At 54.8% G+C, this 57,671-nt stretch carries 53 protein-coding genes and 1 riboswitch (1 of these 54 running past the window's edge); of the genes, 34 read left to right on the top strand and 19 right to left on the bottom strand.

Features of this window, described 5'->3' with window-relative positions; translation table 11 throughout:
- Positions 1-468, bottom strand: the 5' portion of a protein-coding gene (locus BLR09_RS16110) for a DUF5004 domain-containing protein (protein ID WP_093204431.1). Its footprint begins 36 nt before the window's first position; 468 of the gene's 504 nt are visible here — the first part of the coding sequence; its start codon is at positions 466-468; the stop codon falls past the left edge of the window.
- Between the two features lie 71 nt (positions 469-539).
- Positions 540-3,356: a DNA polymerase I gene (polA, locus tag BLR09_RS16105; protein WP_093204428.1), complete on the bottom strand. Its 2,817-nt coding sequence runs from the start codon at positions 3,354-3,356 to the stop codon at positions 540-542.
- A gap of 144 nt (positions 3,357-3,500) precedes the next feature.
- Between polA and BLR09_RS16100 the strand changes: the two genes are divergently transcribed.
- Entirely contained in the window at positions 3,501-3,998 is a 498-nt protein-coding gene (locus BLR09_RS16100) for an NADPH-dependent FMN reductase (protein ID WP_093204426.1), read from the top strand.
- Positions 3,999-4,134: 136 nt separating this feature from the next.
- Here BLR09_RS16100 and BLR09_RS16095 read toward each other — a convergent pair whose 3' ends face one another.
- The 5 genes from BLR09_RS16095 to BLR09_RS16075 are packed head-to-tail and all read right to left on the bottom strand — an operon-like array spanning position 4,135 to position 7,305.
- Entirely contained in the window at positions 4,135-4,290 is a 156-nt protein-coding gene (locus tag BLR09_RS16095; protein ID WP_143011118.1) for a FeoB-associated Cys-rich membrane protein, read from the bottom strand.
- A gap of 46 nt (positions 4,291-4,336) precedes the next feature.
- Positions 4,337-5,140: an inositol monophosphatase family protein gene (locus BLR09_RS16090; RefSeq protein ID WP_093204421.1), complete on the bottom strand. Its 804-nt coding sequence runs from the start codon at positions 5,138-5,140 to the stop codon at positions 4,337-4,339.
- Between the two features lie 27 nt (positions 5,141-5,167).
- A complete protein-coding gene (locus tag BLR09_RS16085) occupies positions 5,168-6,352 on the bottom strand; it encodes a lipoprotein N-acyltransferase Lnb domain-containing protein (RefSeq protein ID WP_093204418.1) in 1,185 nt (394 codons plus the stop codon).
- Between the two features lie 34 nt (positions 6,353-6,386).
- Complete coding sequence (gene rsmI, locus BLR09_RS16080) at positions 6,387-7,061, bottom strand: 16S rRNA (cytidine(1402)-2'-O)-methyltransferase (protein ID WP_093204416.1); 675 nt, start codon at positions 7,059-7,061, stop codon at positions 6,387-6,389.
- A 13-nt stretch (positions 7,062-7,074) separates the two neighbouring features.
- Positions 7,075-7,305 (bottom strand): 4a-hydroxytetrahydrobiopterin dehydratase, encoded by a 231-nt coding sequence (locus BLR09_RS16075; RefSeq protein ID WP_093204413.1) that lies wholly within the window; start codon positions 7,303-7,305, stop codon positions 7,075-7,077.
- Between the two features lie 133 nt (positions 7,306-7,438).
- On the opposite strand from BLR09_RS16075, the gene BLR09_RS16070 reads away from it, so the two are divergent.
- The gene (locus BLR09_RS16070) at positions 7,439-7,756 is read left to right on the top strand and encodes a hypothetical protein (protein ID WP_093204411.1); all 318 of its coding nucleotides are present in this window, start codon (positions 7,439-7,441) and stop codon (positions 7,754-7,756) included.
- Between the two features lie 163 nt (positions 7,757-7,919).
- Here the strand turns inward: BLR09_RS16070 and BLR09_RS16065 are convergent, their stop codons facing one another.
- Positions 7,920-9,188, bottom strand: coding sequence for a dicarboxylate/amino acid:cation symporter (locus tag BLR09_RS16065; protein ID WP_093204409.1), 1,269 nt, complete (start codon positions 9,186-9,188; stop codon positions 7,920-7,922).
- A 215-nt stretch (positions 9,189-9,403) separates the two neighbouring features.
- Between BLR09_RS16065 and BLR09_RS16060 the strand changes: the two genes are divergently transcribed.
- The 23 genes from BLR09_RS16060 to BLR09_RS15950 all read left to right on the top strand — a co-directional run bounded on the left by BLR09_RS16060 (position 9,404) and on the right by BLR09_RS15950 (position 32,386).
- Positions 9,404-9,862, top strand: coding sequence for a hypothetical protein (locus tag BLR09_RS16060; protein ID WP_093204407.1), 459 nt, complete (start codon positions 9,404-9,406; stop codon positions 9,860-9,862).
- A gap of 150 nt (positions 9,863-10,012) precedes the next feature.
- Positions 10,013-10,942 (top strand): ABC transporter ATP-binding protein, encoded by a 930-nt coding sequence (locus tag BLR09_RS16055; RefSeq protein ID WP_093204405.1) that lies wholly within the window; start codon positions 10,013-10,015, stop codon positions 10,940-10,942.
- A 15-nt stretch (positions 10,943-10,957) separates the two neighbouring features.
- Positions 10,958-12,289, top strand: coding sequence for an ABC transporter permease (locus BLR09_RS16050; protein ID WP_093204402.1), 1,332 nt, complete (start codon positions 10,958-10,960; stop codon positions 12,287-12,289).
- 167 nt (positions 12,290-12,456) lie between these two features.
- Positions 12,457-15,462 carry a glycosyltransferase family 117 protein gene (locus BLR09_RS16045; protein ID WP_093204400.1) on the top strand — a complete coding sequence of 1,002 codons (3,006 nt, stop codon included), beginning with the start codon at positions 12,457-12,459 and terminating at the stop codon, positions 15,460-15,462.
- Between the two features lie 254 nt (positions 15,463-15,716).
- Complete coding sequence (locus tag BLR09_RS16040) at positions 15,717-16,334, top strand: hypothetical protein (protein WP_093204397.1); 618 nt, start codon at positions 15,717-15,719, stop codon at positions 16,332-16,334.
- A gap of 18 nt (positions 16,335-16,352) precedes the next feature.
- The gene (locus tag BLR09_RS16035; protein ID WP_093204396.1) at positions 16,353-16,661 is read left to right on the top strand and encodes a winged helix-turn-helix domain-containing protein; all 309 of its coding nucleotides are present in this window, start codon (positions 16,353-16,355) and stop codon (positions 16,659-16,661) included.
- A 36-nt stretch (positions 16,662-16,697) separates the two neighbouring features.
- Complete coding sequence (locus BLR09_RS16030; RefSeq protein WP_093204393.1) at positions 16,698-18,104, top strand: DUF4153 domain-containing protein; 1,407 nt, start codon at positions 16,698-16,700, stop codon at positions 18,102-18,104.
- Positions 18,076-18,714, top strand: a complete 639-nt coding sequence (locus tag BLR09_RS16025) for a DUF1361 domain-containing protein (protein ID WP_176785574.1) — start codon at positions 18,076-18,078, stop codon at positions 18,712-18,714. Before BLR09_RS16030 ends, BLR09_RS16025 begins: the two co-directional genes overlap by 29 nt.
- Complete coding sequence (locus BLR09_RS16020; RefSeq protein WP_093204389.1) at positions 18,715-19,107, top strand: diacylglycerol kinase family protein; 393 nt, start codon at positions 18,715-18,717, stop codon at positions 19,105-19,107.
- 250 nt (positions 19,108-19,357) lie between these two features.
- A complete protein-coding gene (locus BLR09_RS16015) occupies positions 19,358-20,824 on the top strand; it encodes a hypothetical protein (protein ID WP_093204387.1) in 1,467 nt (488 codons plus the stop codon).
- A gap of 34 nt (positions 20,825-20,858) precedes the next feature.
- The gene (locus BLR09_RS16010) at positions 20,859-21,371 is read left to right on the top strand and encodes an L-threonylcarbamoyladenylate synthase (RefSeq protein ID WP_093204384.1); all 513 of its coding nucleotides are present in this window, start codon (positions 20,859-20,861) and stop codon (positions 21,369-21,371) included.
- A gap of 28 nt (positions 21,372-21,399) precedes the next feature.
- Positions 21,400-22,830, top strand: coding sequence for a CCA tRNA nucleotidyltransferase (locus BLR09_RS16005; RefSeq protein WP_093204381.1), 1,431 nt, complete (start codon positions 21,400-21,402; stop codon positions 22,828-22,830).
- A 107-nt stretch (positions 22,831-22,937) separates the two neighbouring features.
- Complete coding sequence (locus tag BLR09_RS16000; RefSeq protein ID WP_093204377.1) at positions 22,938-25,064, top strand: tetratricopeptide repeat protein; 2,127 nt, start codon at positions 22,938-22,940, stop codon at positions 25,062-25,064.
- Positions 25,065-25,196: 132 nt separating this feature from the next.
- Complete coding sequence (locus tag BLR09_RS15995) at positions 25,197-25,622, top strand: OsmC family protein (protein WP_093204375.1); 426 nt, start codon at positions 25,197-25,199, stop codon at positions 25,620-25,622.
- Positions 25,623-25,625: 3 nt separating this feature from the next.
- Positions 25,626-26,420 carry a thymidylate synthase gene (locus BLR09_RS15990; protein ID WP_093204371.1) on the top strand — a complete coding sequence of 265 codons (795 nt, stop codon included), beginning with the start codon at positions 25,626-25,628 and terminating at the stop codon, positions 26,418-26,420.
- A gap of 5 nt (positions 26,421-26,425) precedes the next feature.
- Positions 26,426-26,866, top strand: coding sequence for a GNAT family N-acetyltransferase (locus BLR09_RS15985; protein ID WP_093204369.1), 441 nt, complete (start codon positions 26,426-26,428; stop codon positions 26,864-26,866).
- A 4-nt stretch (positions 26,867-26,870) separates the two neighbouring features.
- Positions 26,871-27,626: a hypothetical protein gene (locus BLR09_RS15980; RefSeq protein ID WP_093204366.1), complete on the top strand. Its 756-nt coding sequence runs from the start codon at positions 26,871-26,873 to the stop codon at positions 27,624-27,626.
- A 95-nt stretch (positions 27,627-27,721) separates the two neighbouring features.
- Positions 27,722-28,828: a Gfo/Idh/MocA family oxidoreductase gene (locus BLR09_RS15975; RefSeq protein ID WP_093204364.1), complete on the top strand. Its 1,107-nt coding sequence runs from the start codon at positions 27,722-27,724 to the stop codon at positions 28,826-28,828.
- Positions 28,829-29,146: 318 nt separating this feature from the next.
- Positions 29,147-29,992 (top strand): methylated-DNA--[protein]-cysteine S-methyltransferase, encoded by an 846-nt coding sequence (locus BLR09_RS15970; protein ID WP_093204361.1) that lies wholly within the window; start codon positions 29,147-29,149, stop codon positions 29,990-29,992.
- On the top strand, positions 29,992-30,705 hold the full coding sequence (locus BLR09_RS15965) for a 2OG-Fe(II) oxygenase (RefSeq protein ID WP_093204359.1): 714 nt from the start codon (positions 29,992-29,994) through the stop codon (positions 30,703-30,705). Before BLR09_RS15970 ends, BLR09_RS15965 begins: the two co-directional genes overlap by 1 nt.
- 364 nt (positions 30,706-31,069) lie before the next feature.
- Positions 31,070-31,315, top strand: a complete 246-nt coding sequence (locus BLR09_RS15960) for an Ada metal-binding domain-containing protein (protein WP_093204356.1) — start codon at positions 31,070-31,072, stop codon at positions 31,313-31,315.
- The gene (locus BLR09_RS15955; RefSeq protein ID WP_093204353.1) at positions 31,302-31,910 is read left to right on the top strand and encodes an alpha-ketoglutarate-dependent dioxygenase AlkB family protein; all 609 of its coding nucleotides are present in this window, start codon (positions 31,302-31,304) and stop codon (positions 31,908-31,910) included. The genes BLR09_RS15960 and BLR09_RS15955 overlap by 14 nt, the downstream gene beginning before the upstream one ends.
- A gap of 56 nt (positions 31,911-31,966) precedes the next feature.
- Entirely contained in the window at positions 31,967-32,386 is a 420-nt protein-coding gene (locus BLR09_RS15950; protein ID WP_093204351.1) for a DUF6265 family protein, read from the top strand.
- 226 nt (positions 32,387-32,612) lie between these two features.
- On the opposite strand, the gene pafA is transcribed toward BLR09_RS15950, so the two are convergent.
- Together pafA and arfB are read right to left on the bottom strand one after the other, a co-directional pair.
- Positions 32,613-34,265, bottom strand: a complete 1,653-nt coding sequence (gene pafA, locus BLR09_RS15945; protein ID WP_093204348.1) for an alkaline phosphatase PafA — start codon at positions 34,263-34,265, stop codon at positions 32,613-32,615.
- A gap of 38 nt (positions 34,266-34,303) precedes the next feature.
- A complete protein-coding gene (arfB, locus tag BLR09_RS15940; protein ID WP_093204346.1) occupies positions 34,304-34,708 on the bottom strand; it encodes an alternative ribosome rescue aminoacyl-tRNA hydrolase ArfB in 405 nt (134 codons plus the stop codon).
- 101 nt (positions 34,709-34,809) lie between these two features.
- Here arfB and dinB point away from each other — a divergent pair, with 101 nt between their 5' ends.
- Positions 34,810-35,886, top strand: coding sequence for a DNA polymerase IV (dinB, locus tag BLR09_RS15935; protein ID WP_262507502.1), 1,077 nt, complete (start codon positions 34,810-34,812; stop codon positions 35,884-35,886).
- On the opposite strand, the gene BLR09_RS15930 is transcribed toward dinB, so the two are convergent.
- The 6 genes from BLR09_RS15930 to BLR09_RS15905 form a co-directional block, all read right to left on the bottom strand.
- Positions 35,883-36,476: a TetR/AcrR family transcriptional regulator gene (locus BLR09_RS15930; RefSeq protein ID WP_176785573.1), complete on the bottom strand. Its 594-nt coding sequence runs from the start codon at positions 36,474-36,476 to the stop codon at positions 35,883-35,885. The two genes, dinB and BLR09_RS15930, sit on opposite strands and share 4 nt — an antisense overlap.
- Before the next feature lie 114 nt (positions 36,477-36,590).
- Positions 36,591-39,725 carry an efflux RND transporter permease subunit gene (locus BLR09_RS15925; RefSeq protein ID WP_093204338.1) on the bottom strand — a complete coding sequence of 1,045 codons (3,135 nt, stop codon included), beginning with the start codon at positions 39,723-39,725 and terminating at the stop codon, positions 36,591-36,593.
- Positions 39,726-39,747: 22 nt separating this feature from the next.
- Positions 39,748-40,797, bottom strand: coding sequence for an efflux RND transporter periplasmic adaptor subunit (locus tag BLR09_RS15920; RefSeq protein ID WP_093204335.1), 1,050 nt, complete (start codon positions 40,795-40,797; stop codon positions 39,748-39,750).
- 21 nt (positions 40,798-40,818) lie between these two features.
- Positions 40,819-42,126 (bottom strand): TolC family protein, encoded by a 1,308-nt coding sequence (locus BLR09_RS15915; RefSeq protein WP_093204333.1) that lies wholly within the window; start codon positions 42,124-42,126, stop codon positions 40,819-40,821.
- 105 nt (positions 42,127-42,231) lie between these two features.
- A complete protein-coding gene (locus BLR09_RS15910) occupies positions 42,232-42,846 on the bottom strand; it encodes a TetR/AcrR family transcriptional regulator (RefSeq protein WP_093204331.1) in 615 nt (204 codons plus the stop codon).
- Between the two features lie 77 nt (positions 42,847-42,923).
- Entirely contained in the window at positions 42,924-43,703 is a 780-nt protein-coding gene (locus tag BLR09_RS15905; protein ID WP_093204329.1) for a type III pantothenate kinase, read from the bottom strand.
- A gap of 184 nt (positions 43,704-43,887) precedes the next feature.
- Here BLR09_RS15905 and BLR09_RS15900 point away from each other — a divergent pair, with 184 nt between their 5' ends.
- On the top strand, positions 43,888-44,937 hold the full coding sequence (locus tag BLR09_RS15900) for a hypothetical protein (protein WP_093204326.1): 1,050 nt from the start codon (positions 43,888-43,890) through the stop codon (positions 44,935-44,937).
- Here the strand turns inward: BLR09_RS15900 and BLR09_RS15895 are convergent.
- Together BLR09_RS15895 and metE are read right to left on the bottom strand one after the other, a co-directional pair.
- Complete coding sequence (locus BLR09_RS15895; protein WP_093204324.1) at positions 44,926-46,605, bottom strand: VRR-NUC domain-containing protein; 1,680 nt, start codon at positions 46,603-46,605, stop codon at positions 44,926-44,928. The genes BLR09_RS15900 and BLR09_RS15895 overlap by 12 nt on opposite strands.
- Before the next feature lie 113 nt (positions 46,606-46,718).
- A complete protein-coding gene (metE, locus tag BLR09_RS15890; protein ID WP_093204322.1) occupies positions 46,719-49,055 on the bottom strand; it encodes a 5-methyltetrahydropteroyltriglutamate--homocysteine S-methyltransferase in 2,337 nt (778 codons plus the stop codon).
- Positions 49,056-49,247: 192 nt separating this feature from the next.
- Positions 49,248-49,456, bottom strand: a riboswitch (cobalamin riboswitch).
- Between the two features lie 326 nt (positions 49,457-49,782).
- Between metE and BLR09_RS15885 the strand changes: the two genes are divergently transcribed.
- The gene (locus BLR09_RS15885; protein ID WP_093204319.1) at positions 49,783-50,970 is read left to right on the top strand and encodes a phosphoglycerate kinase; all 1,188 of its coding nucleotides are present in this window, start codon (positions 49,783-49,785) and stop codon (positions 50,968-50,970) included.
- Between the two features lie 62 nt (positions 50,971-51,032).
- Here BLR09_RS15885 and BLR09_RS15880 read toward each other — a convergent pair whose 3' ends face one another.
- Entirely contained in the window at positions 51,033-51,656 is a 624-nt protein-coding gene (locus BLR09_RS15880) for a 3'-5' exonuclease (RefSeq protein WP_093204317.1), read from the bottom strand.
- A gap of 422 nt (positions 51,657-52,078) precedes the next feature.
- Between BLR09_RS15880 and BLR09_RS15875 the strand changes: the two genes are divergently transcribed.
- From BLR09_RS15875 to dapF, 6 genes are all read left to right on the top strand, one after another.
- On the top strand, positions 52,079-52,609 hold the full coding sequence (locus tag BLR09_RS15875) for an FUSC family protein (RefSeq protein ID WP_093204315.1): 531 nt from the start codon (positions 52,079-52,081) through the stop codon (positions 52,607-52,609).
- A gap of 140 nt (positions 52,610-52,749) precedes the next feature.
- Positions 52,750-53,514 (top strand): SDR family NAD(P)-dependent oxidoreductase, encoded by a 765-nt coding sequence (locus BLR09_RS15870; protein WP_176785598.1) that lies wholly within the window; start codon positions 52,750-52,752, stop codon positions 53,512-53,514.
- Between the two features lie 59 nt (positions 53,515-53,573).
- The gene (locus BLR09_RS15865; protein WP_093204310.1) at positions 53,574-54,230 is read left to right on the top strand and encodes an SGNH/GDSL hydrolase family protein; all 657 of its coding nucleotides are present in this window, start codon (positions 53,574-53,576) and stop codon (positions 54,228-54,230) included.
- 1 nt (position 54,231) lies between these two features.
- Entirely contained in the window at positions 54,232-55,557 is a 1,326-nt protein-coding gene (locus tag BLR09_RS15860; protein ID WP_093204308.1) for an alpha-L-fucosidase, read from the top strand.
- A 74-nt stretch (positions 55,558-55,631) separates the two neighbouring features.
- Positions 55,632-56,522: a fumarylacetoacetate hydrolase family protein gene (locus BLR09_RS15855; RefSeq protein ID WP_093204306.1), complete on the top strand. Its 891-nt coding sequence runs from the start codon at positions 55,632-55,634 to the stop codon at positions 56,520-56,522.
- A 183-nt stretch (positions 56,523-56,705) separates the two neighbouring features.
- Positions 56,706-57,485: a diaminopimelate epimerase gene (gene dapF / locus BLR09_RS15850; protein WP_093204303.1), complete on the top strand. Its 780-nt coding sequence runs from the start codon at positions 56,706-56,708 to the stop codon at positions 57,483-57,485.
- Positions 57,486-57,671 lie beyond the last annotated feature (186 nt).

The following is a 57,671-nucleotide window of genomic DNA, read 5'->3' as shown; positions in this document are numbered from 1 at the left end:
GGTCTTCACGGTTACACCCTGAGCAGCAGCCAGTTGTACGATCGCCGTAACGAACGTCGACTGCGCGTTCAAGTCGATGGTATACTTGAAAGAAGCAGCCGTCGAAGAAACCGAATTGACCGTATACACCACCTTGGCGCCGTTGGAAGCCGTCAGGGTCAGGGTCTTGTTGTCCGAAGACAACGCCCAGGTACCGGTCGTCGTCGTTCCTTCGGTGTCATTGCTGGAATAGGTGCCATCGGATTTCAGCGATACGGAGAAGTTCTTGAACTTGTCGTACAGGTTGGTCGACGCGCCCCGGGTGTAAACGGTAATGGAAATACCGCTGGCATTACCGGCCACTTTCGAAGCGATCCAGGTCTTGGTCAGCAGGGTTTTGGTGTCGGCTGAGGGATTTTTGTCGTCGTCCTTTTTGCAACCGGTTACAAAGGCGAACAGGACGAGCAGCGCAAGCAAACTTTTTTTCATATCTGGCTATTGGTTCAAAACAGGGGAATAACGTTGTAAAATTAGTTTTTCGTTTGATTCGGACGTGAATTTTAATGGGCTTCGAGCCAGTTGGCGCCCACTCCCATGCCGGTATCCATCTTCACCGACAGCGGCAGGGCATGAATCATCAGGTCGTTGACGCGTTCTTTCAGGTAGTCGATTTCCGACCGGTGTGCATCGAAGACCAATTCATCATGCACGGTGAGAATCATGCGGGATTTCAGTTTCTCGTTCCGCATAAACTCCTGCACTTTTACCATCGCTACTTTCATGATATCCGCCGCGGAGCCCTGAATAGGCGCATTGATGGCGTTTCGTTCGGCATAGCCGCGGTCGGTAATATTCGCCGAGTTGATATTCGGCAGGTACCTCCGGCGACCGAGTACTGTCTCGGCATAGCCCAGGTCACGGGCACGGAGAATACTATCATCCATGTACCGCTTGACAGCCGGAAACTCCCGGAAGTAGTTATCAATCAGCTCTTTGGCCTCTGTCCGGGATACTTCCACCTGCTGGGACAGCCCGAAAGCCGATACCCCGTAGATGATCCCGAAGTTGACCGTCTTCGCTTTCCGCCGCATATCCGACGTCACCTGATCGATGGGTACGTTGAATACTTTGCTCGCCGTAGCCTTGTGGACGTCCTCGCCCCGGTTAAACGCCTCCATCATACTGGCATCTCCCGAAAAAGCCGCCATAATCCGAAGCTCGATCTGGGAATAGTCAGCTGACAGAATCACGTGCTCCTCATCCCGGGGAATAAACGCCCGGCGGATTTCCCGCCCGCGTTCGGTCCGGATCGGAATATTCTGAAGGTTCGGGTTGTTGGAAGATAACCGGCCCGTCGCCGTCACGGCCTGGTTAAAGCTCGTATGCAGGCGACCCGTACGGGGCGATACCAGCGTCGGCAGCGCATCGACATAGGTCGACTTCAGTTTCAGAAACTCCCGAAAATCAAGAATTTTCCGAACGATTTCATGTTTCGACTCCAACGTCACGAGTACCTCTTCCCCGGTCATGTACTGCCCGGTTTTGGTCTTCTTGGCTTTGGGATCGAGTTGTAGTTTCTCGAACAAAATCTCACCGAGTTGTTTCGGGGACGAGATATTGAACTCCGTACCCGCCAGCTCCCAGGCCTTTTGCTGGGTTTCACGCAGGTCGTTGTCGAGTTTGGCCGACAAGTCGCGGAGGAAGTCTACATCAAGTCTTACTCCTTCCAGCTCTACTTCCGAAAGCACACGCGCCAGCGGCATTTCCACGTCTTCAAACAGACGGACAAGCTTGTCGTTCTGAGCCAGAATCGGGTTCAGCCGGCGATGCAACTGGAAGGTGATATCGGCGTCTTCCGCCGAGTATTCCTTGACTTTTTCAAGGTCGGCATCCCGCATATTCCCCTGCGTTTTACCCTTCTTTCCGATCAGTTCCTCGATCGAAACGGGCGTATAATGCAGGTATGTTTCCGCCAGAATATCCATGTTATGCCGCTTCTCCGGCTCGATGAGGTAGTGGGCCAGCATGGTATCGTACAGCTTTCCTTTTACCTCGATGCCGTAGTGCGACAACACCGTTAGGTCATACTTGATATTCTGCGCGATTTTTTCGATCGATTCGTTCTCGAATACCATCCGGAACTCCTCTACAATCGCCTGAGCCTGCTCCCGGTTTTCGGGAACGGGAACATAAAAGCCCTCTCCCTTCCGGTAAGAAAAAGCCAGGCCGAGCAGGTCCGCTTCCACCGCCGATACGTCCGTCGTCTCGGTATCGAAACAGATGATTTCCTGGAGGTTGAGAAAATGTGCAAGGGAGCGGCGCAACTCAGGCGTATCGACCAGCCGGTAGTCGTGCAGGGTATCGTGAATGGTACGCTTGCCGCCGGTTTCCGTTTCCTCCGCTACTTCGACAACCACGGCTACTTCAACCGCTCCTCCGCCGAAAAGATCCATCTGCCCGGCGGGTTTCGGCTTGGCGGCTTTGGGTGCGACGGGCGCCGCTACACCGGGCTCGTCACCCAGCAAACGACGGCGAAGCGTCCGGAACTCCAGTTCGTCGAGCAAGGCCGAGAGCATTTCCCGGTTCGGTTCGCAGAGTTCAAGTTCTGTTTCGACAAAATCGATCGGAACATTTTGCTCAATAACCGCCAGTTCCTTCGACAAGAGCCCCTGCTCAGCGAAATTCCGGACGTTTTCGCCCAGTTTTCCCTTCAACTGATCGGCATTGGCGATGAGGTTTTCGACCGATCCGTATTCATTGATGAGTTTGACGGCCGTTTTCTCACCGACTCCGGGAATACCGGGGATATTATCCACCGCATCGCCCATGAGTCCCAGAATATCCACGACCTGGTGTACGTCGGAGATACCCCACCGGTCGCATACCTCCTTCGGCCCCATGATCTCGACGTCTTTGCCGAGAAAAGCCGGTTTATAGAGTTTGATATGTTCTTCGACGAGCTGCCCGTAGTCTTTGTCGGGTGTCATCATGTATACTTCGAAGGAATTGGAAGCCTTTTTGGCAAGCGTTCCGATGACGTCGTCAGCCTCATACCCGTCGAGCTGAAGTACCGGAATACACAGAGCTTCGCAAAGGCGTTTCACATACGGAATCGCCGTGGTAATATCCTCAGGCTGTTCCTGGCGCTGGGCCTTGTAGAGTTCGTAGCGGACATGCCGGAAGGTAGGCTTCGGCGTATCAAAGGCCACCCCGAGGTGCGTGGGGTTTTCTTTCTTCAGCAGTTCCAGCAGGGTATTCGTAAAGCCGAATACAGCGCTGGTATTCAAACCGGTCGAGGTAATCCGCGGAGTTTTCGCAAACGCAAAGTGGGCTCTGTAAATCAGGGCCATCGCGTCCAGGAGGAATAATTTTTTCATGCAGCCGCAACGTTTCTTGGGCGCAAGATAGTGGTTGAAACCAAGGTTTCGGTTATTCCTCCGACTCCGGCAGGTAAATAAAAAGCCGGGGTCTGCAACCATTCCGGGCCGGTTTGGGGTTACGGATTCCACAACCCGTTTTGTATGTCACTCCGTCTCCTTGCCGTTTCCGGCAGCCTTCGTTCCCGGTCGGTGAACCAGGACATTTTGCAGTACCTCCACTCCGTTTCTGCAGACCGCGTTTCGTGGGATTTTTACGACGAACTGGACCAGCTTCCGGCTTTCAACCCCGACGTCACGGAAGATCCGGAGGCTGTTGCGCGCTGGAAAGACCGCCTGGCGAAGGCCGACGGTGTCGTCATCTGCTCACCCGAATATGTTTTTGCCATGCCCGGCGCACTGAAAAATGCGCTGGACTGGACCGTCTCGGGTATGGTTTGGGACGGGAAGCCGACGTTTCCGGTCACGGCATCTTTATCAGGTGAAAAAGCGCATGAATCGTTATTGCTCGTTCTCCGTACCCTCGGAGCATCGATTACAGAAGACAGACTTATTCCCAACGCGCGCACGACCTGGGAGGGGCAGCAGGTAGAGCTGAAAGAAATGATGGAGCGGTTCCTTTCTACCCTCAACCAATCCTGAAAATTTTGTCTGTGTATTCTGTGAAGTCTGTGAGCAATTTTTATTTTTCTCACAGACTTCACAGAATACACAGACAAAAAAAGGTCGACCCGCGATAACTGCGGGCCGACCGGTAATGAAAGCAAACGAAACGATCCTACTCAGCCTTGACCTCGCTCAGCCTGGCTGCCGCACACGTTCCACAACCTTTCGCACATCCTCCCTCCTTCCGCAGGCTGAACTGGCGCCGGATTTTGTTACCCATCCAGGCAACGGCTCCGACAAACAAGATTCCGATAACGACCGTTTCCATTATTTTTTTACTTTGGTACATAAACGCCTACAAACGGCGTAATGTTTCATTGATTCCAGCTTTCTGCAATCATTCCCATCAATTCCTTGTGAATCAAGGTATTGGAAGAAATAATTTCTCCGCCAAAGAGGTAATTATCTCCCCCCTGAAAATCAGTCACCTGGCCGCCGGCTTCTTCTACCAGTAACACGCCCGCTGCCATGTCCCAACTGTTGAGGTTATACTCAAAATAGCCTTCAAACCAGCCGCGGGCGGTATAGGCCAAATCAAGCGCGGCGGAACCGATCCGGCGGAAACCGTGTGATTCCCGCGTGATTTTCTGAATCATGGACATGTACGCTTCCGTCTTCTGGTTTTGCCGGCTCGGAAATCCGCAGGCCAGCAGGCTGTGCTGTACCGCCGATACCTTCGAAACAGCCAGGCGCTCGCGATTCATCCAGGCGCCGCCGTTTTTCCAGGTGAAGAACATTTCGTCCCGGAAAGGCTCATAGATCACGCCGGAAATAATCTTCCCTCCCTGCATCAATCCGATACTGGTGCAGAACTGCGGATAGGCATGGAGGAAATTGGTGGTGCCGTCGAGTGGATCGATGACCCAAACAAATTCTTCATCCTTCGCCTGTTCCACCGTTCCTTCTTCGGTGATAAAGCCTGAACCGGGAATGAGCCGGGACAGTCCTTCGACGAGGCGGGCTTCCGTTTCCTTGTCGACATACGAAACGAGATTGAAATTCTCTCCGTATTTGTGTTCGATTTTGGAAGGATCAAAGCTCTTCAGCTCGTTGAGCATAAACTCGCCGGCTGACCGGGCCAGTTGATTGACGTCCTGGGTTAGTTTTTCAAGATTCATAGAAAAGAAGCCGCTCCCGGGGAGCCGTTATTGAATACCGTAATGCTTGCGTGAGGCCAGTACGCGGTACCGGCCGAACAGCGTAATCATGAGAAAGACGAGTCCGCACGTACCCTGCCACAGAATAATGTAAATCATCAGGCCGACGGCCAGAAAAACCATCGCCGCGATAAAGTAATAGGAAACCCATTTCAACCGGCGCTTCAGCAGCGCCAGTGCCACGATATTACCCGGATTGAATACAAACAGGCTGTAATTCAGATCGGTAATGCCATGCTTGGTACCAAACCAAAGCAATAGCTGAATGACGCCGATAACACCCGTCAGTGCCAGGAGGAACCGGTCAAACGCGCCACCGGCCCGCAGGCTTTTCTTCCGTAGGATGACATACACCAGCGGCGACGCCATTACGATCCAGAAGACGGCCTTCCACAGAAAGCCCGTTGTTTCCGGCTTTGCCTCGAATAATACCGTTGTTTTTCCCACCAGTTTAGCGCTGGTACCGTTGGCCCGGCGGACGGTCGCATGCTCCATCAGCCGGAATAGGTTGTCGGGAATATAGGTCGACTCACCCAGGGTAGTTACCTTATCAATCGGGTACCCAAGGAGGAAATTCAGCCCCAGTTTGGACCAGGGGCTTTCGGCGAGGTAATCATTCATCCATGAGCGGTACGATTTCCCCAGCAGAAAGACATCGGTTGAGTCCAGGCGGATACTGTCGCCCGCGGCTTCCAGTATTTTGTCCCGCGGGCGGGTCGAGCAGTTATCGTAATACGGCCGGTACTGATAGGTATTATTTTCCGGGAGGGCGTTGATTTCCAGGATCTGATAGAGCTTTTGCTTCTGAGCCGGAGACAGGTTCAGTTCCTGTTCGGTGACTTTCCGGTTTTCCGACTTCCAGTATTCGAGCTGGCTGTATTGAGGATCGGGGTAGTCGAGCGGAGAGACGGACAACTTATAAGGCAGGTTTCCCCGGAGAAAATTCCAGTAAAAACCCGACGCACGGAAGTCGAACGTCCCGTAGTTATACACCCGGTCTACACCCAGAAGCGGGTCGTAGATCCAGATTGCCGTATGGCCGAAAAAGGTGTAGATATAATTCCCCGGTCCTACCGTAATCAGGCTGGTCTTTGCCTGCGGGCTGAGTTGCTGCGCATGTAATCCGGCCGGTAACAGGAAGAAAAACAGGAGGAAAAGACGGCGAAAAGACATAAATCAATGTTTGACGTCAAAGGTAGAAGTTTCCCTATTCCGAACCGGCCACGATCACGACAAATTCTCCCTTGACTTTATCTGCATGGGCTATCATATGGGTAACCACTTCCTGAAGCGTGCCGCGTAGGGTTTCTTCAAACAGCTTGGTCAGCTCGCGGGAGACCGATACCTGCCGGTCCGGACCGAGTACCTCGATAAGCTGCTCCAGCATCTTGACTACGCGGTGGGGCGATTCATAGAAAATCATGGTACGCTCCTCTCCTGCCAATGCTTTGAGGCGGGTTTGCCGGCCTTTTTTCTGGGGAAGAAACCCTTCGAAGGTAAAACGGTCGGTCGGCAGCCCGGAATTAACCAGCGCCGGGACAAAGGCCGTCGCCCCCGGCAGGCATTCCACTTCCAGTCCGTTTTTGAGGCATTCCCGCACCAGCAGAAAACCCGGATCGGAGATACCAGGGGTACCGGCATCCGACACCAAAGCCAGTGTTTTCCCGGATTGCAGCATTTTCACTACCCCGGCTACAGAAGCGTGCTCATTGTGCGCGTGATGCGCCATCAGCGGTTTCTGAATACCCAGGTGTTTGAGGAGATTGCCGGAGGTACGGGTGTCTTCGGCCAGGATGGCGTCGACCGATTGCAGTACTTTGACGGCACGCAGGGTTATGTCGTCCAGGTTACCGATGGGCGTAGGTACAAGGTATAATTTCATGCATTCAGGCGTTTCAGAGCAGCTTATCGATGGCGGCGGCAAGGCGACGGTCTTTGTGTGTCACGATGTTGCCGGCGTCGTGGGTCGACAGGGCGATCCGGACCTTGTTCCAGACATTGGACCATTCCGGATGGTGGTCTGCTTTTTCGGCCAGGAGCGCTACCCGTGTCATGAAGGCAAAAGCTTCTGAAAAGTCCCGGAATTGGAACTCCCGCACCAGTTTATTGTCTTTTTCTTCCCACATGGTCGTGCTGTTTTACAGAAGCAAACTTACTCGGTCCGGCTCCCAATGGAAAGGAGGTGGCCTGATTTTTTACCCATCACTTTCGGAAAGAGCCCTTTCTCTTCACATCCGATCACTTAAAAAACCGACAGCCATGGACGAATACATGACGGAAACCGAGGCACTCGCCGATCTGGCCGCCCGGGGATACAACGAAAACTTCAGCGTCGAGAACGGCGCGCTCAGCCTGGCTACGCTTGGCCTTATCCTCCATCCGGAAGACTTTGAAGTAGTAGAAGCCTACCGGTTTGAAGGGGAATCCAACCCGTCCGATATGTCGGTGGTATATGCCATCGAGTCCAAAGGCGGGCACAAGGGCGTCCTGATGATGGCCTACGGAACCTACTCCGAAGCCCTCTCGGCCGACCTGATTCAGAAACTGGATATGCGGAAGGGGGCGGCGGCGCAGTAGCGAGGTTAGCAATAGGCTTTAAGCTATAGGCTTTAAGCAATAAGCAGAAGGCGATAGATACGAAACGCTCGCGTTCCACCTATCGCCTTCTGCTTTTATACATGCCTGGGTCCGCGCTATGGCTTACTGCCTATAGCTTAAAGCCTATTGCCAACCTCCCTCGTCACGCCGCTATCTCTTCATCCGAATGAACCTTATTCAGGTCAAGCTCGCCCTCCCATTTCGAGATGACGGCGGTGGCGACGGCGTTACCCACTACAGAGGTAGCGGAGCGGCCCATGTCCAGTATCTGGTCGATGCCGAGCAGCAGCGCCAGACCTTCGATCGGCAGGTCAAACATGGTCATGGTACCGGCGATGATAACGAGCGACGCGCGCGGCACGCCCGCAATGCCTTTGCTCGACAGCATCAGCGTCGCCAGCATCGTGATTTGCTGCACGGCAGAAAGATCCTTTCCGTAGGCCTGGGCGATAAATGCTGTGGCAAAGGTCATGTACATCATCGAGCCGTCGAGGTTGAAGGAATACCCCAGCGGGAGTACGAAGCTGATGATCTTCTCCGAGCAACCGAATTTCTTCAGCGCTTCAATGGTCTGCGGCATGGACGCTTCGGAGCTGGCCGTACTGAAAGTCAGCAGCGTAGGGTCCTTGATGAGTGACAGCAGTTTGAAGTACGGAATCTTATTGACGAGGCAGATCACCCAAAGGACGACGAAAACAAAGAACGCCAGTCCCAAAAAGAAACTGAAAATCAGGTACGCATACCCCACAAAAATACCGAGTCCCTGCGTCGCTACCACCGCGGCAATCGCCCCGAAAACCCCGTACGGCGCAAAGCCCATCACATACGAAACGATCTTGAACATCACGTGCGATACGGCGTCCAGGGCTTTCACCACGACTTTTCCGGTATCGCCGATCGCGGCGGTGGCAATTCCGAAGAAAATGGCAAACACGACAATCTGCAGGATTTCGTTGGCCGCCATCGACTCGATGATACTCTGCGGGAAAATATGGTAAAGGAAGGATTCGAGGGAAAATTTCTTGGCCTCAATGCCCGTGTCGGTACCGTTGGCAGGCAGCGGTAACTGCATGACTTTGCCCGGCTTGAGGATATTGACGGCGGCCAGTCCCGTCAAAAGAGAGAGAATCGTCGCAAAAAGAAAGTAACCGAGGGTTTTTCCGCCGATACGGCCAACAAGCTTGAAATCTCCCAGCTTGGCAATCCCGACCACCAGCATGGAAAATACCAGCGGGCCGATGATCATTTTAATCATGCGGAGAAAGACCTTGCTGAGCAGCTGAAGGTTCTTGCTCCACGTGTTGAGCGTTTCCTGATCGGCCGGGCTGTCATAGGCGGTGTGGACAACGTAGCCGACAATAACGCCGAGAATCAGGCCGATAAAGATTCGCCAGGTAATGGTAAGTTTCATAGAAAAGGGATAGTAACGATGAAGTAGTTACGGCCGTCGGGGGTTAAAGATACGTCGGAGAATCGGCAGTACCAGAATCAGGAGTCAGGTATCTTTCGACCAGAAGGCTGTGATCAGGGAGTATTTTCATCTTCTTCTTTGAAAGTAGGCGGCTTTCCCGTAGAATTGATATGTCTGACAAAAACCTGTTTCAACCACTAAAATCTATTCTGTTTATGGAGCCAAAACTCCCTCTCGAAGAGGCCATGGAAGGCTTTTTCCTGAAATCACTTCCGGCCTTTCCCCCGAATGCGAAAGACCTGATCGTCCAGATCCTGCCCTGGCTCGCCCTGATCGGCGGAGTGATCGGACTATGGGCCATCCTCGTTGCGCTCGGCCTGACGGCTACCGCGAGCATCTTTGTCGCTTCTGGTATCGGGCTTGTATCCGGCGTGCTTTCCCTTTTTGCCAGTGCAGTCACGACGATTCTGAACCTGATGGCGTTTTCGCCACTGCGTGCCAATCAGCGCAGGGGTTGGAACCTCCTCTATTACGCGGTACTGATCAACATCGCTTTCGCTGTCGTATCCGGCTTGTTTTCCCTTCCATATTCGATTGTAGGTATCTTTTTCGCCATCATCGTAGCCGGTGTAGAATTCTGGATTCTCTTTCAGGTACGGGAACGCTACAATTGAGTACTTCTTTATTCGACTACGCCCGATGGTATGTGCCGTCGGGCGTAGTTATTTCGGGCCATTTATCCGGAATTTCTATCGCTGGTGCAGAAAATAGCCGGCATTCCCGGTTTCCGATTAGTTTTGAACATTCATCAACCTCGCACAGCATTGGCCGATTTCCTGCTTGAAGCCCGTGATGTGGTCAAACGGTACGCTACCCACACCGCTCTCGACCGCGTTTCCCTGACCATTCCGCACGGCAGTATTTTTGGATTGCTGGGACCGAATGGCGCCGGTAAAACCTCGCTTATCCGGATCATCAATCAGATTACAGCTCCGGATGAAGGCGAAGTACTCCTCAATGGCGAGCCACTCCAGCCCCGGCACATTGCCCATATCGGGTACCTGCCGGAAGAGCGCGGCCTCTACAAAAAGATGAAAGTGGGCGATCAGCTCATTTACCTCGCCCGGCTCAAGGGCCTGTCGCAGCGGGATGCCACCGAGCGACTGAAACAATGGTTCATCAAACTGGATATCCGCGATTGGTGGGATAAAAAAGTGGAAGACCTGTCGAAAGGTATGGCGCAGAAGTGTCAGTTTATCGCGACGATCGTCCACGAACCCAGTCTGATTATTCTTGACGAGCCTTTTTCCGGCTTCGACCCGATCAACGCCAATCTGCTGAAGGACGAAATCCTTGAGCTCAAGCAAAAAGGCGCAACGATCATTTTTTCGACCCACCGCATGGAGTCGGTCGAAGAGCTCTGTGACGAAATCGCGCTCATCAACCGTTCGAAGGTTGTCCTCCGGGGTGAAAAACGCGCCATCAAGCGGCAATTCATGGACAATACGTACACAGTCATGTACCGGGGCGAAGTCTCGTTACCAGCTGTGTATGAAGAGATTCCGGTCGACCGCCCCGAACCCGGCGTATCCCGCGTCCGGATCCGGATCGGGGAAGGCGGGTCGCTGCCCGAGCTGATCAACCTGCTCAACAGCCAGGCCGAAATCCGGTATTTCTCGGAAAATGTGCCTTCGTTCAACGATATCTTTATCCGCGTCGTCGGAGAATCTGCCACCGAAGCCCTGCTTCCTTAACCGCTTTTCAGACGTATGAATAAAATTTTCCTCATCATCCAGCGGGAATACATGACCCGCGTCAGGAAGCGGTCGTTCTGGATCACGACGATCATTACCCCCCTGCTGATCACGGCGATCTACGCCGTTCCGGCACTGCTGTATTTCGCCGGCAGCGATACCAAGACAGTCGAAATCATTGACGAAACCGGCCTCTTCTCCAGCAAATTCAAAAGCGGAAAAGACTACCAGTTCCGTTTCATCAAGGATCCCCTTGCCAAAGCCAAAACCGACCTGAAAACCAATGGGGTATCGGCGTTGGTGCATATTCCGTCAACCATCGTAGACCGGCCGAACGGGCTCGAAATCTTCTCCGAAAAATCCGTCAGCCTGGGTTTGCAGGGAGACATTGAGGAAATCGTGCAGGCCGAGGTACGGAATCAGCGGCTGAAACGGGCCGGGATTGACGTGCAGATCATCGAAGACAACCGCGTCAACGTTAACGCGGAGACGTTCAGCCTGGGCGACGGCGCCGAGAAATCCAGTAACTCCGGCGTCGCGATGGGCATCGGGTATGCTGTAGCGCTGTTGCTGTACATGATCGTCTTCATTTCCGGTTCCCAGGTCATGAACGGCGTAATCGAGGAAAAAACCAACCGCATCATCGAGGTAATTGTTTCGTCGGTTCGCCCGATTGAGCTGATGCTGGGTAAAATCATCGGCGTCGGATTGGTCGGACTGACTCAGTTTGTGCTCTGGATAGTCCTGACCGTATCGATCTCCACAGTTACCTCGTCTGTGTTCAAAGCAAAACTCGAAGCCAAAGCCCGCACCGAGCTGTCGAGCAAGGCGAGCCGGCAGCAGGTAGACGCCGCCGTCAAGCAAATGAGCGAATCCGGCCCCGGCGCGAAGGTCATGGGTATCATGGACTCCGTTCAGAGCCTTCCCTGGGTAAAGCTGCTGACGCTTTTTCTGTTTTATTACCTCGGCGGATACCTCTTCTACAGCTCGCTGTTTGCGGCGGTAGGTTCGGCGGTGGAAAGTCCGCAGGAGGCGCAGCAGCTGATGTTTCCCATTACCATTCCGCTGATTCTGAGCATCATGATGATGTCTTTTGTGATCAGTGAACCCGATAGCAAAGTGGCATTCTGGGCGTCCGTCATTCCGTTTACCTCTCCGGTCAACATGATGGCCCGCCTTCCGTTCGGCGTACCCTGGTGGGAAATCCTGCTGTCGATGGCCGTACTCGTCCTCGGCTTCCTGTTTACGACCTGGCTGGCCGCACGTATTTACCGGGTAGGTATTCTGATGTACGGCAAGAAGGTTACGCTCAAAGAACTCTCCAAGTGGGTTTTCTACAAGCCCTGACGAGCGGGAAGGTACCCGGATTGTTTACATAAAAACCGGGAATATCCGAATAGGGTTAACAAGTTTTAACGCCTCCGGTCCGATGGGTCGGAGGCTTTTTGCTATTTTTGGCCGATTCTTACGACTGTATCCGGAACCCAAGAATTTTATCAGCATAAACCGACTACATGAAAAATTACCAGCGGATCAATAACCTACTGGGTTGGAGTGTCTTTGCGATTGCTTTTTTTACCTACGCCTCGACAGTCGAACAAACCGCCAGTTTCTGGGATTGCGGCGAGTTCATCGCCTGTTCATTTAAACTTCAGGTCCCCCACCCCCCCGGGGCGCCCATCTTCCTCCTCCTCGGCCGTATGTTTTCGCTGCTGGCCGGCAGCGACGTCACCCGGGTCGCTTTCTGGGTCAACATGATGTCGGTACTGGCCAGCGGTATGACGATCCTCTTCATGTTCTGGACGCTGACCATGCTGGGACGGAAAATCGTTAACAAAGCGGTTTCAGAGCTTTCTACCGGAGAACTCATCGGTATTTTCGGATCCGGGATCGTCGGTTCCCTGATCTACACCTTCAGCGACACCTTCTGGTTTTCGGCGGTGGAAGCCGAGGTATACGCCATGTCTTCCTTCTTCACGGCGCTGGTTTTCTGGGCGGCGTTCCGCTGGGAACTGATCGAAGACGAAGCTGCGGCCAACCGCTGGATCATTTTCATCGCCTACCTGACGGGGCTTTCCATTGGTATTCACTTGCTGAACCTGGTAACGCTGCCTGCGCTGGCCCTTATCTACTACTTCAAGAAAAGTGAAAAGCCGTCCCTCATCGGTGGCGGCGTAGCCCTTTTTATCGGCCTGGTGATTCTCGTGATCATCAATTCCGGTATTATTCCGGGGCTGCCCAGTATGGCGTTCTTCTTCGAGAAACTGTTTGTAAACAGCTTCGGCCTGCCGCTGAATTCCGGCGTTCTTTTCTTTGTGATTGTCTTCTTCGCGGTGGTAAGCTACGGCGTCTGGTACGCGCAGAAAAAGCAGAAGGTCATTCTGAGCACTGCGCTGCTTTCGCTGACCTTCGTGCTGATCGGATACATTTCCTATACGCAGGCGCTGGTACGGTCGAACTTCAACCCGCCGATCAACGAAAACAACCCGTCTGACGCGATCAACTACCTCAGCTACCTGAAGCGGGAGCAATACGGAAGCCGTTCGCTGACGTACGGACCGCTGTTTACATCACGCGTGGTCGACGTCAAAAAAGGTGATCCGATGTACAAAATCGACGGCGGCAAGTACAAAATCTACGATTACAAGCCGGACTATGTCTTCGAAAAAGACCAGCAAAGCTTCCTGCCGCGTATGTACTCGCAACAGCCCGGCCACCCCGATCGCTATGCGTCGCTGGTAGGTCTGGCGCGTGATCCGTCGGATCAGTCCCGTTACCTCAAGCCCACATTCGGCCAGAACATGAGTTTCATGTTCTCGTACCAAATGGGCTTTATGTATGCCCGGTACTTCATGTGGAACTTTGCAGGACGGGAGAGTGACTACGAATGGGCCGATTGGGCGCCACGCCCCGGCAAATCGGCTCCCCTGCCGGAGAGCATCAAGAATAACAAGGCGCATGATAACTTCTATTTCCTGCCGCTCATTCTCGGTCTGATCGGCTTCATGCTTCAGTTTTTCCGTCGGGAAAAAGACTGGCTGGTGGTGGCTATCAGCTTCATTATGACGGGCCTCGCGCTGGTGGTATTCCTCAACTCACCGCCGACAGAGCCCCGCGAACGGGATTATATCTACGTAGGTTCCTTCTATTTCTTCGCCCTCTGGTGCGGTCTGGGCGTGCTTGGACTACAGGAATTGCTGGGTCGCGTATTGAAAAACAAGGCCGTGGCTACCGGTTCCCTTGCAACGCTTCTGTCCATCGGTATTCCGGTGATGATGGGCGCCAAGAGCTGGGACAACCACGACCGCTCCAACCGCTGGCATTCTGTCGATTTCGCGAAGAATATGCTGAGCTCCTGCGCGCCGAACGCCATTCTGTTTACCGGCGGGGACAACGATACCTTCCCCCTCTGGTATGTGCAGGAAGTGGAAGGCTTCCGGACCGACGTACGCGTCTGTAACCTCTCGCTCCTCGGAACCGACTGGTACATTGAGCAAATGAAGCGGAAGACTTATGAATCAGCGCCGCTGCCTATTTCCCTCGAAATGGACAACTTCCGGACCGGCATCAACGACCAGATTCCCTTCTCCGAAAACCCGAATGTAAAGGAAGGCATTGATCTTCAGGATTATATCCAGCTCGTCAAGCAAAACAACCCGGCTATTCAGGTACAGACGACGATGGGGCAACTCAACGTGCTGCCGTCTTCGGTCTTTTCCCTCAAGCTTGACCCCGAGCGGATTAAGAAGGGTGGCTTTGTATCGAACCAGTTTGAACCCCTGCTGACGGATCGCCTGACCTGGACGTTTGGCCAGAACGACATCACCAAGCCGGAATTGATCCAGTTGGATATCATCGCGCACAGCAACTTCGAGCGGCCGATTTACTTCGCTTCGACCCTCGGCTCCCAGAGCTACCTGGGCCTGAAAGAGTTCCTCCAGCTGGAAGGATATGCCTATCGCCTCATGCCGTTCAAGATTTCCGGCGCCCGTGACGGCTTCGTGAATTCCGATGTCATGTTCGACAAGATGATGAACAAAATGGCCTGGCGCGAAATGAACAACCCGAAGGTGTATTACGACGAAACCTACCGCGGCGCTCCCGTGGTATCCGCGCGGATCGCGTTCTACCGTCTCGCTACGCAACTCATTCAGGAAGGCAAGCTGGACAAGGCGAAGGCTGTTCTCAACCGCTGCCTCGACGTCATTCCGGATAAGGCGATTCCCTACGATCAGATTTCAGTGAGCTTCATCGGCCCCCTGATTTCAGTCGGCGAAAAAGCCCGCGCGCTCCAGATGGCCCAAACCATCATGAACCGGTGCGACGAAAACCTGAACTACTACATCGAAACCAATGGCGACAGCCAGGATATCCGCGTGAACCTGTATGAAATGAACCTCGTTGTTCAGCAGCTGCAGGACGCCAAGCTCACCGCGGAAGCCTCGAAATACGAAGCGATCTTCAACAAGCACTACCAACGTCTGGGCAACCGCCTCGACGATGGCTCAGGCGCCGAGTAGTCGCTCTTTTCAGCAAAGACAGGGCTGTTTCTCTCACGGGAAACAGCCCTGTCTTTTTTACTTCTGTGTGTTCTGTGCTTTCTGTGAGAAAAATTAAAAATCAGTTTCTCACAGAAAGCACAGAATACACAGAAAAATGAGGGGTGACTTTGATCGGGCGGGCTCCTGTTCGTCTGTTTAAAAAAAATCTTCCCCATCCGCTTGTTTTATTTTCCCTCATCGCATTTACTTTGCAACACAAAGTACTTCAATCGATGACACAAGATCCTCTGCGTGACCTGTCCGAGATCCGGCAATTAATGGAACGATCCTCCCGGTTTCTGTCCCTCAGCGGGCTGTCGGGTATTTTTGCCGGGACGGTTGCGCTGCTCGGGGCAGTCGCTGCCTGGAAATTCCTGCAGGGAAATTTCACGTTTCTTTCGTTGCCGATCGGCAGCTGGCCGCTGGGATTCTACCGTTTCTTCCTGATTGATTTTGGCGGTGTTTTGTTGTTATCGCTCGCCGGCGGAATCTACTTCACCACCCGCCGGGCCCGGAAGCAGGGTTGGAAAGTATGGGACCGGACAACGGAGCGACTGCTCATCAACCTGTTTATTCCTCTCGTAACCGGCGGTATTTTCTGCTACCTGCTGCTGCTGCATGCGCCGGGGCTGATTCCTTCCGCGACGCTGGTATTCTACGGATTAGCGCTGATCAACGCCAGCAAATACACCCACGCAGATGTGCGTTACCTCGGTTTGTGTGAAATCATCGTCGGTATCGGCTGCGGCTGGTTTGCCAATTCAGGCGTCAGCCTGTTATTTTGGGGGTTTGGTTTCGGGGTTCTTCACATTGTATATGGAATAGTGATGTACCGGAAATACGGAGCGTAAGGGCCGCGGGCCAGTGGTATGAAAAACCTGATCGATAACATAAATAAAGCCTTTGAAAACCGGGTCAGGCTCGGAATCATGTCGGTCCTGATGGTACAGGACTGGGTGGAATTCAATACCTTTAAGGATACCCTGCAGCAAACTGACGGCAACCTGGCCAGCCACCTGATGGCGCTCGAAAAATCCGGGTATGTCGCGGTCCGTAAGGGGTTTATCGGACGAAAACCGAATACCTCCTACCAGGCTACCGACGCGGGCAGACAGGCCTTTCACGACCACATCAACGCCCTCGAAACCCTGCTTAAAAACGTATCTGTCAAATCGTAATTTTTTTTCTCCATTAACTTTGAAAAACAAAGTACTATGCTAAAATCCTTTGTTTTCCTGCTGATTGCGGCCTTTGCCCAGAACTTTCTCCTGTACGACTACAATCCGGGCGTGAATTTCGGGCTCTTCGCCGCCGCTGTTCTGATGCTCCTCGTAGCGGCCAATCCGGTCGTTTTCCGGAATCCAGGAGCTATTGCCGCCGGCGCAGGCTTTCTGTTTGCCGGCGCGGGAATGGGCATCCATCCGAACCCCATCCTGATGCTGCTGTTTCTCGGCTCGGTCGTGATGCTGGCGGGGTACCTGCCCGGCTCGCGGCTGTCGCCGGTAGTGGCAGCGTTCAACGGAGGGTTCAGCGCTTTTTTTACGTCGTTCGGGAAAGCGATTATGCGTGCCGCTTCCGGCAACGGGCAGCGTCACCACGTTCTCCGGCTGGTGGTACTCCCGCTGGTCGTCACGCTCCTGTTTTATAGCCTGTATGCCTGGGCCAACCCGGATTTTTCCATTCTCCGCTTTTCCTGGGACGAAGGGTATGTTTTCTGCCTCTGTTTCGGACTCGTGTGGCTGTCTGCGTTCTTTTTCCCTTCCTCGCTGAATATCCTGACAAAGCTGGATCTGCAGCAGCCGGACGTCCTCACGCCCGAACAGGAGCAAACCGACGAATCATCCCTGCACCTCGAATACCGCCAGGGCGTTATCCTGATGACCTGCCTGAATGTGCTGCTGGCGCTGTTTCTCGCCGTCAGTACGCTTACCCTCGCATCGGGTACCGGCGCTGCAACGGCTGCCGATCTGTCTCACCGGGTACACGACGGCGTCATCGTTCTCATCTTCAGTATTTTGCTGGCGATGGCCGTTGTACTCTTTTTCTTCCGGGGAAACCTGAACTTTTACAAGGGCAATTCCCTCCTGAAAAAGCTGACGTATACCTGGGTAGGCCTCAACGCCCTGCTGCTGCTCTTCACCGCCTGTGAAAATGCCCTGTATGTCATCAACTACGGGCTGACGTTCAAACGGATCGGCGTGTATGTATGGCTGTTGCTGTGTGCTTTCGGCCTGGTAACCACGGCGTTGAAAGTCAAGGAATTCCGCTCCAACTGGTACCTGGTCCGGATCAATACCTGGGCAGCCTATGCCCTCTTTCTGGCAGCAGCTGCTATTCCCTGGAATGGGCTTATTACCTACTACAACCTTCGCTACGCCCGTACGCAGGACGTCAATTACCTGCTCTCGCTGGGGTCTGCCTCCCTGCCCGGTCTCCTGGAATATGGCCATCTCGACAAAGATCAGCGAGAAAAGGTCAATACCATGACCCGGGAATTCATGACCAATGCGCAGAAGGAGAAATGGCAATCCTGGAATTATACCGACTGGAAAACCCGTCAATCGCTTTCAACTTTATCCAACCCCGTTTCACATGACACGTCGTTTTCGGTTAATCGCTAGTCTGGCCGCGCTCTCGGCCCTGTCTGTCTTCCTGCTCGTCGTCCGCTACGGACTTTCCCGCGAAGGCTGGTACGTCTTCATCAACTGGAACCTGTTTCTGGCGTGGATTCCACTGGGCCTTTCACTCTGGTTTGAAAAACAGGCCCGGGAGCGGCCGGAGGCGACGGTCAGCCTGACGGCCATCGGCCTGCTCTGGCTGCTCTTCTTCCCGAATGCGCCCTATGTCATCACCGACCTGGTCCACATTCAGAATACCTCCCGGATACCTGTCTGGCACGATGCGGTGATGATATTCAGCTATGCGCTCGTCTGCCTTGCCTGCGGGCTGGCGTCCTTTCACTGGATGCGCCGCTCCCTCCGGCAGTTGCTGCCGGTGTGGGGCGACCGGATCATGCTCGCTACGCTGCCGCTGGCGGGGTTCGGAATCTACCTCGGGCGGGTACAGCGGCTCAACAGCTGGCATCCGCTGACGCGCCCCATGCACCTGATCCGGGAAATCCTGTCGGCGCTGACCGCCCGGCAGGCCCTCCTCATGACTGTTGAATTTTCCCTCCTGATTGGGTTTTGTTACCTGCTGCTGCTAAGTTTGATGCCAAAAGAAGAGTCCTGAATGCCGATCAACGTACCTAAGTTTTTCCGAAGCGTCCGCTATGCCCTGCACGGGCTGAAGGTCATGGTTTATTCGGAAAACAATGCCCGGATCCACCTGGTATCCACCGTACTCGTCATTCTGCTCGGTATCTTCCTGCAGATCGACTTCCGGGACTGGTTCAATCTCCTTCTGGCTATCACCCTCGTCTGGGTAACAGAAGCCATCAATACGGCCATTGAAAAGATGGTGGACATGGTATCTCCCGAATACCGGAAGATCGCCGGTGAAATCAAGGACCTCGCCGCCGGCGCGGTCCTTGTTGCCGCTATTTTCGCGCTGGTAATCGGAATCATGGTTTTTCAGGCATACCTGCCGTGGGAGGAATGGCTGGAGGAGGGATTTAAGCTGTAAAGGTTGGCAGGCTTTGAGCGATAAGCTGTAGGCTTTAAGCTGTAGGCAGGGATACGGCCCGTTGTCCGGAAACCGACTGTGCTCGGCTTCCTCTGCCTATAGCTTAAAGCCTACAGCTTATCGCTTACTACCCCCCCAACCAACCCCCTCCCCCAAAAAAAGTCCGCCTCTTCTTTGGCTTCGAACAGGTTCCTTCGGTAACTTAACGCTTGCGGTACAGGGCCCGTCGCCCGGCCTCAAAACCTCCGCTATGAAACGCTTGCTTCTGTTCTGGCTTTGGCTGCTGTCCGGTACGGCATGGGCGCAGATGCTTCCGACGCGGCATCTGGAGATACTGTGCGACGAAAAAAAGACGGAAGACTTCGATGTTTTGTCTCTCGGTGCCGATGGCCTGCTCATTACCCGTACGGTCAACGATCCGTTCCGGAACGTCTCCCATCTCTATCAGTTTACCCGCTACGATTCAACACTCGCCCGCAAATGGGAAAGCGAATTCCGGTTGAAATACCCGTTTGAAGGGCTGCTTTCCTATCATACCGGAGATCACCTGTACTGGCTCTGCGGCGACCCTTCGTCCGACAAAATCCAGATCTGGAAAGTACACCTCGAAACAGGCGACACCGAGCTCATTGAAGGCGAAGTACTGGCTATCGACGAGGTATCCCAGTTTAAGGTACTCGGCAACAAGGCCTTTCTTGCCGGAAAGTATAACGACCGGCCGGTAGTCGTCGCCTTTAGTTTCTTCGATAAAAGCTCCAAAGCATTACCGGATCTGTTTGATTATCATCTCGCTTTAAACGGATTGGAAGTCAACGAGCAGCGTAACCAGGTACACGTCTTCGCTCATTCCACCCGCAAAGGCCGCTGCCGGCTATTATTGCATGTGTATGATTACGACGGAAAGCTGGTTCGCAAGGAAGACCTCTCCGACGACTCAGACAAGAGCCTGATCACAGGCAAGGTCATCCCGCTTTCCAACGGAGAATCTTTGCTGGTCGGAAACTACTCCCTTCATTGTTCGGAATATTCGCAGGGCCTGTACCTGGCCCGGCTCGGCGAGCATGGCCGCCGGGATATCCGGTATATTCCCTTTTCGGATCTTCCGAATTTTTTCAATTACCTGAAACCCGGCCGGCAGGAGCGCATGCGCACCCGCATCGCCGAAAGCCGGAAGAAAGGCAAAGACCCCAAACTCAGCTACCTCCTACAGGTACACGACGTCATTCCGGACGGAAACGGATACTTGCTGCTGGCCGAGGCATATTACCCGCAATACAAAACGGCATCGACCGTCTTTTCCGGCCGGAACCGCCCGCAGGACTCTTTCCGGTATACGCATGCCATCGTCTGCGGACTGGACCGGGCAGGAAACCTGCTGTGGGACAATTGCGTCTCCCTCGATGACCTGACCAGCGGCGAGCTCACCCAGCAGATACAGCTCAGCCGGCAGGGAAATACCCTGCTGCTCGCCTATCCGTACGAAACAAAAATCCGCACACAGCGCATCCGCGGCGGAGAGACGCTCGGCGCCGGTGAAGAATCGGAGCGGTTGCCGGAAGCGGTACGGAAAAACCTCAACAGCGACGCTCCTGCCTCTCTTTCCGCCTGGTATGACGCCAATTTTCTGACCTGGGGATTCCGGAAAATAGACGCCGGCCCTTCCCCCCGGGATGCCTTCTTTGTGTACAAGCTCGAACCCTCGCCGGCGGTGAACTAACCGGTTTTCGGGAAATCCGTCGTATTTTTGCGGGATGAATGCAGAAATACGTGCGGCCGTTCAGGCCCTTCGCAACGGTCAGCTGGTCCGTTTTCCCAGTGATACGGTGTGGAGCCTCGGCGGAGATGCCACCCGTCCGGAAACCGTAGCGAAGCTGCGGGAAGCGGCGGGGATACCGGCAGAACAGGGCCTGATTGTTCTTTTGTGGGACAGTTCGGTGCTCGACCGGTACGTCGTCCGCCTGCCCGAATTAGCCTACGATCTGATTGATTACGCCGAAGATCCGCTGACAGTAGTTTTTTCTCAGGGCAAAAATGTTGCCGGCAACGTATCCGGTCCCGACGGCAGCATCGCCATCCGGGTAGTCAAGGACGGTCCCTGCCTCGAGCTTCTCCGCGCCTTCGGCGGGCCGGTGCTTTCGACGGTTGCTCCCGCTGCGGAGGTCGACGCCCATCTGTTTCCAGCTCCCCCCTCCTGGAAGGCCGGCAAGCTTTCCCGGATTGTCCGGCTCGGCTCCGGCGGAGAGTTTGAATTTATCCGGAAGTAATTTTTTCCCGGAATAGCCATTCCCAGCCATGATTGAACCTTCCCATCCCGTTTTTCAGCTCGTATCGCGTGCGGCCGGCGAGCTTGGCGTACCGGCGTATGTCGTCGGTGGCTATGTGCGGGATTTGTTTCTGAAACGTCCTTCCAAAGACATAGATATTGTGTGCGTGGGTAGCGGCATTGCCCTGGCCGAACACGTAGCCCGGCTGGCGGGCGCAGAAGCGACGCTCGCCGTTTTCAAGAATTTTGGCACTGCCCAGGTGAAATTTGCCGGGTATGAAGTCGAATTCGTCGGCGCCCGGAAAGAATCCTACCGGTCCGACTCCCGGAAGCCGGTCGTGGAAGACGGTACGCTGGAAGACGACCAGAACCGTCGCGATTTTACGATCAATGCATTGGCATTATCACTCAATAAAGTTGATTTCGGTAGATTGGTTGACCCGTTCGACGGCGTCGGCGATCTCCGCCGACGCATCATCCGGACGCCCCTCAATCCCGACATTACCTTTTCCGACGATCCCCTGCGCATGATGCGGGCCATCCGGTTTGCCACGCAGCTGAATTTTGACATCGACCCGGATACGTTCGACGGGCTGGTCCGGACCGCCCCGCGCATTGAGATCATCTCCCAGGAACGCATCACCGACGAGCTGAACAAGATCCTCCGGACGCCTGTCCCCTCGTATGGCTTCAAGCTCCTCGAACTGGCCGGCCTGCTCAAACTGATTTTCCCGGAATTTGTGGAACTGAAAGGCGTCGAGCAAATCGACGGCAAAGGCCACAAGGATAACTTTTACCATACGCTGCAGGTGCTGGACAATGTCTGCCGGATGACGGACGACCTCTGGACGCGCTGGGCGGCGGTACTGCACGACATTGCCAAACCGGCGACCAAGCGTTTTCATCCGAAAATCGGCTGGACCTTCCACGGACATGAAGACCTCGGCGCCCGCATGGTTCCGGGCATTTTCCGGAAATTCCGGCTGCCGCTCGGAGAAGAAATGCGGAAAGTCCGGAAGCTCGTTCGCCTGCACCTCCGCCCGATCGTCCTCGCGAAGGAAGGCATTACCGACTCGGCTCTCCGCCGCCTCATGGTGGAGGCCGGAGAAGACCTCGACGACCTCATGAAGCTCTGCCGAGCCGATATTACCTCGAAAGACGGCAACCGCGTCCGCCGGTACCTTGCCAATTTTGATAAGGTGGAGATTTTGATGAAGGAGGTCGAAGAACGGGATCAGCTGCGGAATTTTCAGCCGGTGATCACGGGAGAAATGATCATGGAAGTATTTGGAATGGGGCCTTCGAAGGAAGTCGGGCAACTCAAGAATACTGTCCGGGAAGCCATTCTCGAAGGTACGCTGCCCAATACCTGGGAAGACGCCTACCCGTTTTTGCTGGAAGCCGGAGCCGCGCTGGGATTCCGGCCAGTGAAGGAGCTGGCCCGCCCGACGGCCGGATAACTCCGGATGTCTGGATATTCCGTTAATTTTACAACCGGCTTTTCTGTTCCCGGAAGACTATTCGCTTGACTCGGCCGTACGCCGGCCGCAGCCAATCCACTCTCCGAATGATACTGCGTTTGCTCCTGTTTTGCTGTTGGACGGGGACGGTTTGGGCACAATCCAACCGAACGGATTCGCTGCGGAAAGTGAATAACATGGCCGTGGAGCTGGCCCGCAAAGGGCGGTATGACCGGGCCGGTCAGCTGCTCGGTGGCGCCGTCCGGGTTCAACCGAAAGATACCCTCCGCTATAACCTGGGGCAGGCGGAACTGGCCCAGCGTCACTATGATCAGGCTGCCCGCTGGCTGCAGGGGTCGCTGCCCTTTCCCAATGCGGGGTTGCAACGCGGACTGGCCGAAGCCCAGCGCGGTCGGTATAACGAAGCCCTTAATTACTTCCGGACGACGCCGGTGGATGGCGCCAACAATACAGCCCTTTTCTACAACCAGGCGCTGGCGCTCTGGCGTTCGGCCAGGCTGCCCGACGCCTATCCCCATATCGAAAACTACCTTCAGCAGGGAGCCAATGCCGCGGGAGACTCCCGGCCGCGGGTGGCGCTGGGCCAGTTATACGCGGCGCAGAACCGCTGGGACGAAGCCCTCCGGCAGTTTGAGCAGGCAAGAAATGATAGCGCTGACATCCGGGTATTGCTTTGTCTCGGTGAAACGCACCTCGCGCTTCGCCAGGAAGAAGAAGCCATAGCCCGCTTTCAGGAATACCTGGAAAAAGGCGGTCGGGAAGGTTACCTCGCTCACCTCGGGCTGGCGCAGACCTACTACCGCCAGGGAAACTACGGTCAGGCACTCGAATCCTACCAGCGGGTACAGCGGATCAAACCGGGGTCGGCAGAAGCCGCCGCCGGAATCGGAAACGTACTGCTCGCCCAGCAACTCGATGCCCGCGCCCTGATCCAGTACCAGCGGGCGGTAAGCTATGACACGGCCTACGCCCCGGCGCGCCTTGGCCGGGCCATGGCGCTGTATCGGCTCGGGCGGTATGCCGAAGCCTGGAAGGACTTTGAAGCATCCGGGCATCTCATTAACCCGTCCAATCCGGACTTTGCCGACTTTTACCTATGCCGCGGATTCACGTTGCTGAATCTGAAAAAATATGCCCGGGCTATTCCCGAATTCGAAAACGCGATGAAAACCAAACCCCGGGAAACGGCCGTATACGCTGGTCTCAGCGAAGCATACCGGGGTACGGGCGACTTTGCCAGCGCACACCGCAATGTCAACGAAGCGCTGAAGTTTCAACCTAATAATCCGGGATTGCTGACCAACCGGGGTAATTTCCAGCTTAATATCCAACAGTTTGACGATGCGGCGGACGATTTCCGGCGCGCCATCCGTCTTAATCCCCTGGAGCTCAACGCACACAATGGTCTGGCGATCACCGACCTGGAGGGCGACCGCATCGGCGAGGCCCTCGTCCGGTACGATAGCCTTATTATGAAGTATCCGAAGGTGGCCATGATCTTCAATAACCGGGGTGTGGCGCAGTCGTACAAAGGCCTTCAATCCGAATTCGATAAAAAGGAAAACGACGCCCGGAACTACTATGCCAAATCCCTGGCAGACTTTCAGCGGGCGGCCCGGCTCGATACCTCCACGGGGTATTTCCGGAATAACATCGGGAACGTCTACCGCCTCATCAACGAAAAGGAAAAAGCGATCAGTAATTACGAGGCGTACCTGAGCAAGACGTCCATCAACAACCTCGGCGCCCTGTATGCCGCCCACAAGCAGCCTCAGTACGCGCACTATTACATTACGACGGCGATACGGCTCGATTCCGTCAATAGCTCCTTCCTCTTCAACCGGGCCCGGATGTACCGCCAGCTGTTTCCGGATTCACTCCAATTGCGGGCATCGTACCTGCGGGCGGAGAATTATGTTTCCCCGAACGCTATTTCCCGGAAGTACAGCAAAGACGGATACATTACCATTTATCTCTTTGATTACCAGTATAATCCATACCCGTTTCCAGGCAATCCCCGTTTCCCGCTCTCAGCCGATACCGGAAAGCCCCAGGAATGGATGTTGTATCCTGACTACCAGGCGATTCCGGAGCCACCCGCGCCGGAACCCGTCAAATCCGAGCCGCGGGTATACACCGGCCCGAAAGGCAAGCCGCTGAAGGCCAGGCGCCCGTCGCCCAGAAGGGGCAGTACCGAGTGCCCGACGGGTTAGTAAACCTTTCGCGCCGGAATGCCGTTACCCTTGAAATTCGTGCCCGCCTCACAGGGTTAAGCTCGAACAGAATCCTAATTTTGTATGTGAGTTTGTCCGGCGATCCGGCGTCCCGGCTAATCCGATTGATACATGAAAGTAGAATTAGTCCGCGTTGATGACGCGTTTCATTTCCAGGCGCAGGGTTCTTCCTCCATCCCCGTGTCGATTGATGCTGCCGAAGCGGTTGGCGGCCATAACGCCGGCTCCCGCCCGATGGAGTTGTTATTGATGGGTCTCGGCGGCTGCACCGCCATTGACGTGATTCTCGTCCTCAAAAAGCAGCGGCTTCAGGTAGACGATTTCCGCGTGAGCGTATCCGGCGAGCGGGTGAAGATTGAAGGCACAGAGATGAGCCCGTTCCGGAAAATCAACGTGCATTTTCAGATCAAGGGCAATGTCCCGCTTGAAAAAGCCCAGCGCGCCATTCAGCTATCGATGGAGAAGTACTGCTCGGCTACCGCCCAGTTGTCTCCTTCTGCTGAAATTACCCATACCGTGACCGTTGAACCTTCCTAAGGCATGAAACAATATCAGGATCTTCTCCGCCATATTCTGGCCGACGGCGCGCGCAAAACGGATCGCACAGGCACCGGTACGCTTTCGGTTTTCGGACATCAGATGCGGTTTGACCTTGCAGAGGGATTTCCGCTGGTGACGACGAAGAAAGTACACCTCAAGTCGGTCATCCACGAATTGCTGTGGTTTTTGCAGGGCGATACGAATATCGGCTACCTGAAAGAACACAACGTCCGTATCTGGGACGAATGGGCCGACGAAAACGGCGATCTCGGCCCGGTATACGGCAAGCAATGGCGCAGCTGGGAAGGTCCGGACGGGCAGGTCATCGACCAGATCACGCAGGTAGTGGAGTTGCTGAGGAAGTCTCCTGACTCCCGCCGCATCCTCGTTTCCGCCTGGAATCCGGCCGATCTCGGCCAGATGGCATTGCAGCCCTGCCATGCCCTGTTTCAGTTTTATGTGGCGGACAATAAACTCTCCTGCCAGCTGTATCAGCGCAGTGCAGATGTCTTCCTGGGTGTGCCGTTCAACATTGCCAGCTATGCGTTGCTGACGATGATGATCGCGCAGGTGACCGGTCTCGGCCTCGGTGATTTTATCTGGACCGGCGGGGATACCCACCTGTACCTCAATCACCTCGAGCAGGCGGAACTGCAGCTATCGCGTGAGCCGCGGGCGCTTCCCGTCATGAAACTCAATCCGGACGTGACAGATCTTTTTGCGTTCCGGTACGAAGACTTTCAACTCGAAAACTACGATCCCTGGCCGGCTATCAAGGCGCCGGTCGCCGTCTGATACCCATGCCTCTGACCGTCCGGGAGGGCAGCCTCGACGAGGTAATTGCCCTCTACTCCGCCATACCCGAACTGGTACAGCCGTATTCGAAGGAACGCTACGAAGAGCAGTTCCGGGAATCGATGCGGTCGCTGGTACTCATCGCGTACGACAACGACCGGCCGGTTGGGTTCAAACTCGGGTATGAGCGGTCGGCCGACGGCAGTTTTTACTCCTGGATGGGCGGCGTGGCGCAATCGCACCGGCAGGCAGGTGCGGCGGGGTTACTTTTGCAGTTTATGGAAGACTGGTGCCGGGACAAAGGGTATGAGTCACTTCGGTTCAAAACCCGCAATACGCATGTGGCCATGCTCCGGTTCGCGCTGAAAAACGGCTTTCAAATCATCGGGTTTGAGCCGGCGGCGACGGTCGACCAGCACCGCATCTGGCTCGAAAAACCGCTCTGACCGCATGTCTACCCTCCTCATCAAGCTCATTCTGATGCCTTCGCTGATTGGCGGCGTGACGCTTGCCGCCCGGCGCTGGGGTAATGTCATCGGTGGCTGGTTAGGTGGTTTTCCGTGGATTGCAGGGCCTATTTCGATATTTCTGGCACTGGAGCAGGGACCGGCATTTGCGGCCCGGTCGGCGACGGGGTCTCTTGTCGGGTCTTCGGTAACCTACTTTTTCGCGTGGTTATATGCGCGGCTGGCCGGAAAGATGAGCTGGTTTCCGCTCCTTATGCTCGGCTACAGCGTAGTCATCGCCGGGTTATGGGCGGGGCAGTATTTTCCGGGAAATATCCACCTGGCGTTTGTGCTGTTACTCGCTGTTATGGCGCTGGTATACTGGCAGTTTCCCCGGCCGGCGGTACCGGCGCATATTCCTCCTCCACCCCGGTTTGATATCCCGTTGCGGATGGCGGTCGCCACGCTTTTCGTCGCGTCGATTACGCAGATTGCTTCCTGGACGGGGCCTGTCTGGAGCGGGCTACTGACGCCGTTTCCGATCATGACGGCCTCGCTGGCGGTTTTTACCCATATTCAGCAGGGACCGGAACAAACGGCCCGGATCCTGCGCGGCATGGCAAGTTCGGGCTTCGGATTCGCGGTATTTCTGTATGCGACGGGGCTATTGTTGCCCGTCGTACCAATCTGGGCGGCGTATGCGGCTGCGCTGACCGCTTCTTCCCTCGTCAACCTCCTGACGCTCAAAGTACTTCGCTGAACCCACTGGCAGGTTATTTTACGTAGAAGCTTTCGGGAAAAATCCGCATTTTTGGTAACCGGTCTTCTTCCGGACAACCTCAAACCACGAAAACCATGCAAACCCGCAGAGATTTTCTGCAGAAGCTCGGCGCGTCAGCCGCGGGGCTTCCGCTTCTTCCCTATTTAAGCGAACAAGCCGGTGCTGCGCCGTACGACGGACCCGTCCTCCGCGTGGCCATTATGGGCCTGGGCGGCTATGGTACCCGTGTCGCGGAGGCTATGCAGGCCTGTAAAATGGCGAAACTGGTGGGCGTCGTCAGCGGTACGCCTGCTAAAATCGAAGCCTGGAAAACCAAGTATGGTATTCCCGACAAAAACTGCTACAGCTACGAGAACTTCGACAAAATCAAGGATAACCCGGATATCGACGCCGTATACGTGATCACGCCCAACGGCCTGCACCGCGAGCACGTCATCCGCACAGCCAAAGCGGGTAAACATGCCATTTGCGAAAAACCCATGGCGGTCAATGCCAAAGAAGGTCAGGAGATGGTAGATGCCTGTAAAAAAGCCGGCGTAAAACTGCTCGTAGGCTACCGCATGCACTTCGAGCCGCATACTGTCGAGATCATCCGGATGCGGAAAGCGGGGGAATTCGGGAAGATCCAGTTTTTCCAGGGATTATCCGGCTTCAAGATCGGGGATCCTACCCAATGGCGACTGAATAAGAAGCTGGCCGGCGGCGGATCGATGATGGACATCGGCGTGTATTCCATTAACGGCTCCCGGTACATGGTCGGCGAAGATCCCATTTGGGTCACGGCACAGGAAACAAAGACCGACCCGGTGAAATTCAAGGAAGGCGTAGACGAAACCATTACCTTCCAGTTGGGCTTTCCGAGCGGGGTAACGGCCTCGTGCCTGTCGACGTACGCATTCAACTACCTCGACCGCTTTTACCTCGTCGGTGAAAAAGGCTTTGCCGAGCTCAATCCCTCCACGGGCTACGGGCCTATCCGCGGGCGTACGCACAAAGGAGAGCTGAATCAGCCGGTTGTTACCCACCAGACCCTTCAAATGGATAGCATGGCGGGTATCATCCTGCAGGGCAAAGAGGCGCCCGTTCCCGTTGACGGAGAAGAAGGTGTCAAAGACCTCAAAATCATCGATGCGATTTACGAGGCAGCGAGGAGTGGGAAGAAGGTGGAGATCAGGTTGTGAGGCGGGGCTGTTTTCGGTTTTCAGTTTTTGGTTTTCAGTTGGGGGCAAGGCGGGCCGGCTGCCATAGCCGGTGGTTGAGCTACGTCGAAACCAGCGTGGCGAATACGCTGGGAATAAAAATGGGTGGCTGCCGGAGGTTTCGACGTAGCTCAACCACCGGGGAGAGCGCTTAGCCTTTGCGACGCCCATTGGTCCATCCCCGTCCCCAACTGAAAACCAAAAACTGCAAACCGAAAACAGATTCCCCAACTCCGCATATTCCGGATTTTTTAGGAACGACAACTCCCCCACCTTTGTCGTACCCAAACAGAAAAAGTCATGGAAACACAAGCATCTCTCGATTACCAGCGTATCGCCCGGGCAATTGACTACATCCAGGAGCATTTCCGGGAACAACCGGATCTGGAGGAAGTCGCCGGGAATGTACACCTGAGCCCGGCCCACTTTCAGCGTATGTTTACGGAGTGGGCCGGGACCAGCCCCAAGAAATTTCTTCAATATATCAGCCTGGACCATGCCAAAAGCGTGCTCCGGGGTCGGGCTACCCTGTCGGAAGCGGCTTTTGAAACGGGACTTTCGAGTACCAGCCGCCTCCACGATCTTTTCGTGAAGATCGAAGGCATGACGCCGGCCGAGTACAAAAACGGTGGGCGGAACTTATCCATCCGCTACAGCTTTGCGGAAAGTCCGTTCGGAAGTCTGATTGTCGCCTCCACTGACAAAGGCGTCTGTCATATGGCTTTCGAAGACGATGAAACACAGGCTCTTATCCATCTTCGGGAATTGTTCCCCAATGCCGCCTTCCAGCAGAAACTGGACCTGCTGCAACAAAATGCCCTGTTCATTTTCCAGCACGACTGGAGCCGCCTTCCCGAAATCAAGCTGCACCTGAAGGGTACTGATTTTCAGCTGAAAGTGTGGGAAAGCCTCTTAAAAATTCCGATGGGCGGGTTGTCGACCTACGGAGACATTGCGCAGCGGATCGGTCGACCGAAGGCTTCCCGTGCCGTCGGAACGGCTATCGGCAGTAATCCGGTCGCGTTTCTGATTCCGTGTCACCGGGTAATCCAGTCGACCGGCAAATTCGGCGGCTATATGTGGGGACCGACCCGTAAAACGGCCATCATCGGCTGGGAAGGGGCTCAAATCAGTCAGGAGGGGTAATGAGTCCTTTACTGGAACGAATCCGGCGCGCCGACTGGGACGGCGCCCGGGAGAGCCTGCACAGGCATGGATACGCTCTGATTCCGGGTATTTTGTCAGACGGAGAATGCGAAACGCTCAAGGCCGCCTATGCCGTCACGGGTTTGTACCGGAAGACGGTGGTGATGGAACGCTACCGCTTCGGAGCAGGGGAATACAAGTACTTTACGTATCCCCTGCCCGACCTGATTCAAACGGCGAGATCGGCTGTCTATCAACATCTTGCACCGGTTGCCAATACCTGGTTCGAGGCGTTGAAAATCAACCGGCAGGTACCGGCTGTCCACGCTGATCTGCTGCGTGAATGCCGGGATAACCGGCAGGAAAAAGCTACCCCGCTGATTCTCCGATATACCAAAGGCGGGTTCAATACCCTGCACCAGGATTTGTACGGGGAAGTATACTTTCCGCTTCAGATGGTCTTTTTACTCAGTCAGACCGGCGAAGATTTTACCGGAGGAGAGTTTGTCTTAACTCAGCAGGTACCGCGCGCGCAGTCCAAGGCGACGGTATTGCAACCCGGCAAAGGCGATCTGCTCATATTCACCACCAACTTCAAGCCCGAAAAGGGCAGCAACGGCTACTACCGCGTCACGATGAAACACGGCGTCAGCGAAGTACGCAGCGGTGAACGGTATGCGTTGGGGGTGATTTTTCATGATGCGGAAAGTTGAGGCAGTTTTCGGTTTGCGGTTTTTTGTTTACAGTTTTCTGTTTACAGTTGGGTTACCCAGTGCAGCCGTCGCGACCGGGGTGGTTGAGCTCTGTCGAAACCACCCGGCGCAGGAGTATATTGAAAAGTATCTTTGAATATTTGATAAAAGGCTGCCTGCAATCCGGTAAAATGGAAAAACGGCTGAGGCAGGCTCAGCCTGCCAATTAAAAAAAGTCCGTAGCGGATGCTACGGACGGCGGGAAGAGAGGTTTGTGCCTGCTCCTGCGCCGGGTGGTTTCGACGGAGCTCAACCACCCCGGTAAATGCGGCTGCGCTGGGTAACCCAACTGAAAACAGCAAACTGAAAACGATAAACTGTTCCCATGCTCTCTCACCCCTCCCTCACCGATTCTGCCGTCCGGCGTCTGATCCGGACGGGGGCCATTCGCTTCGGTGGGAACGCCCGGCTGAAGATTTACGGATTGCTGAGCTGCTCGTCGGGAAAGCGTATGAAACGGGCCAACCGGGTGTTTTTTTCTTCGGAAGACGAAGCCATACAACACGGCTACCGTCCCTGCGGGCACTGCCTCCGCGAGGCCTATCAACACTGGAAATATGCAACTTTTTGACTTTCCTGCCGACAAAACGCATAACTGGCTTCCGCAGGACGGCGTCGTACTGTATTACGGCAAAATCATGAACCGGGACCGGGCCGACTCCTATTTCCGTCGCCTGCTCGAAACCATCGAATGGCGAAACGACGAGGCGATTATCCTCGGAAAAAAGATCATCACCAGGCGAAAAGTAGCGTGGTACGGCGATCAACCCTTCGAATACACCTATTCCAATACCACCAAACTTGCCCTCCCCTGGACAACCGACCTGTTGGAACTGAAAGCGCTCATAGAAAAGGAAAGCGGCGAAACCTATAATTCCTGTCTGCTCAATCTCTATCATACCGGCGAGGAAGGCATGGCCTGGCACAGCGATGGCGAAACCGACCTGAAAAAAGACGGCGCCATCGGCTCCCTCAGCCTCGGCGCCGAGCGGAAGTTTGCGTTCAAACACAAAGCCACGAAAGAGAAAGTTGAGTTACAGCTCGAACACGGCAGCCTGCTCGTCATGAAAGGTACTACCCAGACCTACTGGCAGCACCGCCTGCCGCCGACAACAAAAATTGCCACGCCCCGGGTGAACCTGACATTCCGGACGATCGTCGGATAAAGAAAAGTACTGCCGAAGTGTGTTATCTTGCCTGTAACACATCAATCGCTGTTCACATGAAAAACTGGATCTGTCTGCTGCTGCTGGCGGCGCCGGCAACCGACATTTCGTCCTTTCACTGGCTCGCAGGAACCTGGAAAAACGTCAAAACAGGCGAATTCGAAGAATGGAAGAGGGTTGGCAACGAATGGAAAGGCCGTTCGTATACCGTTGCCGGGAAGGATACAACCGTCTCCGAAAAGCTAACCATCCGCTGCAAAAGCGGAGCATGCACGTTTGTCGCGGAAGTAGGAGAAAACGCCGCGCCGGTGCCGTTCAAAGTCGTGCAGGCTGCAGCCACCGGCTTCCGCGTCGAAAATCCCGAACATGACTTCCCGAAATACGTCGCCTATTCCCTCGAGAGCCCCAAAAATCTCTACGCGGAAATAGGCGACGGGAAAAAGAAGGTATCGTACCGGTTTGAGAAGGTGAGGTGAGGAAGGCGGTTTAGAGTTTAGGGTTTAGAGTTCTGAGGGATGACTTTGGCGAATCTCTCTCTCCGGTGGTTGAGCTCCGTCGAAACCTCCGGCAGCCGTTCTATTTTCATCCCTACCACACCCGCCGCGCTGGTTTCGACGGAGCTCAACCACCGGCTATTGCGCAAAAGGGGCCGACAAATCTGCCAGCCCCTAACTCAAAACACTAAACTCAAAACGCCAAACACTACCTAACCTGCGACACCAGGTCCTCCACCGGCTTACCCACGCAGCCGCTCGGTTCGAGGATGTCGAGGAGGTAGGCGACGGTGGCAGCGATGTCGGTTACGTGCGTAGAAGCGCCGGTTTTGCCGTGCGGAATTTTCCAGCCGTAAAACAGACAGGGCACGTGTGAATCGTAGTTGTTAGGCGTGCCGTGGCCAGTACCGGCGCGGACATAACCTTCCTGCCAGCCGGGTTCGGCTACGACCATCAGGTCGCCGCCCCGCTTCAGGTGGTAGCCGTTTTTCACGAAATAGGCCTGATTGTCATTGATTTGCAGCGAAGCGAAATCCTGCAGATTGAGTACGTTGGCAACTCCCGGTACTTTCATGACGGCTTCTTTCACTTTCGGGTATACCTGGCTGACCGTCAGGTTTTTGGCTTTCAGAACTTCCGGGTTCAGGTAAATCTGATAGTTACCGAAGTACTGAATCCAGTCGGCCTCGCCGTATGCAGCCGTCAGGGCCGCACTGGCTGCGTTGGTTACTTTCTGGATGGAACCGGCGGCGATGTTATGCTCGCGGGAGAAACCCCATACATCGGCTACACCGTGGTCGGCAGAGAGGAAAACGAGTACATTTTGCTTCCCTACCCAGGTATCAAGGAAGCTCAGAAGCGCTTCAATATCCTGATCCAGGCGGAGGTAGGTATCTTCGGTTTCGATGGAGTTCGGGCCGAAGCTATGGCCTACGTAGTCGGTGGACGAGAAGCTCACCGTCAGGAAGTCCGTTTCCGTTCCCTTGCCCAGTTTTTCGTTTTTCAGGGTTTCGATGGCGAAATCCTTTGTGATGGTATTGCCGAACGGCGTCTTCCGGAAGTTTTCGTAGAAGCCCTGGAAGGTACCGCTTACTTCATGCGGGAAAACCGGCTTCTTTTCGCCCGGGATGGGTACTTCCCACGGCATGTCGTCGGCCGTACTTTCGGTATATTGTTCGATGGGCAACAGCGTTGTCCACGGTTTTTCGAGGTACTTGTTGGCGAGTTTTTTCGCGTTGAAATCCTTCACCCACTGCGGTACGTCTTTCATGTAGAAGGTACTGGTGATCCAGCTTCCGTCGCGGGAGTCGAACCAGTAGGCCGCGTCGGCAGAGTGACCGGCGGGGATAATCGCGCCGCGGTCTTTCTGGGATACACCGATGACTTTCGACTTAAAGTTGGTTGCGATCTTCAGCTGATCCGTAATGGTCGTGGCGAGTACGTTCCGGGGAGACATTTTACCAGCCTTTGAACCGCTGCCACCGGCAGCTTCCGCCAGGGTATCTTCGGTACAGTACACTTCGCGGCCGAGGCTGCGGTCAAACCAGTCGTTCCCGACAATCCCGTGAATCGCCGGAATAGAACCCGTAAACACACAGGTATGGCCCGGTGCGGTGATCGTCGGCATGTAGTTGTAATGCGTGTAGGCACAGTTGTACCCTTCGCCGAGGAGACGTTTGAACCCGCCGTTTCCGTACTTCGCAGCATAGCGGAAGAGGAAGTCATAGCGCATCTGGTCGACGACAATCCCGACGACGAGTTTCGGGCGGGCAGCAGGCCCGGAGGCGGTTTTCGGCTTGGCTTGCGCCAGGAGCAACAGAGGGGAGAGAAGAAGAAGGAAACTGAGTTTGTACCGATTCATGTGGAAATCATTTGATGCAAAAGTAGCCATTCGGGAAGTTAGTCCTCCCAATTTTTTCGTTGCCGGGAGGCCTTGCGTTCGGAAGAAATCCGTTTGCGCTGGAGGCGTTCTTCGGCGGATGCTCTCGTCGGTTGGGTTGCTTTGCGGGGTTTCGGATCGCGGAATGCCTTCTCCAGAAGGTTGTTCAGCTTCTGCACGGCCAGTTCCTTGTTTTTGAGCTGGCTGCGCGTGCGTTGTTCGGTGACGACCAGGTCTCCTTCTTCCGTCAGTGCGGAACTTAGTTTACGGAAAATACGCTCTTTCTGTTCATCGGTCAGGAGGCGGGAAGCGGGCACAGACAGGCGCACCTCTACCCGGCTCTCTACCTTGTTGACATTCTGCCCTCCCGGACCGGAAGACCGGCTGGTCTGAAAGCGCAATTCGGAAGTCAGATCCGGAAGCATGGAAGAAACAGGTCGTTTGTGAGGTTCGGTCTGTGCGTATCTTGGCAGCAATATCGGATGCCGGCTACTGCCACGCTGCCGGCGGTCGAAGTTAACACCCAATTTTGGCAACATTTAGGAAAATCATCCACATCGACATGGACGCCTTCTATGCGAGCGTCGAGCAGCGGGACAACCCCGACCTGCGCGGAAAGCCCGTGGCCGTAGGCGGCAGCCGCGAACGGGGCGTCGTTGCCGCCGCCAGCTATGAGGCCCGGCAGTTCGGGGTACGGTCGGCCATGCCCTCTGTGACTGCCATCCGGAAATGCCCGCAACTGATTTTCGTCCGCCCGCGATTTGACGTTTACAAAGCCGTTTCCCGCGAAATCCACGAAATATTCGCCGAATACACGCCGATGATCGAGCCATTGTCGCTCGATGAAGCGTACCTCGACGTCACCGAAAACCTCAAAGGCATCGACACTGCCACCGGGATCGCCCGGGAAATCAAGGAAAAGATCAGAGAGAAAACCGGCCTGACGGCCTCCGCGGGGGTATCGTTCAACAAATTTCTCGCGAAGATCGCATCAGACTACCGGAAACCGGACGGCCTCTTTGTTATCAAACCCAGCCAGGCCGAGGCATTTGTGGAGACGCTGGAAGTCAAGGGCTTTCACGGTATTGGCCGCGTAACGGCTGAAAAAATGCACAAAATGGGCATTTTCACCGGCGCCGATCTCCGCGAACAGCCGGTCGAAAACCTGGTCAAACACTTCGGTAAAGCCGGCAGGTGGTACTACCAGATAGCGCGGGGGCAGGACGACCGGCCGGTTAACCCCGACCGCATCCGGAAATCCATCGGCGCGGAAGAAACCTTTTCTACCGATCTCGAAGAAATAGAACTCTTGCTCAATGAATTATGGCCCATTTCGGAAGAAGTATGGCGACGGGCCGAGCGTGCGCACCTGTATGGCAAGACGGTGACGCTGAAGGTAAAATTCGGCGACTTCGAACAGATTACCCGCAGCCGGACGAGCCTCCAGCCGTTGACGGAACAACCTGTTTATGAGCGGATTATCCGGGATTTGTTCGACAGTATCCTGCCGCTGCGGAAAGGTATCCGGTTGCTGGGTATCTCGCTGTCCAACCTGGATTCACTCGACGACCTCGAAGGCCGCCAGCTTACCCTGCCGTTTTAACGAACGGGGCCGAGCGACTGGTAATTGTGCATACCGGTTTCAGTGAGTAATCCCCGGAGAAAATGCCGTGATAGTTCGTCTTTGGTAGCTTCCGGATAGTCCGTCAGCAATACGGAATCAAAGAGAAATCGGTAAAGAAAGTGAAAATCAATGTCGCGCAGGTATAGCTGAGCGGCGACGCCCGCTGCCGAATTGAAATCAATAAAATACGAAATCAGGTCTTTCTTCGCCTGCTCGGCCCCGCTCCAGATACCCGGGTGATACTTGTGGAGGTCGTTGACAATCTTTCCGTCCGAAAACTCCCAGTGGCCGATGAATACCGTCACCACCGACAAAAACTGTTCAATCGGATTGCGCCGGGTGGCAAGCAGGTAGGATACTTTGGTGCGAAGTTGCTCGAGATCATTGGCGATGATCTGCCGGATGAGGTCTTCCTTGCTCTCGAAATAGGTGTAGACTTTCTTTTTGGACATCACAATACGTCCGGCGAGGTCGTCCAGACTGACCGACCGCCATCCGTACCGGAGAAAACAGTTCCGGGCTTCGCGAACGATCCGTTCACGCTCCAGCTCGGGTGTAGAGCGTATCATTTCCATGGCGTTGCAGGGCTTCTGCCCGGTTAAAATTCCGATGACTATCTCCCAAATACCTGGTAATGAGACGACCCGTCTGAAAGTCAAGACGGGTCGTCCCTTTTTCATGGCTTATACGGGTACGGACTCTTCTTCGTACACCTTCTTTTTCTTCCGTCCCCACCGCTCGGCGACGCGGTCGACGAGGTAGTAGATCATCGGCACGAGGAAGACCGTGAGGATCATGGACGACGTCAGACCGCCGATCAGTACCCACGCCAGGGAGTTTTTCCATTCTGCCCCGGCTCCGCTCGCCACCGCAATCGGTATCATCCCGATCACCATGGCGATAGTCGTCATCAGAATCGGCCGCAGGCGCTCTTCACCGGCTTTGAGCACTGCCTGCTTGTAAGGCATACCCTGCGCCTTGAGCTGGTTGGCAAAATCGACGATCAGAATCGCGTTTTTCACTACCAGACCGATCAGCATCAGCATCCCGAGCATGGCGAAGATGCTCATGTTGGAGGACGACAGCGCCAACGCGATCAGCGCTCCGATCACCGCCACCGGTATCGAAAAGAGTACCACCAGCGGATAGATGAAGCTGTCGTACAGCAACACCATGATGAAGTACACAAGTACCAATGCCGCCATCATTGCCAGACCGAGCGAGCCGAAGCCTTCGTCCTGGTTTTTGGCATCGCCGCCCCAGCTCAGGGAAACGCCCGCCGGCAGGGGCTTCGCCACCAGGTCCTGCTTGATGGAGTTGATCAGTGTCCCGGAACCGATGCCGAGGGTGTTACCGGTAACGGTCACGGAAGTCCGCCGGTTTTTCCGTTCCAGCATCGACGGGCCGCTGCCGAGGCGCACGTCGGCAAACTCTGTCAGGCGTACCGGCCGGTTGGCAACGGGGCTGAAGAAGGTAATGTTCTTCACGTCTTCCGGGTTTTTCCGGTCGAACGCGTCGAGCATGATGCGGATGTCGTAATCTTCGGCGCCATCGCGGTATTTCGAGTCGTCATTACCGGCGAATGCATTCTGAAGCGACGCGCCTACTGTTTGAATATTCAGACCGAGTTTCGCCATTTTCTCCCGGTCGATGTTGACCTGTACTTCCGGGTTTCCGGATTCCACCGATACTTTGATATCATTGGCGCCCGGCATGGCGCGGAGGCGGTTGGCAACGTCTTCGGCGGTTTTCATCAGTTCGTCGAGATTGTCGCCGCTCAGGATCATTTCAATGGGGGAAGATCCGGAGTTGACCATGCCGATAATGGCTGATTTCAGTTCCAGACCCGGGAATTGCTTTGCGAGTTCTTTCCGGACTTCGATCATGTATTTCTCGGTCGGAAGATGGCCGGGACGTTCCTCAACAGGCCGTAATTCAACGGTAAGCTCCGTCCGGTTGGTTTCACCCTGACCGGTACTGGCCATCCCGGTACTCGCTCCGCCGACGTTGGCAAAGATCGCGGCGACTTCCGGCTTTTTCCGGAGATACTCCTCCACCCGGCGGGCCGTCAGGTTGTTTTGCTGCAGCGAAGCGCTTTTGTCAAGCTTCATCGTCAACAGAAACTTTCCCTGATCTCCCTGGGCTACAAACTCCTGCCCTACGATGCCAAGACCCATTACCCAGCCTGTCACCACAAAAATCACCGCAAGAATACCCGTAAAGGCAATTTTATGCCCCAATACCCAGGCCAGGGCGTTGCTGTACCAGTGCGACAGGGCATCCAGCCTACGCTCAAACCACAGCAGAAACGCCTGAAAAGGGTTTTTCGGGTTGAGGTGTTCGAGCCGGGCGATCCGGGACGTCAGCCAGGGCGTCAGCGTAAAGCTCACCAGCAAACTGACCAGGGTGGAGAATGCCACCGTCAGCGAGAACTGACGCAAAAGATCCGCAATGACCGAGTTCACCATTGTAATCGGTACGAATACCACCACGATCACGAGGGTAATGGCGACGGCGGCAAAACCGATTTCACTGACGCCGTCGAGCGTTGCTTTCCACCGGTCTTTCCCCATTTCAAGGTGTCGCTGGATGTTCTCCAGTACCACAATGGAGTCGTCCACCAGAATCCCGATGACGAGCGACAGTGCCAGCAGCGTCATGAGGTTCAGCGAGTACCCCATCACATACATGAAGAGGAATGCAGACACCAGCGACGCCGGCACGGATACCATGACAATCAGCGCGTTCCGGAAACTGTGGAGGAAGAGCAGCATTACCGCGGCTACCAGTACTACTGCAAGTACGAGGTCATGCGTCACCGCTTCGACGGAGTTGAGCGTAAAAACGCTGCTGTCGTAGGCGATGGTGAATTTTACTTTGTCCTTCGCGTTTTCCTTTTCGATCTGCGCGAGACGCTCCTGCATCTGGCGGCTAATTTCCACGGCGTTGGCGTCGGATTGCTTTTTCACGAAAAGACCAATTCCGTTTTGTCCGTTATACCGGCTGATGCTTTCGGTTTCGGCGAGGCCGTCCGTGATCTGTGCCACATCTCCTACCCGGATCGGGCTGCCGTTGGGCGGGGTGACGATGACCAGGTTCCGGATATCGTCCAGCGAAGTAAACTTGCCCGCCAGCTTGAGGGTAATCTGCTCGGAAGAGCTTTTCACTTTACCCGTCGGAAACTCCAGGTTGGCCTGGTTGATCGCCTGGGTTACCTGAAGAAGAGACAGGCCGTAGTAGTTCAGCTTGTCATCGTCGACGTTGATCCGGATCTCCCGCTTGTCGCCCCCTACCATCGTGATTTCGGCGACGCCGGGAATCTGCTGGAGAAGCGGCAGGTAGCGGTCTTCCACCTGCTGGTAGAATACCTCGTTGGGCAGCGCCGACGTGGCCAGCAACTGCATAATCGGCTGATCACTCGGGGAAATTTTGGAGAGCGAAGGCGTTTCGACGTCGTCGGGCAAATCGCTCACCATGTTATTGATCTTCCGCTGGGTTTCGTCGAGCGCGTTGTCGATGTCGGTCCCCGGTTTAAACTGAATGATGACGATGGAGGCGTTTTCGAGCGATTTCGTAATGATATCGTCGATGTTGTCGAGCCCCGAAACCGCGTCTTCAATCTTCTTGCTCACTTCCGATTCCACTTCGGAAGGCGCCGCGCCCGGATAGACCGTCGTGACGGTTACGACCGGCACCGAAAACTCCGGCATCAGCTCGTAACTCAGGTATTTGTAGGAAAACAACCCTCCGAGCGCGAGCACCGAAAAAAGGACGATGATCATCGAAGGCCGCTTAATAATCGTTTCTATGAATTTCATAGTCAGAGACGTTTACCGGGAATTACTGGGTGACAACGGGCGTACCGTTCTGCAGGTTGATCTGCCCGCTTACGACGATCTGCTCGCCTTCTTTCAGCCCACCGGTGATTTCGTAATAGTCGTTGGTAGTCGCGCCGATCTGTACGTTACGGAGGACGGCCTTTCCATTTTCGACGACAAACACCTGCGGCTGTTTCGTAGAGCCTACAATAGCCTGGCGGGCCACTGTCAGCGTTTTACCGCGTACCTGTGACGTATTTTCGATGCTTCCGTACATACCTGCCTTAAGCGGGTGTGCTCCGGAGTTCGCGACGGTGATTTCTACCGGGAAATTATGCGCGGCATCGCCCTGTACCCCGATCAGGGATACCCGGCCGGTGAAGCGCTCGTCGGGGTAGGCTTCGGTACGGATACCGACCGACTGGCCGATCTTAAACTGACCGACTGCCTTTTCCGGTACCTGCACCACCAGTTTCAGCAGGGAGATATCGGTGATTTTGGCGATCGGCGTACCGGGAGAGACGACGGAGCCTTTTTCAACCATTTTCTGCGTCACAACGCCCGAAAACGGCGCGGTGATCGTGGTATTGGCGATCTGCTTCTGGATTTGTTTGGCCTGCGCCTGGGTAGACCGGATGTTGAGCTGGGTCTTTTCCAGGTTGACCGCCGGCGTGGCGTCTCCCTTCACCAGGGTTTCGTACCGTTTGAGGTCGTTCTGATAGCCTTCGATCGTTACCTGAAGTCCTTCTGCCTGGAAGCGAAGCTGGTCGTCGTCGAGTTTGGCGATCAGTTTTCCTGCGCCTACTGCCTGCCCTTCCGCAATCGGAAGCTGCACGATTTCTCCGCCGGCCTGCGGGCGGATTTCAATTTCCCGGTTGGGTGCAAACGATCCGAGGAAGCTCGATACCTGCGAGAGATCCCGCACCTGCGCGGCTTCGACGCGTACGCCCACTTTCAGGTTCGGGTCCGGGCGATACACTTTCTCTGCCACTTTTTCCTTGTTATCCAGCAGTTTCCAGGCGGTCAGACCAAGCGTGGCCACCAGGATGATTGCTACAAAAATCCGTTTCATAGGGATGATGGTTTGAGAATTCTAGTTCTGGACGAGGTTTCCGGTGGCTTTTTTCCAGTCGAGCTCGGCCGTGCGCAGCTTGACGAGCGAGGTCACGTAGTCATTTTGCGCCTCCCGGAGGGCGTTTTCAGTCTGGATGAGATTGCTGATATCAATCGTACCTTCCTTGAACTGCAGTTGGGTTTGTTCGTAGACTTTCTGGGCGAGGGTTACCTGCTCGCCCGACGTCTTCAGGTTTTGCTGCTGCACCGAGATCTGGTTCCGGGCGTTGGAGATATCCATCGAAATGGACTCTTTCACCTGCTGCTGCTGAAGGGTCATCTGCCGGCCTTCGAGTTGCTTCTGTGACAGCTTGTTTTTCCGGGTATTTCCGTCGAAAATGCTCCAGTTCAGCTGAATACCAGCCCAATACGCCGGAATACCGGTGAAGTAGGAATTGCTTCCTCCGATACCGTAAACGCCTACGTTACCGACGCCATAGGCAGAGACCGTCGGCAGGAAACCCGCCTTGATGTTCTTCTGCTCAAGCGTATTGCCGTAGAGCTGGCGGTCCAGCAGGGCGAGGTCAGTACGGTTCAGCCCGTCTTCCTGGGCAGGCGGCAACTGTACCGCGTTCTCTTCCACCGTATTCCGGATGCGGATGGTTTCCGATTGCGGGATTCCCGCCAGAAACTTCAGCATGTTCAGCAGCTTGTCGTAATCTGCCTTTAAAGAGGCGATTTGCGTCTGCATGGATACTTTGTTCAGGCGAAGGCGGTCTACGTCAATTCCCTTGGCCAGCTGCTGCTGGTACTGGAGGTCCGTAATGCGGATGGTACGATCCAGCGCCGCTACGTTGCCTTCGAGAAAGGCGATCTGCTGGGCGACGGTCTGGGCGTTGTAATAGGCTACGCCGACGTTATAGGAAATGTCTTCCTTTGTCCGGCGAACCTGAAGATCAGCTACTTCCCGACCTACTTTCGCGGCTTTGAGACCGATCGAAACCGACGGGTTGTACAGGATCTGGTTGACCTGCACCGTCGTTCCCAGGTTCCAGGGCAAGCCAAAAGCTGCTTTGGAATACTGGCCTTCCGGTCCGCCAAAGGCCGACAACGGTATGACCTGTGCAGGAATCTTGATGTAGTATTTGTAATCGCCGGCAAGGTTGACCTGGGGCAGGGCCGACGACTTCACCTCGCGGATACGGGCTTCGTTGATGTCCCGGCCGAGTTCGGACGACCGAACCTCGAGGTTGTGGACCAATGCCTTGTCCGTCAGCTCTTTCAGGGATATTTCCTGTGCGAAGGCAGAAACGGTGCTCAACAGCAGGAACAGGGGCACGCGATACATAATTGGATTATTTGATTAAAATAAGGAATTTAAACAATTGTTTAAATCAAGTGTAAAAAATAAAGATGCGTGGCATCTTTAAGGAATTCAAGGTATGTTTTCCGGTCAGTTTTCCCGGTAAAGCCAGTTCAGGACCATTTCCATTACGAGTCGCTTCTGTTCCTGGGCGAAGGCCATGAATTCTTCCTCTCCGACCTGAAACAGGAACATATGCAGCGTCCGGCTCGCGAATACCTGCTGGATCGTTCCGAAAACCAGCGGCAGCAAATGCAGGGCGCTGATTTCGCGGATGCGGCCCGCCCGGTACTCCTCTTCCAGCTGCTGGTTGAGAAACGTCTCCACAATCCGGCAACTGACGCCTGTCCGCTCCACAAAATGCGCCGGATCCCGGCGGATTTCGTTCATGAAGAACAGGGAGATATTCGGGTTTTCGGCCTGCAGCCGGAACATATGGTCGATCAGCTCGCTGAGCTTGATTTTCAGGTCGATCGGCTTGTCGAGAATCGCCTGCATTTTTTCAATCGATTCCCGCAGCATGGATTCAAACACGAGCCAGAACAGCTTTTCCTTACTCCGGAAGTAGTAGTTTGTCAGGGCCGTGTTGATCTGCGCCGTCTCCGCGATATCGCGAATCGTCGTCCCGTCGTACCCTTTCTCCAGAAAGATTTTCCGGGCAGCTTCCTTGATCTTCTCTTCCGTATCCGGTTGATTCGTCGTCATATCCAATGCAAATTAAAAACGCGTTTCTGAATCTTACAACAATGTTTTAAACATACGTTTAAAATACTTTATTAAAACTAATGTTTTCCCGGGATAGTTCCATTCAATATACTTCCTATGATTCGGATACCATTGAGCGTCAGGTTGATATCTACTTCTTCGAATAATTCATGAAGTGGACGGAGGACGGAAGAAAGACCGCCCGTTGCCAGTACCTTGCACGGTCCGGCCTCCCGCTGGATCTGAATGAGCTGCTCCTTAACCAATCCGACATATCCCCACAAAATACCCGCCTGGATAGCGTGAACGGTATTTTTGCCGATCGCCGACTCCGGTAATTCCAGCGGTACTTCGGGTAGCTGCGCCGTATTCGAGAAAAGCGACCGGAGGGCGGTTTTGATACCGGGTACAATGTTGACGCCAAGTATTTTGGCGTCCGATACCACCGTGAAGGTCAACGCGGTACCAAAATCCACCACGATGCAATTCTGCAGGTAGGTATACCAGGCGTAGACCGCGTTGGCGACAAGGTCGGTGCCGATTTCACGGGGACTGGCGATCTCCATGCCCAGTTGCGGGTAAATTTCCGGACCTACCAGAAACGGCTCTATCCCGAACAGGCCGGCGGCCATCGTCCGGATCAGCGCAGTTTCGCCGGGGACGACGCTGCTGATACCTATTGCCGATACATCGCTGACTTTCAGGTCACTCTCCAGGAAAAATATCCGCAGCCGGGCCTCGTAATCCGCCTGCCGGGTACTGTAATGGGTAGGAATCCGGAACTGGCGCAACCAGTTTTCTCCGGCATGCAACCCGAACACAATGTCGGTATTGCCGATGTCTATGGCCAGAAACATGCGTAAAAGGGATCGGATGACCCGTCAGGCCGGGTTTCCGTGTTCAAAACTAATCGGGAACGGGCAAAACTCCGCCTGCCGCGTCCGTTCCCCTTGCCAGCGGCAGTAATTTCCCGTCCTGCCGCCCTCGGTACATGCAGAATTCCCTGTATCTTTCGTTAGGCGTACGATGTTCCCCTCTCAGATGCGGTTATTTTTCTTCTTGTGGCTTTGCGCGACGGGCTGTTTCGGACAGCAGGTACTGGACTGGCGGTCCGGGCGACTGGCCGTTGCCACCGGAAACTACGAATGGGCTGAAATTGTGGCGGAGCGGCCGTCTACGCAGATCGGTTCCATCTACCTGCCTTCCGGCAGGCCGGCCTCGTTGCATCTCCCCGCTCCGGTACCCGAAGCGCTGCGGGTACTTCTTCCTCCGGGAAAAAAAGACGCTGCGTATGCGCTCCGCGTGCGGGTCCGCGAGCTCTGGTTTCAGGAAAGACTGGCAGGAAAAATGGTACACGGTACGCTCCGGGTACGTCTGACGTTCGAACGAAAAATGGAAGATTCTTACCTGGAACTCACCGAATGCACGGCGGGCGCGGAGTTTTCCCGGTCGCTGTCCCTGGAAGCTTCCTATGAAATACAGCTTCGCACCACGCTGGAACGCTGTTTCCGGGAATTTACAAACTGGATGAAGACGCATGAAACGACGGACGACCGCCTCGCGCACCGCGTCCGGGTACGGTTTTCCGATTATGTGCCGAAGCGGGCCGTGGGCGACAGCGTCTTTTATTCCCGGAACCGCCCGATCCGCTGGAGCGATTTCACCGGCCCGGCCCGGCGGCGCAACCCGCTGTATGGCGCGGCGATCTACACCAGCTTTGGCTATGAAGCCAATACCCGGGTCGAAAACGGAACGGTATGGGTGGATATGACGGTAAAGGTTTTCATGCTCAAAAACTCGTCGTGGACCGTCGAAACGCCGGACAATCTCTATGCCCTTGCCCATGAGCAGCTGCATTTCGACATTACCTACCTTGTGGCGGAGCGATTCAAAAAAGCCCTTCTTGCGGAAGACCTCCCCGTGGAAGACTACGACAGCCGCATCCAGTATATTTTCCTGGATTGTTTCCGGGAAATGAACCGCTACCAGGAGCAATACGACGCCGAAACCCGGCACAGCATTATCAAACCCGAGCAGGCCCGGTGGGCGCAGAAAGTGGCCGACGAGCTACGGGAGATATCAGGCCTCTGAATCCCAAACCACACGCAGTACCCGCGACCGGATGCCATTCGTCTCGAAAAACCGTAACCAGTACAGCTGCTGAGGGGAAAGGTGGTCGGTCGGCGATTTCACTTCCACAAAATCATATCCTTCTTCGTTCCAGACAAACAGATCGGGAAACCCGCGCGTATGCTCGCGTACGTTGACCGCCATTTCGAGCAGTAGTTTCTTCAGCAACGGCGCCGGTATCTTTTCCAGCACTACGCGGATCAGCAGCAGCAAATCCGGAAACCAGACGACGAGCGGATTAACTATGCCGTATTTTTCTTCAAACAGCTTTTCGAGGAAAGCCAGCGCATCTTCCTGCGAATCAAGCAGGTCCATCCGGTCGAGCAAGGCCGGTCTGCGCTTTTCGAAAAACGTAGGCTTGTATATATCGGAGGGAGATCGTTGAAGGGGATGGTGTATCGCGGCCGTACCGGCGTCGAAAATGATGTCCCAGAAAAGCAGGCCGAACAGTCCGTCGAACAGGAAATTTTCGGTATGAACCGCCTGATACCCGCGCTCCCTGAAATGGGTAGCGACCCCTTCCTCCACCCGGTACCGCCACATCACCGGAATCGAAACGCTTTCCGATTTCTGAAGCCATTCCGTCGTGGATTTCACCACGCGTTTCTTTTGACCGGCACGCTGGTTGAGAAAATCAATAGCAAAAAACTGCTCGTCGGCATTGACGGGCTGCTGGAGCATTTCCTCGGCAAGGGCCAGGGCCGCTTCCGGGTCTTTCAGTTTGATCAGCAGCCGTACCTGCCGCTCGCGGGAGGGCGGCATGGTTGTCAGCCGGAAGAGGACCAGGGCTTCTTCCAGCATTTTCTGCCGCTCGATAAATCCGGCGACTTTGAGAACGAGGCGGTCCAGCGCCGGCTGCGCAATTTCCGCCAGCGGAATATGCGCCTCGTACCAGTCCAGAAACCAGGTATTGATCTCGGCAGGCGGTGTTTCGGCGGCTTTCATGAGGTGGAAATCCTCTGACGCCAGGGATACGCTGAGGCGGTGTTCTACTTCTTCCCGGGTGGTAAAATGCGGGACGAAACGGTCTTCGTCGAACCGCTCAAACCGGATATGGCCGAGGTCGCGTACCACAAACTCACTCATGTCTGCATGCCTGTTCCCGAAAAACAGAAACTTGAAGAGCATGGTCTGCGCTTCGTAATTGACTTTGACGACGGGTTCGGCAGCTTCGATCAGGGTGACGGCATCGGCAAACGGCAGGGTTTCGAGCAGCCAGTCGGATAGTTCCTCTTTCTTCAGTGCCGCTTTCCCTTTCGTGTCCAGTCCGGCCTGTTTGGCGAATGCCAGTAGTTCGTTCTTGTTGAAGATATCGAAGACTTCCCCGCCCCGGGAGAGGTGATCACCGGAAAGTATTGCGGCAAAGCCTACCGTGAGCAACTCCCGGAGCGATGCGTCGATATCTGCCAGCTCGGCATATTTTAGCCGCCGGGTACGGAAAAAAGCGCTGCGCCGGTTGGTGAAACGGATAAAAAGGCACTGCGCGTCTTCGCTTAGTGCGTCAAAGGCATAGAGAAATTCCTTCTCATCCTCCACCAGCAGGTTTTCGTAAAACCGCCGGACAAAGTCGATCAGGTACCGAAAGTACTCCAGGTAGTATTTGGGCGGAAGTTCTATTCGCTCAGACATGAAGCAAAGTTGGGACTTACCCGCCGGAAAGAAAAGCGGCTTTAGGCACTAAGCCGTAAGCTTTAAGCCCCGGACAGGGGTACTGCCTTGGCATAAAGCTTACAGCCTAAAGCTTAGAGCCCGGTTACTTCCTGACTAATTACGGGCCTTAGCCGCCTCGCAGCCCCTACCATATTCCGCAGCGCGGCCTCCGTTTCTTCCCAGCGGCGGGTTTTCAGGCCGCAGTCGGGGTTGACCCAGAGGTTCCGGGCCGGGATATGGTTGAGTGCTTTGTGGAGAAGCTGTACCATTTCGTCTTCAGAGGGAACCCGCGGCGAGTGAATATCGTAAACACCGGGGCCGATTTCATTCGGGTAGGCAAACTCCGAAAACGCGTCGAGCAGCTCCATTTGCGAGCGGGACGTTTCGATGGTAATCACGTCAGCATCCATCCGCGCAATTGCTTCGAGTATGTCGTTAAATTCAGAGTAGCACATATGGGTATGGATCTGGGTCTCATCGGCAACGCCCGCCGTGCTGAGGCGGAAGGCATCTACCGACCAGCGCAGGTACTCCGCCCGGTCGGCCTGTCGCAGCGGAAGTCCCTCCCGGATGGCGGGCTCATCGATCTGGATAACACGGATACCTGCTTTTTCGAGGTCTGTCACTTCGTCACGGATGGCCAGCGCAATCTGAAAGGCCGTATCGCGGCGGGGCTGGTCGTCCCGCACAAAACTCCATTGCAGAATCGTCACCGGCCCGGTGAGCATACCTTTTACAGGTTTATCGGTGAGCGACTGGGCATAGGTCGCCCAGCGAACAGTCATCGGTTCCGGCCGTTCGATGTCTCCGTAAATAACCGGCGGCTTCACGCACCGGCTGCCATAGCTCTGTACCCAGCCGTTCCGGGTGAAGGCATAGCCGGAAAGTTGCTCTCCGAAGTACTCAACCATGTCGTTTCGCTCGGCTTCTCCGTGAACGAGTACGTCCAGACCGATAGCTTCCTGACGACGGATGGCTTCGGCAATTTCCTTTTCCAAACCGGATTCATATCCTTCCGCCGAAAGCGTTCCTTTTCGAAACGATGCCCGCAGTTGCCGGATATCCGGGGTTTGGGGGAAAGAACCGATTGTCGTCGTCGGGAAAGCCGGAAGCTGCAACCAGGCCTGTTGTATGGACTGCCGTTCTGCGAATACACTAATCCGCTCAAAATCAGCTTCCTGTATCGCTTCCATCCGTTCTTTTACATGTGGACGATGAATCAGGGAAGAGGTCTGACGGCGTCGAACGGCCGCTTCATTTTCTGCGAGAATGGCCTTTCCTGACGCCGAAGGCTCCCCGAAAGCGAGTATTTTCAGGTGTACCAGTTCGGTCAGTTTTTGTTTTGCGAAGGCCATACCGTCGCGGATTTCGGCAGGCAGGCTGATTTCGTCGGTCTCCAGATCGAGGTCGCACGGGACGTGCAGTAACGAGCACGAAGGGGCAATCCAAAGGCGATCGCGCCCGAGTACGGCTTCTGCCTGTGCGATAAGCGCCAGCGAGTCGGCATACTGGTTTTTCCAGATATTCCGCCCGTTGACCACACCGAGGGAGAGTATCCGTCCGGCAGATAGGAAGGTATCGTCGGTCAGGATTTCTGCCCAATCCTTCCGTCCGCGAACGACATCAATATGCAGGGCATCTACCGGTAGCGCTGCGGCCAGCGACCGGTTTTCACCCAATGAATCAAAGTATGTCGCCAGTATGAGTTGCGCGCCGGGTACCTCTTTCCGGAGCCAGGCATAGGCTTTCCGGTAGGCTTCCTGCTGTTTTCCGGTGAGATCCAGGACCAGGCAGGGCTCGTCGATTTGTATCCAGCCCGCGCCGCGGGCGGTCAGTTCCCGGAGGATATCGGCATAGACGGGCAGGAGGCGGTCGAGCAGGTCGATCCGGTCAAAACCCGCTTCGCGTTCCTTTCCGAGCAACAGAAAGGAAACGGGTCCGAGTACGACGGGCTTCGTCGTAATACCCATTTGAAGGGCGTCTTCGAAGGCATGAATAACGGTATCGGAATACCGTCGGAAAGTCTGGTCTTTCCGGAATTCGGGAACAATGTAGTGGTAGTTGGTATCAAACCATTTTGTCATCTCCATCGCCGGGATGTCTGCACCGGGTCGCTGCACGCCACGGGCCATGGCGAAGTAGATTTCAAGTTCGCGGCCTGCTTTTCCGTCGGCCAGAACGTGGTACCGTTCGGGTACCGCGCCGACCATCAGCGCGGTATCCAGGACGTGATCGTAAAGCGAAAAGTCGTTGGAGGGAATGAGGTCTATCCCGGCTTCGCGTTGCAACTGCCAGTGGCGGCGGCGGAGCTGGCGGGTTTCCCAGAGGAGTTCGTCTTTGGTCAGGGTTCCGGCCCAGAACGACTCACAGGCTTTTTTGAGTTCGCGGCGGCTACCGATGCGCGGGTAGCCCAGGTTGTGCGTAAACATGGTTGTTGTGTTAAAAGGGTGAAAAAGCCCTTGAAACACCCACTCCGCCAGAACTGGTGGATTCAACAAATCACGGCTCCGCTCCCTGCGACGGAAGACACAGGAAGACCGTACGTCTGCGACAGACGCCTATTTTTTTCAGAAACGGATTTGTAAAATCAATGCGTGAACCAGGTCCTAGTCGTGAGGACATGGTCATTGAGAAGGTCGGCAAGTCTCCTGGCTTGTACCATCAGCGGTTCCCCTTCTCATTTCTGACGAAACAATGGGCTTGTGAACCGTGACCTGTCCGTGAGAACGGGTACTTACAGTAGCACGTCTGCTCGTGATTTTCACACGATTCCTTTTTCATTCGTCCGGCCCGAAGCTGGGCCAACGAAACCGGCCATCCGATTGACGGGGCATTACAAAGTGGGGCAAAGGTAGAAGCCAAAACATCAAGTAGCAAACTGCTGCATTAGGCTATAGGCCATAAGCTGTAAGCCTCAGACGCGATGCAGCGTTGGAAAACGGCAGCCGCTCTTTGCCCGTTTACCGCCTATAGCTTACCGCTTAGAGCGGACAGCTTATTCCTTTTCCGCTAAAAACTTTCACTTAACCATCAAAAATGCCCCGCATATAGAGAAGTTACCCCGAAGTTCTAACTTTGTCGCTCCCCGAACGACTCATCAACACCTTGAACAGGAATTGTCAAAACATTTCTCATTTTAACTTCTGATTCGCATAGATGAAGACGCTGAACCAGTACAATTTCGCCGGAAAAAGGGCTCTTGTCCGCGTAGATTTTAATGTTCCTCTCAACGAGCGTTACGAAATTACGGATGACACCCGCATCAAGGCGACGATTCCGACGATTCAAAAAATTCTCAATGACGGAGGTTCGGTCATTCTGATGTCTCACCTGGGCCGCCCGAAAGATGGCCCGACCGAGAAATACTCACTCAAGCACCTGGTCAACGCCCTTTCGCTGATTTTCAACCGTCCGGTGAAGTTCGCCGACGATTGCATCGGTCAGCAGGCTGCCGATTACGCCGCTGCGCTGCAGCCCGGCGAAATCCTCCTGCTCGAAAACCTGCGTTTCTACAAGGAAGAGGAAAAAGGCGATGTTGCTTTCGCTGAAAAGCTCTCCAAACTGGGTGACGTATGGGTGAATGACGCATTTGGCACCGCTCACCGTGCACACGCTTCTACCGCCATTGTAGGCCAGTTTTTCGCCGACCGCGTAGCCGGCTATGTGATGCAGGCGGAGCTTGATAACGCGCAGCGCATCCTCGACAACGTGGAGCGCCCGTACACCGCTATCATGGGCGGCGCGAAGATTTCTGATAAGATTCTCGTGATTGAGCGTCTGCTCGACAAGGTTGACAACCTCATCCTGGGTGGCGGCATGACCTATACCTTCACGAAGGCCCTCGGCGGTCAGATCGGCAAGTCGCTCAACGAGCCCGACAAGCAGCAGCTGGCCCTCGACCTGATCGAAAAAGCGAAGGAAAAAGGGGTAAACCTTGTGTTCCCGCTCGATACGGTTATCGCCGACAAATTCTCCAATGACGCGGATAAGACGACAGTTCCGGCCGGTCAGATCCCCGACGAATGGGAAGGCCTCGACATCGGACATCAGTCCATCGCCATCTTCAAGGAAATCATCGAAGGCTCAAAAACCATCCTCTGGAACGGTCCGATGGGCGTATTTGAATTCCCGAATTTCGCCGTAGGTACCAACGCGATCGCGGAAGCTGTCGTGAAGGCTACGGAAGAAAACGGTGCGTTCTCCCTTATCGGCGGTGGCGACTCGGCTTCTGCGGTTAACAATGCCGGCTACGGCGACCGCGTAAGCTACGTTTCAACCGGTGGCGGCGCCCTGCTCGAATACATGGAAGGCAAGGTTCTCCCGGGTGTTGCGGCACTGGATTAAGGGTAATTGCTCCTCGAAAAAGGCTGCTCCGATAAAGAGCAGCCTTTTTTTTGATTGACACCTCATGGATTCAGTTTGAACGTCTTCGCCAGCGCAAATACCTTCTTGAAACACTCCGTGGTCAGAACGGCGTCTTCCAGCGCGTTGTGAAATTCGGCATCCTCCCGCGACAGGCCAAAGTACCCCGCGATGGCTTTGAGGCTCAGCGACTTGGGAACAGCCTGGCCGTTGGCTTTCAATACTTCGAAGACGAAGTAGCCCAGCGTGTGCATGTCCAGCAATTTGTTGGAATACGGCCATTTTATTTTCTCTTCCCGGTAGGCGAAGCGGAGGAAATTGATGTCGTTAATGACAGACTGCCCGCAGATTACTACATCGCGCAGGTACTGGGAGTTGTCGAGGGTCTGGGTACGGCCGCGCAGGCGACCCAGTTTCTCCAGTATCCATTCTTCAAAGGCCGGAATGACATCGTAGATCATCGGTGCATCGTCCAGATCACTAAGGGTCAGACCGTGAATGCGGGCGGAGTATTCGGAAAAAGCTTCTTCGTTTTCAGGGTACACGTTGGTGAGGTATTGACCGAGCTCGTTCCAGTTGTCGTCGCACAATACGGCGCCGACCTGGATGATTTCGTTCCAGCCCGGCTCACCGCCGGTCATTTCAAGGTCGAGAACTAGGTAGGGCATGGGAATCGGTTTTCGGTTTTACTGTTTTCAGTTTTCGGTTTTCTGTCTTCGGTTTTCAGTTGGGGTTGGAGGGGAGTGCAAAGAACGGAAAAAGCGGGGAGTTGAAGCGGGGGGATAGCAAGACCAGATCGGCTTGCCTGCCGTGCGTAGCGAATGCTACCGTAGTGGAGCTACGCACGGCAAGCTGGCCGATTCGACCTTGCGATTTCGTCTGCAACAGCCACAAACAACCTGTTCCCGGTATCGCTTCGCTTCCATCCAACCAAAAACTGAAAACCGAAGACTGAAAACCGAAAACCCGAAAACTCTCCACTTAATCCCACCATTCCCCCCAATAGTACCATATTCCCGCAAACCCAAAGCCGTTTTCCCGTGTTGAAATTATAGCGAACGAAGTTCCACCCCTCGTCGCAACCCGATCTATGATGATACTCCCCCGCTCCCTGAAGACTGTTACGGGACTGGTCGATTTTCGTAAAACAACCTTTTTATACGCGTTCCGGATTGTACTGGGCGCGATCATTGCCTGGTTTACGCTTGAAGCGCTGCACATTGAAAAGAAAGAATGGGCGCTGATTTCTGTCGCCATCGTCTCCGAACCTGACTTCGGCGATCTGCGCAAGAACACCGTTTCCCGGATCATTAACACCATCAGCGGCTGTCTGATCGGGATTTTCTCCATCCTCGTGATGGGTGTCAACCTTCCCTCCCTGTTTATCGGCGTGACGGCTGCTATCCTGCTTGCGACGATGATCCGGAACTATCCTTCCAGCTGGAAACTGGCGCCGGCAACGGTCATCGCCGTGATGTCGCCGGCCATTATGCAGCATTATACCTGGCAGGAAGCGCTACCCTTTGCTGTTCTCCGGACGATGGAAGTACTCATCGGCTGTGTGATTGCCTTCAGCCTCGGGTTCGTTTTCTCACAGATTCGCCGCCGAATCCACTGGTAGGTTAAATTAATTCATCGCTATTGCTTTCGTCGTGTTTCCGTATGCACGAAACTTGCGGGGAAATTCCGGGGGCGTTTCCGGGTATTACCGCCCCCGCAGGCCTCTTTTTACGGAAAACGATTACAACAAGTAGCATGGGTATTTTTGATCTTACCGGAAAAACGGCCGTCATCACCGGCGGCGGCAGCGGCATCGGCCGGGCTATCAGCGTTCTGTTTGCGCAACAGGGAGCACACGTCCATATTCTTGAACTCAACGAGGAGGCAGCCGCCTCTACGGCAGCCGAAATCACCGCCAACGGCGGCAAGGTATCCGTTCACGGCGTCAACGTGACGATCCAGGCAGATGTACTCCAGGTCTTTGAGCGGATCGGCACGGTCAACATCCTCGTCAATAATGCCGGCATTGCACATGTCGGAAACCTTGAAAAAACCGCCGAGGCAGACCTCGACCGCATCTACAACGTCAACGTAAAAGGCGTGTACAACTGCCTTTTCGCGGCCGTACCTGCCATGAAGGCCAACGGCGGCGGCGTGATCCTCAACATGGCGTCTATTGCGGCGCTGGTGGGTATTCCCGACCGTTTTGCCTATACCATGAGCAAGGGCGCCACGCACGCCATGACCTTGTCCGTCGCAAAAGATTACCTCGCCGACAACATCCGCTGCAACAGCATCTCTCCCGCTCGGGTACATACCCCGTTTGTCGACGGCTTCCTCGCCAAAAACTACCCCGGCAAAGAAGCCGAAATGTTCGAGAAACTGGCAGCTACCCAGCCCATCGGGCGGATGGCGAAGCCGGAGGAAATTGCCCAGCTGGCACTGTACCTCTGCTCGGATGCCGCCGGCTTCATCACGGGGGTCGACTACCCCATCGACGGCGGCTTCACCACCCTCAATAACTGATTTCCGACCGGGGAGCATGGCTTCCCGGTTTTCTCTTTACCTCAAAATCCCTCATTTCGATGAAAAATCCGCTCGCGCTGCTCAGTCTGGCTGCCGTCCTCTTCGCGTTCCGTTCGGACAAACCCCTCAAAGTCGTTTTCTTCGGAGACTCCATTACCCAGGCCGGCGTCAGCCCCACCGGCTATATCACGAAGCTGGGCAATATCCTCGACAAGAAGAAGTATGAGCTCGTCGGAAAGGGAATCGGCGGCAACAAGATCTACGACCTTTACCTGCGTATGGAAGATGACGTGCTGGCGCAGAAGCCCGACGTTGTCGTGATCTGGGTAGGCGTCAACGACGTATGGCACAAAGCCAGCTTCGGCACCGGTACCGATCCGGATAAATTCGAGAAGTTTTACCAGGCTGTGATCAACAAGCTCAAGGCGCAGAATATCAAGGTTATTCTGACGACGCCGGCGACGATCGGCGAGCGGACCGACTTCAGCAACCAGCAGGACGGCGACCTCAACTACTACAGCGCCATTATCCGCAACCTCGCTTCTAAAAACAACCTCGAAGTGGTAGACCTGCGCCGGGCATTTCACGAGTACAACGTCAAAAATAACCCCCAGAACGCTGAAAAGGGTATCCTGACAACCGACCGCGTTCACCTCAACGAAGCCGGCAACCAGTTCGTCGCCGAGCAAATGGCCAAAGTCCTCCAACAACTCTGAAATGAAACGTATTCTCTTTCTGCTGTTGCTGGCGGCGAGCGCGTCGGCTCAGTCCTACCAGCCCGCGCCGGAAAACCTCGAAGCCCGGAAGTGGTTTCAGGACGCCCGCTACGGCCTCTTTATTCACTGGGGTGTATACAGTATTCTGGGTGATGGAGAATGGGTGATGAACAATCAGAACATCACCGTTCCCGTCTACGAAAAGCTCCCCCGCTTCTTCAACCCCACGGCGTTCGACGCCAAAAAGTGGGTACAGGTGGCCAAAAGCGCCGGCATGAAGTACATCACGATTACCTCCAAACACCACGACGGCTTTGCGATGTGGCATTCGAAGGTATCGAAGTACAACATTGTCGATGCGACGCCATATGGCAAAGACGTATTGAAAGCCCTGGCCGACGAGTGCGAAAAAGAAGGTATCAAACTGTTCTTTTACCACTCGCATCTCGACTGGCACAGTCCCGATTATTTCCCCCGGGGAAAAACCGGCCGGAACCTTGGTCGCCCGGAATCCGGCGATTTCGACAAGTACCTCCAGTATATGGATGCGCAACTGACCGAGTTGCTCAGCGGGCAGTATGGCAAAATCGCCGGTATCTGGTTTGACGGCTGGTGGGACCAGGCGGTTGATGAGCACGAAAAAAACGAGCGCAAAACCAACATCGACTGGAAGCTGCGCCGTACCTATGACCTCATTCACAAGCTCCAGCCTGCCGCGCTGATCGGGAACAACCACCACGTTACCCCATTCGAAGGCGAAGATTTTCAGATGTTTGAGCGGGATCTCCCCGGCCAGAATCAGTTTGGATACAATACGTCGACCATCAGCCAGCTTCCCCTTGAAACCTGCGAAACCCTCAACGGCGCGTGGGGTTTTGAGCTGAAGGATCAGCGTTACAAATCGCCGGAGCAGATTGTCCGTTACCTCGTCAACGCCGCCGGCCGGAACGCCAACCTGCTGCTCAACGTAGGGCCGATGCCGAACGGCGAAATCCAGCCGGAATTTGTCGAACGCCTCGCCGCCGCCGGTAAATGGCTTCAGGCCAACGGCGAAACGATCTATGGTACCCGGGGCGGTATTGTTCCGCCGCAGGATTGGGGTGTCAGCACACGCAAGGGCGACGGGCTGCATTACTTCCACATCCTGAAGAAACCGGCGACGAGTTACCTGTTCATTCCGAATGTCACCGCGAAAATCGGTTCCATCCAGACGTATGAAGGCAAGAAGCCGCTGAAATTCAAGCAACAGCCGGAAGGTCTTTTTGTGTACCTCGACGGCATCAGCACCGACAACTGGGATACCATCCTGGAAGTCCGGACCAAGTAATTGAAATAAAAAACCGACCGCCGGAGGAAGAAACCCTACCTTTGCCTCCGGAACCAGTCATATCACAACGATCCATGAAACTCTTTCGTTACGTCACTGAAGAAGACGTCATTCCCGGTATCCTGATCGACGGAAAACCGTACAGCCTGGAGGGATTTTTCGAAGCTTTCGGAGAAGAAACCGGCGCGTACGATCTCGACGAGTACTTCTTTGAGGAAGAAGGAATTGCCGTCCTGGAAGACTACCTCGAGCAATACGGCACCTCCGAACTGGAGCCGCTCGACGAAGACATCCAGTACGCATCCTGCGTGGCACGTCCGTCCAAAATCATTTGCATCGGCCTCAACTACGCCGATCATGCCAAAGAAACGGGCGCCCCGATTCCCCAGGAGCCGATCATTTTCTTCAAGGCTACGACCGCTCTCTGCGGTCCGAACGATGACGTCGTCATTCCCCGCAACTCCGTCAAAACTGACTGGGAAGTGGAACTGGCCGTTGTCATCGGTGCGGAATGCAGCTATGTAACGGAAGAGCAGGCGGTGGATTACATCGCCGGATACGCCGTCATGAACGACTACTCCGAGCGCGAATTCCAACTCGAACGCGGTGGTCAGTGGGACAAAGGCAAGGGTTGCGATACCTTCGGCCCGCTCGGCCCCTACCTGGTGACGCCGGATGAAGTTGACGACGTCGACAGCCTCCCGATGTGGTTGAAAGTCAACGGAAAGACCTTCCAGAATTCCACGACCGCCCAGATGATTTTCAAAGTACCCCAGGTAATCAGCTACCTGAGCCAGTTCATGACCCTGCTCCCGGGCGACGTCATTTCAACGGGTACGCCTCCGGGTGTCGGCCTGGGCTTTAACCCGCCGATTTACCTCAAACCCGGCGATGTCGTCGAACTCGGTATCGAGGGCCTCGGCGAGCAACGTCAGGTGGCGGTTTCGTGGGAAGACGCGAACTAAACCTTCTGTGTATTCTGTGCTTTCTGTGAGAAAAAATAAATGTCTCACAGAAAGCACAGAATACACAGAAAAAATAAATCAGAAGGTTGTCTGTTCGCCGAGCGATAAGGCAACCTTTTTTCATGGAATCTATTGCCCGCCCATACTGTTACGGCATCAGGCAAACGGCTATTTCAATCTGTCATGCAAGTACATTTTTTCAAATACCAGGGCACCGGCAACGACTTCGTCATGATCGACGACAGAGCCGGTACTTTTCCAATCGATAAAGAACGGATTGCCAGACTGTGCGACCGACGTTTCGGCATCGGTGGCGATGGCCTTATCTTGTTGCAGAACGACCCGGACTATGACTTCCGGATGAAGTACTTCAATGCCGACGGCGGAGAGGGCTCGATGTGCGGCAACGGTGGCCGGGCTACCGTTCGCTTCGCGCATGACCTCGGAGTAATCGGAGATGAAACGCGTTTCATCGCGGTCGACGGAGAACACGAAGCTTCTGTCACGCCTGAACGTATCTCCCTGAAAATGAGCAACGTCAATGGTCTGGAAGAGTTTCCGGAGTACCAGTTCATGAATACGGGATCTCCGCACGTCGTCGCATTCAAACCCAACCTGGCTGATTTCAATGTTTACGACGAAGGATATGCCATCCGGTATGCCAACGACTGGGTTGCGCGGGGTGGTACCAACGTTAACTTCGCCGAACAAATCGGGGACGATGCGCTTTTCGTCCGTACCTACGAGCGGGGTGTGGAAGACGAAACCTATTCCTGCGGAACCGGCGTTACGGCCAGCGCACTCGTCAGCCACCTGAAACTCGGCCTGCAAAGTCCGGTGAAAGTGAAGGTACTCGGCGGCAACCTGGAAGTCAGTTTCTCCGACAAAGGCAACGGTACCTTTGAAGATATTTACCTGACCGGTCCGGCTGAGAGGGTGTTTGAAGGGTCGGTGGAGGTGTAGGTTTTTCTCACAGACTTCACAGAAAACACAGACTTTTTTTTGTTCGGGAGACAGGGACGTATTCGCGCGCACCCTGTCTTTTTTCTGTGTATTCTGTGAAGTCTGTGAGAAAAACAAAAAGCGCCTACCCTCCGGCAGCCGCTTCTCTATCTATACCTTTCTCCAATCAGATCACCTTCACCAGGT

The organism is Siphonobacter aquaeclarae, from assembly GCF_900103285.1.
Taxonomy (GTDB): domain Bacteria; phylum Bacteroidota; class Bacteroidia; order Cytophagales; family Spirosomataceae; genus Siphonobacter; species Siphonobacter aquaeclarae.
This window is presented reverse-complemented; position numbering and strand designations above follow the sequence as displayed.

Bases quoted from the DNA above. Each gene is read 5' to 3' on its own strand.
- BLR09_RS16015 (WP_093204387.1), top strand. From the start codon at position 19,358: ATGAAACGCTTGCTTCTGTTCTGGCTTTGGCTGCTGTCCGGTACGGCA.
- BLR09_RS15860 (WP_093204308.1), top strand. From the start codon at position 54,232: ATGAAACGTATTCTCTTTCTGCTGTTGCTGGCGGCGAGCGCGTCGGCT.
- BLR09_RS16035 (WP_093204396.1), top strand. From the start codon at position 16,353: ATGAAAAACCTGATCGATAACATAAATAAAGCCTTTGAAAACCGGGTC.
- BLR09_RS15950 (WP_093204351.1), top strand. From the start codon at position 31,967: ATGAAAAACTGGATCTGTCTGCTGCTGCTGGCGGCGCCGGCAACCGAC.
- BLR09_RS16095 (WP_143011118.1), bottom strand. From the start codon at position 4,290: ATGGAAACGGTCGTTATCGGAATCTTGTTTGTCGGAGCCGTTGCCTGG.
- BLR09_RS15970 (WP_093204361.1), top strand. From the start codon at position 29,147: ATGGAAACACAAGCATCTCTCGATTACCAGCGTATCGCCCGGGCAATT.
- BLR09_RS16020 (WP_093204389.1), top strand. From the start codon at position 18,715: ATGCCGATCAACGTACCTAAGTTTTTCCGAAGCGTCCGCTATGCCCTG.
- BLR09_RS15910 (WP_093204331.1), bottom strand. From the start codon at position 42,846: ATGACGACGAATCAACCGGATACGGAAGAGAAGATCAAGGAAGCTGCC.
- BLR09_RS15895 (WP_093204324.1), bottom strand. From the start codon at position 46,605: ATGTCTGAGCGAATAGAACTTCCGCCCAAATACTACCTGGAGTACTTT.
- BLR09_RS15855 (WP_093204306.1), top strand. From the start codon at position 55,632: ATGAAACTCTTTCGTTACGTCACTGAAGAAGACGTCATTCCCGGTATC.
- BLR09_RS15960 (WP_093204356.1), top strand. From the start codon at position 31,070: ATGCTCTCTCACCCCTCCCTCACCGATTCTGCCGTCCGGCGTCTGATC.
- BLR09_RS15920 (WP_093204335.1), bottom strand. From the start codon at position 40,797: ATGAAACGGATTTTTGTAGCAATCATCCTGGTGGCCACGCTTGGTCTG.
- BLR09_RS15990 (WP_093204371.1), top strand. From the start codon at position 25,626: ATGAAACAATATCAGGATCTTCTCCGCCATATTCTGGCCGACGGCGCG.
- BLR09_RS16085 (WP_093204418.1), bottom strand. From the start codon at position 6,352: ATGTCTTTTCGCCGTCTTTTCCTCCTGTTTTTCTTCCTGTTACCGGCC.
- BLR09_RS15915 (WP_093204333.1), bottom strand. From the start codon at position 42,126: ATGTATCGCGTGCCCCTGTTCCTGCTGTTGAGCACCGTTTCTGCCTTC.
- polA (WP_093204428.1), bottom strand. From the start codon at position 3,356: ATGAAAAAATTATTCCTCCTGGACGCGATGGCCCTGATTTACAGAGCC.
- BLR09_RS15880 (WP_093204317.1), bottom strand. From the start codon at position 51,656: ATGCCCTACCTAGTTCTCGACCTTGAAATGACCGGCGGTGAGCCGGGC.
- BLR09_RS15905 (WP_093204329.1), bottom strand. From the start codon at position 43,703: ATGTTTCTGGCCATAGACATCGGCAATACCGACATTGTGTTCGGGTTG.
- BLR09_RS16005 (WP_093204381.1), top strand. From the start codon at position 21,400: ATGATTGAACCTTCCCATCCCGTTTTTCAGCTCGTATCGCGTGCGGCC.
- BLR09_RS15930 (WP_176785573.1), bottom strand. From the start codon at position 36,476: ATGATACGCTCTACACCCGAGCTGGAGCGTGAACGGATCGTTCGCGAA.
- dapF (WP_093204303.1), top strand. From the start codon at position 56,706: ATGCAAGTACATTTTTTCAAATACCAGGGCACCGGCAACGACTTCGTC.
- arfB (WP_093204346.1), bottom strand. From the start codon at position 34,708: ATGCTTCCGGATCTGACTTCCGAATTGCGCTTTCAGACCAGCCGGTCT.
- BLR09_RS16065 (WP_093204409.1), bottom strand. From the start codon at position 9,188: ATGAAACTTACCATTACCTGGCGAATCTTTATCGGCCTGATTCTCGGC.
- BLR09_RS15965 (WP_093204359.1), top strand. From the start codon at position 29,992: ATGAGTCCTTTACTGGAACGAATCCGGCGCGCCGACTGGGACGGCGCC.
- BLR09_RS16060 (WP_093204407.1), top strand. From the start codon at position 9,404: ATGGAGCCAAAACTCCCTCTCGAAGAGGCCATGGAAGGCTTTTTCCTG.
- BLR09_RS15985 (WP_093204369.1), top strand. From the start codon at position 26,426: ATGCCTCTGACCGTCCGGGAGGGCAGCCTCGACGAGGTAATTGCCCTC.
- BLR09_RS15995 (WP_093204375.1), top strand. From the start codon at position 25,197: ATGAAAGTAGAATTAGTCCGCGTTGATGACGCGTTTCATTTCCAGGCG.
- BLR09_RS15955 (WP_093204353.1), top strand. From the start codon at position 31,302: ATGCAACTTTTTGACTTTCCTGCCGACAAAACGCATAACTGGCTTCCG.
- BLR09_RS16050 (WP_093204402.1), top strand. From the start codon at position 10,958: ATGAATAAAATTTTCCTCATCATCCAGCGGGAATACATGACCCGCGTC.
- BLR09_RS16075 (WP_093204413.1), bottom strand. From the start codon at position 7,305: ATGTGGGAAGAAAAAGACAATAAACTGGTGCGGGAGTTCCAATTCCGG.
- BLR09_RS15875 (WP_093204315.1), top strand. From the start codon at position 52,079: ATGATGATACTCCCCCGCTCCCTGAAGACTGTTACGGGACTGGTCGAT.
- BLR09_RS16010 (WP_093204384.1), top strand. From the start codon at position 20,859: ATGAATGCAGAAATACGTGCGGCCGTTCAGGCCCTTCGCAACGGTCAG.
- BLR09_RS15885 (WP_093204319.1), top strand. From the start codon at position 49,783: ATGAAGACGCTGAACCAGTACAATTTCGCCGGAAAAAGGGCTCTTGTC.
- BLR09_RS15980 (WP_093204366.1), top strand. From the start codon at position 26,871: ATGTCTACCCTCCTCATCAAGCTCATTCTGATGCCTTCGCTGATTGGC.
- BLR09_RS16045 (WP_093204400.1), top strand. From the start codon at position 12,457: ATGAAAAATTACCAGCGGATCAATAACCTACTGGGTTGGAGTGTCTTT.
- BLR09_RS15975 (WP_093204364.1), top strand. From the start codon at position 27,722: ATGCAAACCCGCAGAGATTTTCTGCAGAAGCTCGGCGCGTCAGCCGCG.
- BLR09_RS16070 (WP_093204411.1), top strand. From the start codon at position 7,439: ATGGACGAATACATGACGGAAACCGAGGCACTCGCCGATCTGGCCGCC.
- BLR09_RS15925 (WP_093204338.1), bottom strand. From the start codon at position 39,725: ATGAAATTCATAGAAACGATTATTAAGCGGCCTTCGATGATCATCGTC.
- BLR09_RS16040 (WP_093204397.1), top strand. From the start codon at position 15,717: ATGACACAAGATCCTCTGCGTGACCTGTCCGAGATCCGGCAATTAATG.
- BLR09_RS15865 (WP_093204310.1), top strand. From the start codon at position 53,574: ATGAAAAATCCGCTCGCGCTGCTCAGTCTGGCTGCCGTCCTCTTCGCG.
- BLR09_RS16090 (WP_093204421.1), bottom strand. From the start codon at position 5,140: ATGAATCTTGAAAAACTAACCCAGGACGTCAATCAACTGGCCCGGTCA.
- pafA (WP_093204348.1), bottom strand. From the start codon at position 34,265: ATGAATCGGTACAAACTCAGTTTCCTTCTTCTTCTCTCCCCTCTGTTG.
- rsmI (WP_093204416.1), bottom strand. From the start codon at position 7,061: ATGAAATTATACCTTGTACCTACGCCCATCGGTAACCTGGACGACATA.
- BLR09_RS16025 (WP_176785574.1), top strand. From the start codon at position 18,076: ATGACACGTCGTTTTCGGTTAATCGCTAGTCTGGCCGCGCTCTCGGCC.
- BLR09_RS15900 (WP_093204326.1), top strand. From the start codon at position 43,888: ATGCGGTTATTTTTCTTCTTGTGGCTTTGCGCGACGGGCTGTTTCGGA.
- BLR09_RS16000 (WP_093204377.1), top strand. From the start codon at position 22,938: ATGATACTGCGTTTGCTCCTGTTTTGCTGTTGGACGGGGACGGTTTGG.
- metE (WP_093204322.1), bottom strand. From the start codon at position 49,055: ATGTTTACGCACAACCTGGGCTACCCGCGCATCGGTAGCCGCCGCGAA.
- BLR09_RS16030 (WP_093204393.1), top strand. From the start codon at position 16,698: ATGCTAAAATCCTTTGTTTTCCTGCTGATTGCGGCCTTTGCCCAGAAC.
- BLR09_RS16100 (WP_093204426.1), top strand. From the start codon at position 3,501: ATGTCACTCCGTCTCCTTGCCGTTTCCGGCAGCCTTCGTTCCCGGTCG.